This is a genomic window from Crystallibacter permensis, from assembly GCF_025960875.1.
GTDB classification, from domain to species: domain Bacteria; phylum Actinomycetota; class Actinomycetes; order Actinomycetales; family Micrococcaceae; genus Crystallibacter; species Crystallibacter permensis.
In genome coordinates, this window is the sequence record NZ_JAODLR010000021.1 from 1 (window position 1) to 53,622 (window position 53,622).

Annotated in this window: 58 protein-coding genes and 1 riboswitch (1 of these 59 only partly in view); of the genes, 21 read left to right on the forward strand and 37 right to left on the reverse strand. The window is 66.1% G+C overall.

The features are described from left to right. Positions 1 to 91: 91 nt before the first annotated feature. A complete protein-coding gene (locus tag B0G38_RS18695) occupies positions 92 to 1,156 on the reverse strand; it encodes a LacI family DNA-binding transcriptional regulator (protein WP_264670828.1) in 1,065 nt (354 codons plus the stop codon). Between the two features lie 247 nt (positions 1,157 to 1,403). On the opposite strand from B0G38_RS18695, the gene B0G38_RS18700 reads away from it, so the two are divergent. Next, complete coding sequence (locus B0G38_RS18700; protein ID WP_264670829.1) at positions 1,404 to 3,290, forward strand: glycogen debranching N-terminal domain-containing protein; 1,887 nt, start codon at positions 1,404 to 1,406, stop codon at positions 3,288 to 3,290. Between the two features lie 99 nt (positions 3,291 to 3,389). Here the strand turns inward: B0G38_RS18700 and B0G38_RS18705 are convergent, their stop codons facing one another. Together B0G38_RS18705 and B0G38_RS18710 are read right to left on the reverse strand one after the other, a co-directional pair. Continuing rightward, complete coding sequence (locus tag B0G38_RS18705) at positions 3,390 to 4,520, reverse strand: baeRF2 domain-containing protein (RefSeq protein WP_264670830.1); 1,131 nt, start codon at positions 4,518 to 4,520, stop codon at positions 3,390 to 3,392. Further along, positions 4,520 to 4,759, reverse strand: coding sequence for a hypothetical protein (locus B0G38_RS18710; RefSeq protein WP_139004440.1), 240 nt, complete (start codon positions 4,757 to 4,759; stop codon positions 4,520 to 4,522). The genes B0G38_RS18705 and B0G38_RS18710 overlap by 1 nt, the downstream gene beginning before the upstream one ends. Positions 4,760 to 5,064: 305 nt before the next feature. On the opposite strand from B0G38_RS18710, the gene B0G38_RS18715 reads away from it, so the two are divergent. Next, a complete protein-coding gene (locus B0G38_RS18715; RefSeq protein WP_264670831.1) occupies positions 5,065 to 6,582 on the forward strand; it encodes an acetyl-CoA hydrolase/transferase family protein in 1,518 nt (505 codons plus the stop codon). Between the two features lie 62 nt (positions 6,583 to 6,644). Here the strand turns inward: B0G38_RS18715 and B0G38_RS18720 are convergent, their stop codons facing one another. The 3 genes from B0G38_RS18720 to B0G38_RS18730 form a co-directional block, all read right to left on the reverse strand. Then, positions 6,645 to 7,667: an LLM class flavin-dependent oxidoreductase gene (locus tag B0G38_RS18720; RefSeq protein WP_264670832.1), complete on the reverse strand. Its 1,023-nt coding sequence runs from the start codon at positions 7,665 to 7,667 to the stop codon at positions 6,645 to 6,647. Positions 7,668 to 7,779: 112 nt separating this feature from the next. Further along, entirely contained in the window at positions 7,780 to 8,964 is a 1,185-nt protein-coding gene (locus tag B0G38_RS18725) for a TerC family protein (protein WP_264670833.1), read from the reverse strand. A gap of 383 nt (positions 8,965 to 9,347) precedes the next feature. Beyond that, on the reverse strand, positions 9,348 to 9,554 hold the full coding sequence (locus tag B0G38_RS18730) for a hypothetical protein (RefSeq protein WP_264670834.1): 207 nt from the start codon (positions 9,552 to 9,554) through the stop codon (positions 9,348 to 9,350). Positions 9,555 to 9,674: 120 nt separating this feature from the next. Here B0G38_RS18730 and B0G38_RS18735 point away from each other — a divergent pair, with 120 nt between their 5' ends. Together B0G38_RS18735 and B0G38_RS18740 are read left to right on the forward strand one after the other, a co-directional pair. Beyond that, entirely contained in the window at positions 9,675 to 9,872 is a 198-nt protein-coding gene (locus tag B0G38_RS18735) for a hypothetical protein (protein ID WP_264670835.1), read from the forward strand. A 44-nt stretch (positions 9,873 to 9,916) separates the two neighbouring features. Continuing rightward, positions 9,917 to 10,243 carry a hypothetical protein gene (locus B0G38_RS18740; protein WP_264670836.1) on the forward strand — a complete coding sequence of 109 codons (327 nt, stop codon included), beginning with the start codon at positions 9,917 to 9,919 and terminating at the stop codon, positions 10,241 to 10,243. A gap of 16 nt (positions 10,244 to 10,259) precedes the next feature. Here B0G38_RS18740 and B0G38_RS18745 read toward each other — a convergent pair whose 3' ends face one another. The 3 genes from B0G38_RS18745 to B0G38_RS18755 are packed head-to-tail and all read right to left on the reverse strand — an operon-like array spanning position 10,260 to position 14,115. Continuing rightward, positions 10,260 to 11,120: a glycosyltransferase family 2 protein gene (locus B0G38_RS18745; RefSeq protein ID WP_264670837.1), complete on the reverse strand. Its 861-nt coding sequence runs from the start codon at positions 11,118 to 11,120 to the stop codon at positions 10,260 to 10,262. Then, the gene (gene rfaE2 / locus B0G38_RS18750) at positions 11,117 to 12,670 is read right to left on the reverse strand and encodes a D-glycero-beta-D-manno-heptose 1-phosphate adenylyltransferase (RefSeq protein ID WP_264670838.1); all 1,554 of its coding nucleotides are present in this window, start codon (positions 12,668 to 12,670) and stop codon (positions 11,117 to 11,119) included. The genes B0G38_RS18745 and rfaE2 overlap by 4 nt, the downstream gene beginning before the upstream one ends. Further along, complete coding sequence (locus tag B0G38_RS18755; RefSeq protein WP_264670839.1) at positions 12,667 to 14,115, reverse strand: aldehyde dehydrogenase family protein; 1,449 nt, start codon at positions 14,113 to 14,115, stop codon at positions 12,667 to 12,669. The genes rfaE2 and B0G38_RS18755 overlap by 4 nt, the downstream gene beginning before the upstream one ends. Positions 14,116 to 14,318: 203 nt before the next feature. Here B0G38_RS18755 and B0G38_RS18760 point away from each other — a divergent pair, with 203 nt between their 5' ends. After that, positions 14,319 to 15,518 carry a glycosyltransferase family 9 protein gene (locus B0G38_RS18760; protein WP_264670840.1) on the forward strand — a complete coding sequence of 400 codons (1,200 nt, stop codon included), beginning with the start codon at positions 14,319 to 14,321 and terminating at the stop codon, positions 15,516 to 15,518. Here the strand turns inward: B0G38_RS18760 and B0G38_RS18765 are convergent. The 7 genes from B0G38_RS18765 to B0G38_RS18795 all read right to left on the reverse strand — a co-directional run bounded on the left by B0G38_RS18765 (position 15,484) and on the right by B0G38_RS18795 (position 22,385). Further along, positions 15,484 to 16,203 (reverse strand): SDR family oxidoreductase, encoded by a 720-nt coding sequence (locus tag B0G38_RS18765; RefSeq protein WP_264670841.1) that lies wholly within the window; start codon positions 16,201 to 16,203, stop codon positions 15,484 to 15,486. The genes B0G38_RS18760 and B0G38_RS18765 overlap by 35 nt on opposite strands. A gap of 34 nt (positions 16,204 to 16,237) precedes the next feature. Next, positions 16,238 to 17,617: a PfkB family carbohydrate kinase gene (locus tag B0G38_RS18770; protein WP_264670842.1), complete on the reverse strand. Its 1,380-nt coding sequence runs from the start codon at positions 17,615 to 17,617 to the stop codon at positions 16,238 to 16,240. After that, a complete protein-coding gene (locus B0G38_RS18775; protein ID WP_413542094.1) occupies positions 17,614 to 18,345 on the reverse strand; it encodes a D-sedoheptulose-7-phosphate isomerase in 732 nt (243 codons plus the stop codon). Before B0G38_RS18775 ends, B0G38_RS18770 begins: the two co-directional genes overlap by 4 nt. 125 nt (positions 18,346 to 18,470) lie before the next feature. Beyond that, positions 18,471 to 19,733 (reverse strand): glycosyltransferase, encoded by a 1,263-nt coding sequence (locus B0G38_RS18780; protein WP_264670843.1) that lies wholly within the window; start codon positions 19,731 to 19,733, stop codon positions 18,471 to 18,473. After that, positions 19,730 to 20,734, reverse strand: coding sequence for a glycosyltransferase (locus B0G38_RS18785; RefSeq protein WP_264670844.1), 1,005 nt, complete (start codon positions 20,732 to 20,734; stop codon positions 19,730 to 19,732). Before B0G38_RS18785 ends, B0G38_RS18780 begins: the two co-directional genes overlap by 4 nt. Further along, positions 20,731 to 21,798: a glycosyltransferase family 9 protein gene (locus B0G38_RS18790; protein ID WP_264670845.1), complete on the reverse strand. Its 1,068-nt coding sequence runs from the start codon at positions 21,796 to 21,798 to the stop codon at positions 20,731 to 20,733. The genes B0G38_RS18785 and B0G38_RS18790 overlap by 4 nt, the downstream gene beginning before the upstream one ends. Next, a complete protein-coding gene (locus B0G38_RS18795) occupies positions 21,795 to 22,385 on the reverse strand; it encodes a D-glycero-alpha-D-manno-heptose-1,7-bisphosphate 7-phosphatase (RefSeq protein ID WP_264670846.1) in 591 nt (196 codons plus the stop codon). Before B0G38_RS18795 ends, B0G38_RS18790 begins: the two co-directional genes overlap by 4 nt. Positions 22,386 to 22,545: 160 nt before the next feature. Between B0G38_RS18795 and B0G38_RS18800 the strand changes: the two genes are divergently transcribed. After that, a complete protein-coding gene (locus B0G38_RS18800; protein ID WP_264670847.1) occupies positions 22,546 to 23,490 on the forward strand; it encodes a glycosyltransferase family 9 protein in 945 nt (314 codons plus the stop codon). A 24-nt stretch (positions 23,491 to 23,514) separates the two neighbouring features. Here the strand turns inward: B0G38_RS18800 and B0G38_RS18805 are convergent, their stop codons facing one another. The 4 genes from B0G38_RS18805 to B0G38_RS18820 form a co-directional block, all read right to left on the reverse strand. Then, complete coding sequence (locus B0G38_RS18805) at positions 23,515 to 24,291, reverse strand: sigma-70 family RNA polymerase sigma factor (protein WP_264670848.1); 777 nt, start codon at positions 24,289 to 24,291, stop codon at positions 23,515 to 23,517. A 156-nt stretch (positions 24,292 to 24,447) separates the two neighbouring features. Next, on the reverse strand, positions 24,448 to 24,837 hold the full coding sequence (locus B0G38_RS18810) for a hypothetical protein (protein ID WP_264670849.1): 390 nt from the start codon (positions 24,835 to 24,837) through the stop codon (positions 24,448 to 24,450). A gap of 96 nt (positions 24,838 to 24,933) precedes the next feature. After that, positions 24,934 to 25,293 carry a DMT family transporter gene (locus B0G38_RS18815; protein WP_264670850.1) on the reverse strand — a complete coding sequence of 120 codons (360 nt, stop codon included), beginning with the start codon at positions 25,291 to 25,293 and terminating at the stop codon, positions 24,934 to 24,936. Positions 25,294 to 25,296: 3 nt separating this feature from the next. Next, complete coding sequence (locus tag B0G38_RS18820; protein ID WP_264670851.1) at positions 25,297 to 25,611, reverse strand: DMT family transporter; 315 nt, start codon at positions 25,609 to 25,611, stop codon at positions 25,297 to 25,299. 9 nt (positions 25,612 to 25,620) lie between these two features. After that, positions 25,621 to 25,688: riboswitch (guanidine-III (ykkC-III) riboswitch) on the reverse strand. Between the two features lie 108 nt (positions 25,689 to 25,796). On the opposite strand from B0G38_RS18820, the gene B0G38_RS18825 reads away from it, so the two are divergent. Next, positions 25,797 to 26,348, forward strand: coding sequence for a flavin reductase family protein (locus tag B0G38_RS18825; RefSeq protein WP_264670852.1), 552 nt, complete (start codon positions 25,797 to 25,799; stop codon positions 26,346 to 26,348). A gap of 20 nt (positions 26,349 to 26,368) precedes the next feature. Next, complete coding sequence (locus B0G38_RS18830) at positions 26,369 to 27,448, forward strand: YihY/virulence factor BrkB family protein (RefSeq protein ID WP_264670853.1); 1,080 nt, start codon at positions 26,369 to 26,371, stop codon at positions 27,446 to 27,448. On the opposite strand, the gene B0G38_RS18835 is transcribed toward B0G38_RS18830, so the two are convergent. The 3 genes from B0G38_RS18835 to B0G38_RS18845 form a co-directional block, all read right to left on the reverse strand. Further along, complete coding sequence (locus tag B0G38_RS18835; RefSeq protein ID WP_264670854.1) at positions 27,433 to 27,669, reverse strand: hypothetical protein; 237 nt, start codon at positions 27,667 to 27,669, stop codon at positions 27,433 to 27,435. The genes B0G38_RS18830 and B0G38_RS18835 overlap by 16 nt on opposite strands. 330 nt (positions 27,670 to 27,999) lie before the next feature. Further along, positions 28,000 to 29,655 (reverse strand): HNH endonuclease signature motif containing protein, encoded by a 1,656-nt coding sequence (locus B0G38_RS18840; RefSeq protein ID WP_264670855.1) that lies wholly within the window; start codon positions 29,653 to 29,655, stop codon positions 28,000 to 28,002. 103 nt (positions 29,656 to 29,758) lie between these two features. Then, a complete protein-coding gene (locus B0G38_RS18845) occupies positions 29,759 to 30,559 on the reverse strand; it encodes an SDR family oxidoreductase (RefSeq protein WP_264670856.1) in 801 nt (266 codons plus the stop codon). Between the two features lie 105 nt (positions 30,560 to 30,664). On the opposite strand from B0G38_RS18845, the gene B0G38_RS18850 reads away from it, so the two are divergent. Both B0G38_RS18850 and B0G38_RS18855 read left to right on the forward strand, forming a co-directional pair. Further along, positions 30,665 to 31,999, forward strand: coding sequence for a pyridoxal phosphate-dependent aminotransferase (locus B0G38_RS18850; RefSeq protein ID WP_319801268.1), 1,335 nt, complete (start codon positions 30,665 to 30,667; stop codon positions 31,997 to 31,999). A 169-nt stretch (positions 32,000 to 32,168) separates the two neighbouring features. Beyond that, entirely contained in the window at positions 32,169 to 32,498 is a 330-nt protein-coding gene (locus B0G38_RS18855) for a GNAT family N-acetyltransferase (protein ID WP_413542093.1), read from the forward strand. Positions 32,499 to 32,545: 47 nt separating this feature from the next. Here the strand turns inward: B0G38_RS18855 and B0G38_RS18860 are convergent, their stop codons facing one another. Further along, positions 32,546 to 33,562 (reverse strand): magnesium and cobalt transport protein CorA, encoded by a 1,017-nt coding sequence (locus B0G38_RS18860; RefSeq protein WP_264670858.1) that lies wholly within the window; start codon positions 33,560 to 33,562, stop codon positions 32,546 to 32,548. Positions 33,563 to 33,751: 189 nt separating this feature from the next. On the opposite strand from B0G38_RS18860, the gene B0G38_RS18865 reads away from it, so the two are divergent. After that, entirely contained in the window at positions 33,752 to 33,997 is a 246-nt protein-coding gene (locus tag B0G38_RS18865; RefSeq protein WP_264670859.1) for a hypothetical protein, read from the forward strand. Between the two features lie 9 nt (positions 33,998 to 34,006). Then, positions 34,007 to 34,384, forward strand: coding sequence for a glyoxalase superfamily protein (locus B0G38_RS18870; protein ID WP_264670860.1), 378 nt, complete (start codon positions 34,007 to 34,009; stop codon positions 34,382 to 34,384). A 59-nt stretch (positions 34,385 to 34,443) separates the two neighbouring features. On the opposite strand, the gene B0G38_RS18875 is transcribed toward B0G38_RS18870, so the two are convergent. Next, entirely contained in the window at positions 34,444 to 34,791 is a 348-nt protein-coding gene (locus tag B0G38_RS18875; RefSeq protein ID WP_264670861.1) for a DUF1801 domain-containing protein, read from the reverse strand. A gap of 389 nt (positions 34,792 to 35,180) precedes the next feature. Here B0G38_RS18875 and B0G38_RS18880 point away from each other — a divergent pair, with 389 nt between their 5' ends. Continuing rightward, entirely contained in the window at positions 35,181 to 35,411 is a 231-nt protein-coding gene (locus B0G38_RS18880) for a hypothetical protein (RefSeq protein ID WP_264670862.1), read from the forward strand. Between the two features lie 123 nt (positions 35,412 to 35,534). Here the strand turns inward: B0G38_RS18880 and B0G38_RS18885 are convergent, their stop codons facing one another. Together B0G38_RS18885 and B0G38_RS18890 are read right to left on the reverse strand one after the other, a co-directional pair. Next, positions 35,535 to 36,881 (reverse strand): MFS transporter, encoded by a 1,347-nt coding sequence (locus B0G38_RS18885; RefSeq protein WP_264670863.1) that lies wholly within the window; start codon positions 36,879 to 36,881, stop codon positions 35,535 to 35,537. A 44-nt stretch (positions 36,882 to 36,925) separates the two neighbouring features. Continuing rightward, positions 36,926 to 38,206, reverse strand: a complete 1,281-nt coding sequence (locus B0G38_RS18890) for a M20 metallopeptidase family protein (RefSeq protein ID WP_264670864.1) — start codon at positions 38,204 to 38,206, stop codon at positions 36,926 to 36,928. A 97-nt stretch (positions 38,207 to 38,303) separates the two neighbouring features. Between B0G38_RS18890 and B0G38_RS18895 the strand changes: the two genes are divergently transcribed. Beyond that, positions 38,304 to 39,311, forward strand: a complete 1,008-nt coding sequence (locus tag B0G38_RS18895) for an Lrp/AsnC family transcriptional regulator (RefSeq protein ID WP_264670865.1) — start codon at positions 38,304 to 38,306, stop codon at positions 39,309 to 39,311. A gap of 66 nt (positions 39,312 to 39,377) precedes the next feature. Here the strand turns inward: B0G38_RS18895 and B0G38_RS18900 are convergent, their stop codons facing one another. Beyond that, complete coding sequence (locus B0G38_RS18900; RefSeq protein WP_264670866.1) at positions 39,378 to 40,406, reverse strand: NAD(P)H-dependent flavin oxidoreductase; 1,029 nt, start codon at positions 40,404 to 40,406, stop codon at positions 39,378 to 39,380. Between the two features lie 13 nt (positions 40,407 to 40,419). After that, positions 40,420 to 41,337: an NAD(P)/FAD-dependent oxidoreductase gene (locus B0G38_RS18905; RefSeq protein WP_264670867.1), complete on the reverse strand. Its 918-nt coding sequence runs from the start codon at positions 41,335 to 41,337 to the stop codon at positions 40,420 to 40,422. 74 nt (positions 41,338 to 41,411) lie between these two features. Between B0G38_RS18905 and B0G38_RS18910 the strand changes: the two genes are divergently transcribed. Both B0G38_RS18910 and B0G38_RS18915 read left to right on the forward strand, forming a co-directional pair. Continuing rightward, entirely contained in the window at positions 41,412 to 41,711 is a 300-nt protein-coding gene (locus tag B0G38_RS18910) for an acylphosphatase (RefSeq protein WP_264670868.1), read from the forward strand. An 87-nt stretch (positions 41,712 to 41,798) separates the two neighbouring features. Then, positions 41,799 to 42,440 carry a superoxide dismutase family protein gene (locus B0G38_RS18915; RefSeq protein WP_264670869.1) on the forward strand — a complete coding sequence of 214 codons (642 nt, stop codon included), beginning with the start codon at positions 41,799 to 41,801 and terminating at the stop codon, positions 42,438 to 42,440. 9 nt (positions 42,441 to 42,449) lie between these two features. On the opposite strand, the gene B0G38_RS18920 is transcribed toward B0G38_RS18915, so the two are convergent. Next, positions 42,450 to 43,562 (reverse strand): HNH endonuclease family protein, encoded by a 1,113-nt coding sequence (locus B0G38_RS18920; protein WP_264670870.1) that lies wholly within the window; start codon positions 43,560 to 43,562, stop codon positions 42,450 to 42,452. A gap of 195 nt (positions 43,563 to 43,757) precedes the next feature. On the opposite strand from B0G38_RS18920, the gene B0G38_RS18925 reads away from it, so the two are divergent. Next, positions 43,758 to 44,717 carry a diacylglycerol/lipid kinase family protein gene (locus B0G38_RS18925; RefSeq protein WP_264670871.1) on the forward strand — a complete coding sequence of 320 codons (960 nt, stop codon included), beginning with the start codon at positions 43,758 to 43,760 and terminating at the stop codon, positions 44,715 to 44,717. A 15-nt stretch (positions 44,718 to 44,732) separates the two neighbouring features. On the opposite strand, the gene B0G38_RS18930 is transcribed toward B0G38_RS18925, so the two are convergent. Next, positions 44,733 to 45,353 (reverse strand): TetR/AcrR family transcriptional regulator, encoded by a 621-nt coding sequence (locus tag B0G38_RS18930; protein WP_264670872.1) that lies wholly within the window; start codon positions 45,351 to 45,353, stop codon positions 44,733 to 44,735. Positions 45,354 to 45,736: 383 nt separating this feature from the next. On the opposite strand from B0G38_RS18930, the gene B0G38_RS18935 reads away from it, so the two are divergent. Continuing rightward, entirely contained in the window at positions 45,737 to 45,985 is a 249-nt protein-coding gene (locus tag B0G38_RS18935; RefSeq protein ID WP_264670873.1) for an SCO4226 family nickel-binding protein, read from the forward strand. 85 nt (positions 45,986 to 46,070) lie between these two features. On the opposite strand, the gene B0G38_RS18940 is transcribed toward B0G38_RS18935, so the two are convergent. The 4 genes from B0G38_RS18940 to B0G38_RS18955 are packed head-to-tail and all read right to left on the reverse strand — an operon-like array spanning position 46,071 to position 49,695. Beyond that, positions 46,071 to 46,460, reverse strand: a complete 390-nt coding sequence (locus B0G38_RS18940) for a universal stress protein (RefSeq protein WP_264670874.1) — start codon at positions 46,458 to 46,460, stop codon at positions 46,071 to 46,073. Continuing rightward, positions 46,457 to 48,181, reverse strand: coding sequence for a tripartite tricarboxylate transporter permease (locus B0G38_RS18945; protein ID WP_264670875.1), 1,725 nt, complete (start codon positions 48,179 to 48,181; stop codon positions 46,457 to 46,459). Before B0G38_RS18945 ends, B0G38_RS18940 begins: the two co-directional genes overlap by 4 nt. Then, positions 48,182 to 48,685, reverse strand: coding sequence for a tripartite tricarboxylate transporter TctB family protein (locus B0G38_RS18950; protein WP_264670876.1), 504 nt, complete (start codon positions 48,683 to 48,685; stop codon positions 48,182 to 48,184). Further along, entirely contained in the window at positions 48,682 to 49,695 is a 1,014-nt protein-coding gene (locus tag B0G38_RS18955; RefSeq protein ID WP_264670877.1) for a Bug family tripartite tricarboxylate transporter substrate binding protein, read from the reverse strand. The genes B0G38_RS18950 and B0G38_RS18955 overlap by 4 nt, the downstream gene beginning before the upstream one ends. Positions 49,696 to 49,930: 235 nt before the next feature. On the opposite strand from B0G38_RS18955, the gene B0G38_RS18960 reads away from it, so the two are divergent. From B0G38_RS18960 to B0G38_RS18970, 3 genes are read left to right on the forward strand one after another with little or no spacing between them, the layout of a single operon-like run. Then, complete coding sequence (locus B0G38_RS18960; protein ID WP_264670901.1) at positions 49,931 to 51,508, forward strand: sensor histidine kinase; 1,578 nt, start codon at positions 49,931 to 49,933, stop codon at positions 51,506 to 51,508. Beyond that, complete coding sequence (locus tag B0G38_RS18965) at positions 51,505 to 52,173, forward strand: response regulator (protein ID WP_264670878.1); 669 nt, start codon at positions 51,505 to 51,507, stop codon at positions 52,171 to 52,173. The genes B0G38_RS18960 and B0G38_RS18965 overlap by 4 nt, the downstream gene beginning before the upstream one ends. A 17-nt stretch (positions 52,174 to 52,190) precedes the next feature. Further along, positions 52,191 to 52,484 carry a hypothetical protein gene (locus tag B0G38_RS18970; RefSeq protein ID WP_264670879.1) on the forward strand — a complete coding sequence of 98 codons (294 nt, stop codon included), beginning with the start codon at positions 52,191 to 52,193 and terminating at the stop codon, positions 52,482 to 52,484. On the opposite strand, the gene B0G38_RS18975 is transcribed toward B0G38_RS18970, so the two are convergent. After that, positions 52,371 to 53,294, reverse strand: coding sequence for a hypothetical protein (locus B0G38_RS18975; protein ID WP_264670880.1), 924 nt, complete (start codon positions 53,292 to 53,294; stop codon positions 52,371 to 52,373). The genes B0G38_RS18970 and B0G38_RS18975 overlap by 114 nt on opposite strands. 38 nt (positions 53,295 to 53,332) lie before the next feature. Continuing rightward, positions 53,333 to 53,622, reverse strand: the 3' portion of a protein-coding gene (locus B0G38_RS18980) for a dienelactone hydrolase family protein (RefSeq protein ID WP_264670881.1). The gene runs 409 nt beyond the window's last position; the window shows 290 of its 699 coding nt (coding positions 410-699); its start codon lies off the right edge, out of view — the gene reads right to left on this strand; the stop codon is at positions 53,333 to 53,335.

Genomic DNA, 53,622 nt, shown 5'->3' on the forward strand with positions numbered 1-53,622 from the left:
GCCTCCGCCAGCTCATCTGGTTCCATGACCGAAAAATTAACAGAACCGGGAACGGATTAAAACCCGACACGCCACACCTAACTAAGTACTACTAGCCGCCCTGCCGCCGCGGCACAGTCCTGCCGAGTGCATAGGGCTTCCGCACCACCAAGGAGGGCTTGAGCACCTGGTGCCGATGCGGCCCCTCGCCCGCTGGCCGGCCGGCCAGCACATGGGACAGCACCGCGATAATGCGCCGGGCCGCATCGGCAACAGGCGGGGCCACACTGCTCAGGCCCACGGCAGCAGCAACCGGAGTGTCATCAAAACCGACGACGGCGGGTTCCACCTCCGGCGGCAACACCGCCCGCAACTGGGCGAAGGCACCCAAAGCCAGCGAATCGCTGGCGCAGACCAGCGCAGTGACTCCCCTCGCCAGCAAGCCGTCCACCGCCGAGGCGCCGGCCGCTACGTCGTCGTCGGTTGCTGCGCTCAACTCGTTCAGGCTTCCGCAGCTGCCGGCTGCTTCCATGGCACGGCGCCAGCCGGCCCTCCGGTCGTCCCCCAGGCCTTCGTCCGGCCGCCAGCCCAGGAAGCCGATCCGCCGGTGCCCCTGCTCGAGCAGGAATCCGGTGGCACTCTCGGTGCCGGCAGCGCCGTCGATATCCACCCAGGGATGGGCCGACTCAAACGGATCCGCCGTTCGGCTCCAGGGCCGGCCGAAGGCGGCGAAAGGAACGGCATGCTCCTGCAACCAGGCCGTCCGCGGATCTCCGGCATGAGTGCCGGTCAGCACAAAGCCATCCAGATCCGCCACGTGCAGCAGTTCGTCAATGTGGCGGATTTCTTCCTCATCATCACGCGCGCTGTAGAGGGTCAGGCGGTAGCCCGCGTCCTGGGCGGCTTCCGTCAGCGCGTGGAGAAAGCGGTCCTGAACCGCGCCGTTGATGCCGTCGGTAACAGGTGTCAGCCGCAGGCCCAGATCCATCGATCGCCGCGTGCGCAACTGGCGGGCAGCCGCACTGGGACGGTAGCCGCTCTCCTGGACGGCCTTGAGGACGCGTTCACGGGTTGCCGGCTTCACCCGCTGCGGTGCGTTGAGCACGTTGGACACTGTCTGGCGGGAGACTCCGATGGACTCGGCAAGACTGACCAGAGTGGGCTTCTTCTGTGTCATCGGGTCCCTTTTCTGCGGACTTCCGCGCTGGCTGACGCCGGCGTCCGTGCTGGCCGCTACCCAACACCGAAGACGGGGTGTTGCATCGGAGGGGGTATCTGCCAAGATGTAAACACCACAGTATGAACGTTCAAATGGGGTGTCAATGACCATCGGGGACTGACCGGCAGCTCCCTTAGGGAGCCCTTCCGCCACCCAGCACCACCGGCACGAGGCCGGCAAGTTCACGCTAATCCAAGGAGCAGCCATGGCTTTCCAGCAGCCCTACCTGCACGATCTCACCGGCGTTTTCACCGCGCCCATCCAGGTCTGGAGCGACCCGCACGGCCAGATCCGCGGCGAGGGCGCCCAAGGTGCCTACTGCGGGGATGACAGGGTTCTGGCACGGGCCGTCCTCACCGTCAACGGCCACGAGCCGGAATGGGTCTCCACCCAGCTGAAGTCCACCGAGCATGTGGATTTCATCCATTTCATCCGCGTTCCCGCCAACCTTCCGGACCCCTTGGTCTCCGTCATCCGGAGCCGCTCGGTTGATACCGGCCGGCTCGCCGAGACCCTGACGTTCAAGTCCGTACTGGCCGAACCGGTGACGCTGGATGTGAAGATGGAACTGGTCGCAGATGCCCTGCCGATGGACCAGATCAAAGCAGGCCTGGCCCTGGCCGCGGGTTCCGTTGCGCCGGAAGACCGCCGCTGGCGCTGGCGGGGCCAGGACACCAGCGCTGAGCTGACCGCGGAAGGGGCCGAGCTGGCATTCATGGGCAGCCAGGTTGTGCTTAGCTGGCGTATCACGCTCCAGCCGGGAGACGCCCTCGAGCTTGGCTGGTCGCTGGCCCTGTCCGACAAGGGCGCGCCGATGATTGCCGCCGGTGGTCAGCCGCTGCGCACCCCGTCGGTGACAGGCGACCCACGCCTCATGCGGCTGATGACGCGATCCATCAGCGATCTGAACAGCCTGCGGATCGCGGACCGGCAGCGGCCGCAGCACGCCTTCCTGGCCGCGGGCGCGCCCTGGCACCTGACCATGTTCGGCCGGGACTCCCTGATGGCTGCGCGCATGCTGCTGCCGATCGACGCCGCGACCGCCGCCGGAACCCTTCGGGCTTTGGCTGGCCGGCAGGGTACGGACGTCGTGCAGGAAACGGGCGAGGAACCCGGCAAGATCCTGCGCGAAGTCCGTCGCAGCACCTTCATCATGGGCCCCGGCGGCACGGTCATCGCGGTGCCGCCGGTCCATTACGGCAACATCGATGCCACCCCGCTGTGGATTATCCTGCTCCATGACGCGTGGCACTCGGGGATGCCGGAGGCCGAGGTCCAGGCGCTCCTGCCGCACCTCGAGGACGCCCTGGCTTGGATGCAGCACCACGGCGATTCCGACGGCGATGGTTTCCTCGAGTACGCCGGCGCTCCCGGCATCGGGCTGGCGGACCAGGGCTGGAAGGATACCGCTGGCTCGATCCGCTGGCAGGACGGCACACCGGCGGCAGGCCCCTTCGCGCTGGCCGAGGTGCAAGGCTATGCGCATGAAGCCGCTACTGTTGGGGCCGAGATGCTCGACCACTTCGGCCGGCCGGGCTCGGGCGAATGGCGGGCCTTTGCCTCCGATCTCGCGGACCGTTTCCGGGAGAAGTTCTGGTGCACCGATGACGCGGGCCCCTATCCCGCGATCGCCCTCGACGCTGATAAGAAACCGGTGGACTCCATCGCTTCCAACATGGGGCATCTGCTCGGCACCGGCCTGCTGAACGCGGAGGAAAAGGCCGCCGTCGTGACGCGGTTGATGGATCCGTCGATGTTCTCCGGCTACGGCATCCGGACCCTGTCCACCACCAATGGCGGCTACTGGCCCACCCGGTACCACGCCGGCTCCGTGTGGACCCATGACAGCGCCTGGATTCTGCTGGGCATGCTCAAAGACGGTTTCGAAGACGAGGCAGCAAAACTCGCCGGCGGCATGCTGGACGCGGCCGAAGGTTTTGACTGGCGGCTGCCGGAACTGTTTTCCGGCGATCCGGCCGACCGGAGGTGGCCGCCGGTGCCATATCCGGCGGCGTGCCGTCCGCAGGCCTGGGCCGCGGCATCAGCGGTGCCGATCGCGCAGGCACTGCGCGGCTTCAATGTCCTTGGCTAGCTGGCTGACGCGTGTGCGACGTTCGCTGGTCTGCCGCGTAGTCCACGCTGAGGTGCCGGCGGACTCTGCCGCCGGCACCTCAGGTCATAGATAGGTTAGTCAGGACACACTGGGTCCGGTAGGCCAGCGCAGCAGCGCGGCTACCTTGGTTCCTTCCGACAGCACGCCCGAGGGCACAAGGGAAACCTTGGCGTCCGTCAGGGCTGCGGCCCGCACCATGGCGGCCGGCGCCGAAATGGTGCCGAGTACCTGACCGTCCAGCGCGTTGGCCTTTTCCGTGGCGATCCACGGTTCCTTGTCCAGCGCTAACGCTTCATGGTCTACAAGCGCGGCGTCCTCAAGGATCAGCCGTTCCACCTGGGCCTGTTGCAGTGCCGTCACCACGTTGCCGTAGCCGGTTGTGGACTCCGGGTTGTCCTGGCCCTGCTGCATTTCCAGCCGGCTCAGAATTTCCTGCTGCTGCTGCGCCCAGACCTCTGCCACCAGCCGGGAGACTTCCTCCTGGAAGACCTTCTGGTCCGCGCCGCCGGTGCGGGTATGCGATTCCACCGTTGCTTCGATGGACCGGCTCGCTTCGGAAAGCTGGTTGACCACAAGCTCCCGCGCCCGGATATCCCCGGCGACGACAAGCAGGCGGGGCCGGCAGGTACTGACAACGCGGTCAATGGCACCGGCGATTTCGTCGGCGTTCTTGCGCCAGATCTCTTCGGTCCGGTGCTGGCGCCTGCCTTGCTCCCAGCCGCCGGTGGGGACCTTCTTCAGGTTTTCCTTCGAGCCTTCAACGGCATGTTCCTCGGCCACCCCGTTGCGGCGGGCATACTGCAGCCGGATCTCGCCGCCATCGCGCCCCACTTCAGCCACTACATAGGGAAAGTCATCGCCGCGCTGCTTCATCAGCGGAACCAAATCCGGCACGCTGTCCACGGAGATCTTCTCCGGTCCTGCCAGCGGCCCGGGCAGGATCTCATTGACTTCAATGTTGCCGTCACGGACCAGTACAAAGCGGCTGACCGGTGAGGGCACTCCCGTTGCCGGGGATATCGCCTCCTCGACGGCCTTCAGGTCCTGCTTGGAAATGCCTTGGCCCGAGAGCACTTCGCGGACCCGGTCCGGCAGGATGTCACCGGCCCGCAAAGTGTCCACGGTGCCGGTACTGGCGTCAACGTAAACGGTGGTCCACGGTCCGCTCTTTTTGAACAGTTCCGCGTAGGTATTGAGCTGCTCGGCCATTAGCGGTCTCCACCATCCTTTTCTGCCCTGTCAGCTTTGCCCTGCTGGGCATTCCTGATGGCTGAATCGTTCCGTATCGCATCGAGCACTTCGGGACTGTCCGTCTCGTCCGGGAAGGGTTCTGTCTCGCGGAATTCTTCTGCGTGTCCTGGTTTGCTGCCCTGGATCAGACCTTGGTCTTCATGCTTCATCTGGTCGTCCAGCTCGGAACCGTGCTTATTACTGCCCCGCTCTACCATGGTGATCTCCTTCCCACGCGGCGTACCGCGCGCTGTATCGATCGGTAATCCTCACCGTAGCACCGGCTCCAACCCCGTGGAAGAGCCCGTCCCACAACCGCAGGACCGTAAACAGAATCGGCAGAAACCGCACGTGATATCTCCCGTTCCCCGCGAAAATGTGCGCCTGTGGAGGGACACGGCCAGGGCCGCCAGCGACTGCTCTGCGGCCTGCGGCCGACGGTAACACCTGCCCCCGCATGGGAGGGCGGGGTGCGCGGCGGGCTAAAGTGGTGGGCGGGAATCGACCGCCAGTGAAGGACATCATGCATCAACGCATCCGCAATGCCAGCCTCGCCGAACGCCTCATGACTGCCGAGGAGGCCGCCTGTCTGATCAAACCGGGCATGACGGTTGCGATGAGCGGGTTCACGGGTGCGGGATACCCCAAGGCGGTCCCGCAGGCCCTGGCCGCTCTGATGGAGCGGGAGAACGACGCCGGCAGCGACTTCCGCATCAAAGTCCTGACAGGCGCTTCCACGGCACCCGAGCTGGACGGCGTACTGGCGAAGGCGAAGGGCATGGAACTGCGCCTGCCCTTCCAATCGGATCCGGCCCTGCGGGATCAGATCAACGCCGGCGATCTGGACTACATTGACATCCATCTGGGCCACGTCGCCCAGCACACCTGGTTCGGTTTCTTCGGTGCCATCGATATCGCCGTCGTCGAAGTTGCAGGCATCCTCGAAGACGGCCGCTTGATCCCCTCGTCCTCTGTGGGCAACAACAAAACCTGGCTGGAGCAGGCGGACAAGGTCATCCTCGAGGTCAACCGCTGGCAGCCGGAAGAGCTCGAAGGCATGCACGACGTCTACTACGGCACCGCCCTTCCCCCGCACCGCAAACCGATAATGCTGACCGAACCTGATGACCGGATCGGGGTGCCGTATCTGTCGGTGGACCAGGAGAAGGTCGTTGCGGTGGTCGAGACGGACGCGCCGGACCGCAACTCGCCGTTCAAGGCACCGGATGAGACCTCCCAGCAGATCGCCGGGCACATCCTTGACTTCTTCGAACATGAGATCAAGCGCGGCCGGATGCCGGAGAAGCTGTTGCCGCTGCAGTCCGGCGTGGGGAACGTTGCCAACGCCGTGCTGGCGGGTCTGGCCACCGGCGGTTACGAGGGACTGACAGCGTATACGGAGGTCATCCAGGACGGCATGCTGGACCTGCTGAAGACCGGGGTCCTGCGGATGGCCTCCGCCACCTCGTTCTCGCTCAGCGCGGCCGGCATCGAGGAGTTCAAGTCGAACATCGGCTTCTACCGCGACCGCATCCTGCTGCGCCCGCAGGAGATCTCCAACCACCCGGAGACGATCCGCCGGCTCGGCTGCATCGCGCTCAATGGCATGATCGAGTCCGACATCTACGGCAACGTCAACTCCACCCACATTGCCGGCACGAAGATGATGAACGGTATCGGCGGTTCCGGCGACTTTGCCCGTAACAGCTACCTCTCGGTTTTCATGTCGCCGAGCGTTGCCAAGGGCGGACAGATCTCCGGCATTGTTCCCATGGTCAGCCATGTGGACCACACCGAGCACGACACGATGGTGGTAGTCACCGAGCAGGGTCTGGCGGATATGCGCGGCCTCTCGCCCAAGCAGCGCGCCCGGCTGGTCATCGAGAAGTGCGCCCACCCGGACTACCGGCCCCTGCTGGAGGATTACTTCGAGCGGGCCTGCCGAGACAGCTTCGGCAAGCACACACCGCACCTCCTCGGCGAGGCATTGTCCTGGCACGAGCGTTTTGTCGAGACCGGAAGCATGCGCCCGGCGCTCTGACCACCTACAGGCAGGACAACGACGGCGGCAAGTTGCGTCGTCGTTGTTGTCTGGCAGGCGAATTAGTCGCTGCTGCCCCAGGCCTCGGCCAGCAGCCGGTAGGAGTTTTCGCGTACCTGCCGGTCGTAGGCGTAGGTGACGACCATCAACTCATTGACGCCGGTGGCTTCGACCAGCCCGCGGAGCTCGGCACTGACCGTATCCGCGGTTCCGACCGCCCCGGCGGAAAGCCGTGCCTGCACCATTGCGGCCTCACGCGGATCCCAGTCCGCCATGGCGTCCGTTCTTGGCGGCTGGACCGGACGGCGTCCACCGGTGATGATGTCCCGGACCACCTGCTGGTGCGAGGAGAACTGGAACGCGGCTTCCTCGGTGGACTCCGCCACCAGCACGTTCACGCCAGCGATTATGTACGGCTGGTCAAGCTGGGCGGTTCCGGCGTCGGGATCGAAGTACTGCTTGTACACGGCGATGGCCTCATGCAGCGATTCCGGCGCGAAGTGCGAAGCCGCGGCAAAGGGCAGGCCAAGCTGACCGGCGACAGCCGCCCCGGAGGTCGAGGAGCCCAGCACGCACATCGGCACCTGCGTATCCCGTGCGGTGAGGGCGCGCACGGCCAGGCCCTCCTGGGAGCCGAAGAACGCCTGCAGGTCGATGATTTCGCCGGCGAAGGCCTGTCCGGAGGAGTCGCCGCGGCGGAGCATGGCGGCGGTGCGTTGATCGGTCCCCGGTGCCCGGCCGAGTCCCAGGTCGATCCGGTTCGGGTACATGCTCGCCAGTGTGCCGAATTGTTCCGCGACCACCAGAGGCGCGTGGTTCGGCAGCATGATGCCGCCGGAACCTACCCGGATGCGGGACGTGCGGGAGGCAGCGAGGCTGATCAACAGGGAGGTTGCGTTGCTGACTACGCCGTAGTTGTTGTGGTGTTCAGCAAACCAGTAGCGCCGGTAGCCGGCGGCGTCGGCAACCTCGGCCAGGCGGGCACTGGCCTCTATCGCCTCCGCCACGCTCTGGCCCTGGGAAACAGGGGCCAGATCCAGCACGGAGAGGGGAACATCGGGGCGGAGGGCAAAGGCGTCGGTCACCCGGCCGATCTTACCGGCGGAACCAATCGGCCGGGTGATGCCCGCCGCTGCTGTTACAGCGGATTACCGGGCTTGCTTTCTGCGGGTACCGGACGGATCAGGCATACCTGGCTTACCGGGCCAGGTACTCCTTGTGCTGCTTGTGCGCCTCGGCCACCTGGGCACGGATCCGGTCCACGTCCTTGGCCTTGTTGCGGTACTTCGGCTCCATGTGTTCAATCTGCCGCTCTTCCTCGCGCAGCGCGTTGTAGATGCGCTCGCGCTCCGCCGGGTCCGCGGTGTAGCTGAGGTCCAGGTAGTTGACCGCGTGGCGGCGGGCGTTGTTGATGGCGGTCTGCGCCTTGCCTGCCTTGCTGAGCAGCGACGCCACGATGGTCACGACCAGCACGCCGATGATAACCGTCAGGGACAGGCCAGTGGAGATCTCGACGACCGGAACCGGCTGGCCGTCGTTGACGAACGGCAGATTGTTTTCGTGCAGGGCGTGCAGGATGAGCTTGACCCCGATGAAGGCGAGGATCGCGGCCAGGCCGTAGGACAGGTAAATCAGCCGGTCCAGCAGGCCGTCGATCAGGAAGTACAGCTGGCGCAGGCCCATCAGCGAGAACGCGGTGGCAGTAAAGACAATGTAGACGTTCTGGGTCAGGCCGAAGATGGCAGGAATCGAGTCCAGTGCGAACAGGATATCCGTTCCGCCGATCGCTACCATGACGAGCAGCATGGGGGTCAGGACCTTCTTGCCGTTCTCCACGGTGAACAGCTTGTCGCCGTCGTACTCCTCGGAAGTATGGAAGAACTTGCGGGCCAGCCGGATCATGAAGTTGTCGGCTTCGCCGCCGCCGTGGTCAGGCTTGATCAGGTTGCCGGCGGTGATCAGCAGGATGAGGCCGAAGGCGTAGAAGACCCAGGCAAAGGAGTTGATCAGCGCGGCGCCGAGGAAGATAAAGCCGGTGCGGGCAATCAGCGAAAACACAATGCCGAACAGCAGCACCTTCTGCTGGTCCTCGCGCGGCACCCGGAAGCTGGCGATGATGATCAGGAAGACAAACAGGTTGTCCACCGAGAGCGCCTTCTCCGTGATGTACCCGGCGAAATACTCCGAGCCCATTGCGGTGCCGCCATAGATCAGAACGAGAATGCCGAAGAGAATGGCGATGCCCACGTAGATGGCGGACCAAATGGCCGCTTCCTTCAACTGGGGAACGTGCGCTTTGCGGATGTGGAAGAAGTAGTCAAAGGCCAGCAGGGCCAGGATGACCACTATCGTGATGCCCCAGATCAGGGGGGAAACAGTCAAGATATGCCTGCTTTCGTAAGGTGGGTAGCAGTGAGCTGAGCAAGTCTCTCCGCCCGCCGTCCGGCTGGCCGCTGCACCCGGCGAGGCATCGGTGCCTGACGTGTTGACGAGTGCAACGCTTGGAATACTCCCTTACGCATTTTTCATTCTAACGTCGGTTTCAGCAAGAGACGAATCTTGGGTCGGCGCCGGCGCGTGGATTCTTGCTCGGTGCCTCTGCCCCGCTCGGTCATTGTGCAGATCAGGGCCAGTTGGCCCGGGGCAATAGGCGCGCGGCCTGCACTATCGATTCGCAGGGAAACTAGTTGGGGAGATGGAAACCAGCTGGCTAGACGGAAAGTACTTGCGGCGGGTACAGGTGACTGCGCGTCTCTCCGGCGGAGTCAGATGCCGTCGCCATTGCGGCCGCGCTTCTTCTTGTCCGCGCTGAGTCTGCCGGCGCCGATGGCGGCACCGACGGCAACTCCGACGATGATCCACCACCATTGGCCAGCTATCGTCGACAGCACTACACCGAGCAAAATCCCGAAGATCAGCCCCATAATCAGCGGGTCGGTTCCGGGTTTGCGGCCTCTGGATCCCTCAGCCATTGTCCCAAGGTAGCAGTGCCGCAGGTTGCTGTCAGCAGGTCCGGGCATTGTGCACGGGAGCGCGGGCGACTATGCGGCATCCCCTATGCACGTTGTGCCGCCTGTGCAACGCTAGGGAGCATGGATAGAGCCGACTTGGAACAAGCCGTGCGGCTTGCCACCGACACCGAACGGGCGGCGGCTGCGGAGTACCGGCAAGAAATTCTGGCAAGCGAAGCGGACGGCAGTGCCACGCTCACGCCGAAGGGCCGCGAGTGGGTTATCGCGTATGACGAACTGGCCGCGGCGCGGGATGCCTTGGAAGCCGACCAGCGCTGACCGGCCGTCAGCCAACCGACCGTTACCGACGAGGAAAGGCATCAATGTCTTACTTTCTGGAATATGTAATCCCCGCGGGCCAGGGCGATGGGGACTACGAGTTCCCGGTCAGCGAAGAGCACCGCGGGTATACCGTCCCTCTGACCGAGGTTGACGCGGAGGTCGTCCAGACCGACCGGTTGCCCGTCCGCACCGAGGTTTTCGGCGCAAGCCTGGACGAAGCCAAGACCGCCGCGGAAGAAATCCTCAGCAACAGCAAGGCCAGCCAGGCATCCCTCTATGACGATCCGACCGAGTCCATGCAGACCGGTGCCGGCACTCTGATCGCCAGCTACGCGCAGGGCAGCGGCTGGCAGGAGCAAACCCGGTAGCAAGTCGGGGCTAAAGCTACTCGTCGAGGATGACCTCGGATGCTTCGGTGGACCGATCCGTCACGGTCGTCGGCGCTTCCAGATGCACCGCGCCGGAGGGCAGGATCCCCGCTCCGCCGTAGCGCTCCATGACCCGCAGCTGCGCGACCACGTCTTCTCCGGCATGGGCGGCCGGCAGATCCTTCCAGAACTCGAAGCCGCCGCACTCAACCAGCTTGTCGCGGTCGTAAAGCACACAGCCGCCAACCCAAGCCACCTTGTACAACCGCCACTCGCCATCGGGAATCTCCAAGGACCGCGCAATGTGTGTCAGATTCGCCGCGTTGTGCAGCGTCCAGCGGGCGAACCGTTCATCCGTGCGGCGCACGCGCTCCGGCTTGACGGTCCCCTCCCACAGCTCAAAGGGCTCCTGCTCCTGAGGCCGTTCGTCGTCCAGGTAGGAGAGCCCCTGGACGGCCGCCCCGATAAAACCGCAGCCGGCTTCGCGGATGGCTTCGTACATCCGCGCAAGCATGCCGGGCTCCAGCCAGATGTCATTGTCCAGGAAGAGGATCAGCGGCGCGTCGGCAAGGCCCAGCAGGAAATCGCGCTGCTCCGCCATGCCTTGCCGGGGCAGATGCCGCTCCAGCCTGACCTTGCAGCCTTGGGCCCGGAGCACCCGGACCATTGCTGCAACCGCCGGATGTTCCCAGGTGGGATCGCCGTCGGTCTGGTCGCTGATGGTCACCGAGAACGCGGGCCCGTCCTGGGCGGCGAGTCCGGCCAGCGTCACGGCCAGTTCCGCCTCACGACCGTAGGTGGGGATCAGTACGTCCACGTCGGCCTGCGGCTCCTCGGGCACCGGGAGCGCCCACTGCCCCGAGTGCCTGCGGGTCATGCCCGTTCCGCCTCTTCGGCCACAGGTCCGGCCGCAGCGGTGCCTTTACCCGCGTCCGCATCTGTGCCGGTGCCGGTGGCGGTGCCGCGGATGCGGCGCACTACCGCCGTCGTCGAATGTTCGGAGACGTAGTCCAGGATGCTCACCTGTCCTCCATATGCTTCGACCGCGGGCGTCTCCTCCAGCATCTGCGGCGAATAGTCCCCGCCCTTCGCATAGATGTCCGGTTTGACGGCCTCGATGAGCGGGATGGGGGTGTCCGTATCGAACACGGTCACGTAGTCCACGCAGCTCAGCGCCGCGATGATGCCCGCGCGGTCCCCCACCGGATTGATCGGCCGGTCCGGGCCCTTGAGCCGGCGGGCGGATTCATCGCTGTTCAGCGCGACCACGAGCACATCGCCCAGCTGTTTGGCCTGGTTCAGGTAGCGCGTGTGCCCGCGGTGCAGCACATCGAAACAGCCGTTGGTCAGCACGATCCGCCGGCCCGCGGCCCGCTCGTCGCTGAGCCGCCGGGCCAGTTCCGCCTCGTCCAGTGCTGTGTCGCTGAAGCTGCCCAGATGACCGGCCAGATCCGCCGTGGTGCACACCGAGGTGCCGGGGCGGTGGACAACGACGTCGGCAGCAGCCTGCGCAAGATCCAAGCAGGTGGTCAGCTGCAGCCCGGCAGCGCGCGCGAGCGTCAGGCAAGCCACAAAGGTGTCCCCCGCGCCGGAAGCCTGCTTCTCGGTAACGGGGCGGGCCCACGTGCGGTGCGTGCCGCCGTCGTTGTTGAGCAAGATGGTGCCGTCCCGGTCCAGGGTAACGACGGCGGAGCGGGCACCTGCCGCTTCGAGCAGCTGCGCGCCGCTCGCGGCGACCAGGCCCGCCCGGTCCGAGTCCGGTTCGAAGGCGATGCCCAGGAGCCCTGCGGCTTCACCGGCGTTGGGCGTGACCAGATCCGGCTGCAACTGCGCCCAGGGCCGCGGATCGTGCGCGTCCACCACCGTCAGCCGGTCGCCGCGGTGGGCCGCCAGGGTTTCGCGGACGGCGCCGCTGAGGGCTCCGGAACCGTAGTCGCAGACCACCACGGCGGCACTGGCCAGCAGTGCCTGCGGCACCGCGGCGGCCAGCTGCTCCACCGCATCGGCAGGCACCCGCTGGGTCTGTTCGTCCATCCGCAGCATGATCTGGTCTCCGCCGATCACGCGGTACTTGGTGGTGGTGACGACCTCCGGATGTTCGATGAGGCCGGAGACGTCCACGCCGGCACCGGCCAGCAGTTCCCGTAGCCGGCCTCCGGCCTCGTCGCCGCCGGTGAGCCCGACAATCCGTACCTGCGCGCCGAGGGCAGCAAGGTTCACGGCGGTGTTGGCGGCGCCGCCGGGGGCGTACTCGCGCCGGGCCATATCAACCACGGGCGCAGGAGCCTCGCGGCAGAAACGCTCGATCCGGCCGGTGAACCAGCCGTCAAGCATGACGTCGCCGAGCACGGTGATCTGCGGGGCGGCCTCGGCCAGGCGCTGCGGCAGCCAGTCCGCGAGTCCGGAAATGCCTTCCAGCGAGCTCATCGCGTCACCCCGCCCGGCAGACCGACATGGACCACCTTGACCTGGGTGAATTCGTCCAGCAGCTCCGGACCGTAGCCGAAACCGTGCCCGCTGTCCTTGCGCGGCTGGGCCGAACCACCCGGCGCACCGCCGAAGACGGCGTTGATCTTGACCGTACCGACAGGCAGCGCTGCCACCGCGTGTTGGGCGTGCGCCATGTCGGTCGTCAGCACGGTGGCGGCCAGGCCGTACCGCCCGGCGGCCGCGCGCTGCAGCCCCTCCTCGAAGCTGTCCACCACGGACACCGGTGCCACCGGCCCAAAAGTCTCCTCGGTCATGACCGTCATGTCCTCGGTGCAGCCGAGCAGCACGGTGGCCGGATAGCGTGCGCCCGGCCCTTTGGGCAGTGCGCCGCCTTCCGTGGCCTTCGCGCCGGCCGCGAACGCCTGGGCAACCTGGGCGTGGACTTCATCGCGCAGCCTCGTATCCACCAGCGGCGCGAACTGGCCAGTGTTGCGCTTGCGGGCCTCCTCGGCGAGGGCCTTGCAGAAGGCGTCGGCCACGTCGCGGTGCACGTAGATCCGTTCCACTGAAGTGCAGATCTGGCCGCTGTTGGCGAACGCCCCAATGGCTGCCTGCTCCGCGGCCCACACCGGGTCCACGCCGGCGTCCACCAGCAGCGGATCATTGCCGCCGTTTTCGCGGATTACGTGCGCCCCGGTCAGCGCCGCCGCCTGCGCGATCCTCGTCCCGGTGGCGCTGGAGCCCACATGGGCGAAAACATCGACGCCGGGATGGCTGGTCAGCGCCGAGCCCACCTGCGGTCCGCCGTTGAGCGTGATCAGGACGTCCGGCGGCAGCACCGTGGCCAGCACCTCCCCGAGTATCGCGCCCAGGTGCGGGCAACGTTCGCTCGGCTTATGCACCACGGCGTTGCCGGTCACCAGTGCGGCGCCCAGCAGGCCCGCGGCGACGGCAACCGGATCGTTCCATGGGGTCAGCAGGACCGCGACGCCGCGCGGTTCAGCCACGGTGTAGTCGGCCGCCATCCTGGAACCCCGCAGGCTCAGCCCGCGGTGAACCGGTGCCAGTTCCGCGTACTGCCGCAGCGTTGCGGCGCCGGCATTCACGCCCTCCAGAGCCTCGGCTTCCGGCCGTCCGGTTTCGCGCGCGTTCATCAGCGCCAGCCGTTCGGCGTTGTCGCTCAGCGCAGCGGCCGCCGCATACAGCAGTTCGCCGCGGGCTGCCGGGTCCATGGCCGCCCAGCCCGGGTGCGCGGCGCGGGCCGCGGCAATCGCCTGATCCACTTCCTCGCGGCTGGCCTCCGGCACGCTGCCCACAAGACTTCCGTCGCGCGGATCGTGAATGGTGATGGCGGCGTCGGCTGACGCGCCTGTCTTGCCGGAAGTGCCGGCGGTAGCTGCTGAGTTTTCCTGCTGCAGGACTGTCTCGGAACCGGTTGTCATATCGCTCCTTTTCCAGATCGGCCCGGCCGCACACAAAAGTGCTGGCCGAACAAAGCGTTCTGCTGACTCCGTACCCCGTTGCTTGCCCATTCAGACACGGAGGATCCAACCTCTTTGAAGCACTGGCCAGCGGCGCGGAAGCGCTTTAGGGTGAAGCTCAGAACTGATACTGCCGATGCCCGCCGGCGAAGATGGAGGTACACATGGAACAGGAAATCGACGTCGACAAGGTGGCCACCGGTGGAGCGGACTTCGGCGGCGAGCGGCTCGATGCAACGGCAAGCCAAGGCCTTGTCGGCCCGCTGCTGGGTCGGTTCGACGGCGTCAAGAAGATCGCGGTACTCCGTGGCGGTGGACTCGGCGACCTGATGTTTGCCGTGCCGGCCATGCAGTCGCTGGCCGCCGCATACCCGGAGGCGACTATCACCTTGCTCGGGGCACCGTTGCATGCCGCGCTGCTGGATGGCCGGCCGGGTCCGGTGGAGCGCGTCGAGGTGCTGCCCTTTGCGCACGGCGTGCGGCCGGGACCCGAGGATTCCGCGGCGGTGGAGGAGTTCCTGGCGCGGATGCGCGAAGAGCGCTTCGATCTGGCCGTCCAGCTCCACGGCGGCGGGCGCTTTTCCAATCCGTTCCTGCTCGAGCTGCAGGCCCGGCACACCGTGGGCGCCCGGACCGAGGATGCTGCGGCCCTGGAACGCACCATCCCCTACCTCTATTACCAGCACGAGGTGCTCCGCGCGCTGGAAGTGGTCGGCCTCGCCGGTGCCGCCCCGGTAGCGCTGCAGCCCCAGTTGACGGTGCTGCCGGAGGAAGAGACGGCAGCTGCGGGCCTGCTGGACGCCGGGCGGCCCTCGCTGGTGACCATCCACCCCGGCGCCTCGGACCAACGGAGGCAATGGCCGCCGTCGTACTTTGCGCAGGTCGCCGCATGGGCGGCGCAGGACGGCTGCCAGGTCCTCCTCATCGGGGGCCCGGAGGATGCGGACGTGGCGGACACCGTGGTTTCCCAGGCGCAGGAACTGATGAACGACGCCGGCAGCATCCGTTCCGTGGCCGGGCAGCTGGGGCTCGGGGAATTGGCCGCCTTGCTGCGCGCGAGCGACGTCATGCTCGGAAACGACAGCGGGCCACGGCATCTGGCCCAGGCCGTGGGCACGCCTACGGTCGGGATCTACTGGGCCGGGAACATGATTATGGCGGGTGCGCTGGGACGAACGGTGCACCGGGTCCACATGTCCTGGATGACGCACTGCCCGGTCTGCGGATCCGATCTGACGCAGGTCGGCTGGACCGCCGAGCGCTGCGAACACGAGTTTCCGCTGACCGAGCAGATACGCCCCGAAGACGTCTACTCAGACGTCCGCCAGCTTAGGGCCACGAGTCTTCTTCTTCGTGGCAAATAACCATTTCGCGCACCTCGCAGCCCTTTGGCTGTGAGAGTGCGAAGAGGATGGCTTCGGCCACCCGCTCGGGGTCGTTGAGCCGGGAGTCGTCCTGCGGCTTGTACTGCTCCGTCCGGTCGTCGAAGAACCGGGTCTTCATGCCGGCGGGAATCATGGTGGTGACTCCGACCTGCCCGCGCGTCTCCGCTGCCAGCGCGCGGCTGAAACCGACGACGCCGAACTTCGAGGCGCAGTAGGCGGTGGCGTCCGAGACTGCCTTGATGCCCAGCGACGAGGCGACCGTGATGACCCGTCCGTGCGAGGCCATCAGGTACGGCAGCGCGGCGCGGACCACGGAGACCGTGCCCATCAGGTTCACGCCGATCACCTTGTCCCACTCATCCGCCGGGACGTCTTCCAGCCGGCCGCAGCGGTCGATGCCTGCCGCGGTGACCACGGCATCCAGCCCGTCCAGCGTTTCCGCTGCCTGCTGTACTGCCGCGGTGACGGCCTCGCGGTCGGAGACATCGACTTCCAGGCACTTCACGCCGGAGACGCGGCTGACGTCGCGGTCCAGCACCACCGGGGTGCCGCCGGCTTCACGGACTGCTTCGACGACGGCGGCGCCGAGGCCGGAGCCCCCGCCGGTGACCAAAACTCGACCGGGATTGTAGGGACTGGTAGGCGTGGATCCTGCTGGTTTCATCTGTTCCTCCTAGTGGACGTGATGGTCTTGTTGGCTAGCCGACCTTGGCCAGGGCCGCGGCCAGCTGGGTGGTGGAGCGCGCCGGATGGTAGGGAACCGTCACGGCGCGTCCGCCCCAGGTCTGCAGCAGCGCTGCTTCGGGCAGCTGGTCCGCTGTGTAGTCCCCGCCCTTGACCCAGAGGTCCGGCCGCAGCTGTTCCAGTGCGGTCTCCGGGGTCTGCTCGTCGAAGACCAGCACCGCGTCCACGCATTCCAGCGAGAGCAGCAGTTCGGCACGGTCCTGCTGGCCCATGATGGGACGGTCTTCGCCCTTGAGCCGCGTGACCGAGGCGTCCGAGTTGAGGCAGACGATCAGGCAGTCACCCAGCCCGCGGGCGGCCGCCAGGGTCCGGGCGTGGCCGGCGTGCAGCAGGTCGAAGCAGCCGCCGGTCGCCACCACGGTGCCGCCGGCTTCCCGCGTCTGCCGGGCCACCCGCAGCGCATCCACGCCGCCGCCGTGCAGCTGCTCCGGCGCGGCCTCTTCGCGCAGACTGGCCACCCCGCCGGCGGCAAGGAAGGCGGCCGCCTGTTGCACGGCGCCCTCGGCCGCGGCCGGCAGCGGCTGCCCGCCCATCAGCCCAACGGCGAGCGCGCCGGCAAAGCGGTCACCGGCACCGCAGGGATCCCCCGCCTGCACCTTGGGCGCGGGGATTACCTGCGGCAGGCCGTCGTCGGCCAGGACCAGTGCGCCGGCGCCGCCGAGCGTAACGATTACCGCCCCGCACTGCCAGGCACGGCGCAGTTCCTCCGCTGCCAGGGCAGCCTCGCGGGCACCGCCGTCCTGCTTGGTGGACAGCCCGGCTGCCCGGATCGCCTCCGGCAGGTTGGGCGTGACCGCGGTGACGCCGGGCACCGGAGTGCTTCCGGAAGGGTGCGGGTCCCAGACCACGGGTATCCTGCCGGCGAGTTCCTGCAGAAGTTCACGCAGCCGGGTATTCGCGGCCAAGCCCCGCCCGTAATCTGCCACGACCACGGCGTCGGCCTGCGCGAGGGCGGCGAGCATTCCGTCGGTCACGTCAGGAATCTTCACCTCGCCGCAGCCCTCGTCGAACCGCACAACGCACTGGCCGGCGGCCCGGATCCGGGTCTTCATCGGTGTGGGTGCGCCGGATGGGCCGGCAATGACCTCTATCCCGTCAAGGGCGCCGCGCAGCTGTCCGGAAACGCCGTCGTCGGACAGCACGGTGACCAGCCGGACGGCGTGCCCGTCGCGCTCCAGCATCCGTGCCACCAGCCCGGCACCGCCGGCCCGGTAGTCCGTCTCCGCCACATCCACCACAGGCACCGGTGCATCCGGGGAAAGCCTGCTGGCATCGCCGTGTATATCGGCGTCGAGCAGCACATCCCCCACCACCACAATGTTCTTAGGACTCATGGACGCCCCCTCCTGTCCGTACCGCGCGGACCGGCCGTGCGGCCCGAGCCGGCCGACGCGGCTCCGGCCGCCGTTTCTGCTGCCCGGCGCCGCGCCACCTCGGCGTCGAACGCCCGGCAAATGGCGTGCAGGGCCATCAGATGCCCCTCCTGCACATTGGCCGGCAGCGCATCGATGGCGATGTAGTCGTCGCAGATCCTGGTCAGCGGGTTCGGGGCGCTGCCGGTCAGCGCCCACGTGGTCACGCCCAGGCTCCGGGCGGCCTCCACCGCATTGAGCAGGTTGGCGCTCTTGCCGCTGGTGGTCAGCAGCACCAGCACGTCCCCCTCGCGCCCGTGGCCGCGCACCTGCCGGGCGAACAGCTGGTCAAAACCGTAGTCGTTGCCGATGGCGGTGACCGCGGAGGTTTCCGCATGCAGCGAGATGGCCGAGAACGCCTCCCGCTCGCCGTCGAACCGGCCCACCAGCTCGGCGGTCAGGTGCTGTGCCTCCGCGGCGGACCCGCCGTTGCCCGCGGCCAGCAGCCGTTGCCCGCCGAGCAGCCGGTCGGCCAGGTCGATACCCCAGGCCGCCAACTGCGGGGCCTGGCAGCGCAGCGAATCGACGGCCGGAGCCACCTGCCGCAGATGCTCCAGCACTGCGTCCAGGCCCCCGGCCGTTTCCTCCCCGGCACCGTCATGGTGCCCGGGGCCGGGCTCAGTAGAAGGCACGACGGCGGGACTCGGCACCGGGACGAGGGCCGGCCCCTGCGGCCGGGCGTAAGTTTCCGGATCCGACTGCGTCCTACCGGCGGCCTGGCTGCGTGCGGTTGCCTGCCGGCCGCCCGTCTGGGTGGTGGTGATCGATACTGGTCTCACAATGCTTCCCCTTCCAGCTGGCGCACTGCCCCGCTCAGGGCACCGGAGTTCCGGGCCAGGTTGTAGGCCTTTTCGGTATCGGCGGCAACACGGTCCCAAGAGTAACGGGTGCGGACCCGCTTCCGGCCGGCCCTGCCCAGCTCCTGCGCCAGCTGCGGATCCAGCAGCAGCTCCGCCAGTGCGCAGGCCACCGCATCGGGGTCCTTCGGCGGCACCTGCAGGCCCGTCTTGCGGTCCACCACCGTGTCGATCAAACCGCCGACGGACGCCGCAACCACGGGAACACCGCACGCCATGGCTTCCAGCGGCACAATGCCGAACGGCTCGTACCACGGCACGCAGACGACGGCGTCGGCGCTGCGCAGCACGGTAGGAATCTTGTCCTGCGGAATCTGGCCGCGCAGCACCACCTGGTCCGCGACACCGAGCTCGCCGGCCAGCTCCATCAAACGCCGCGCTTCGGGATCCCCCGCCAGCCCATCCGGCCCCGAAGCTCCGCCGACAACCAGCAGTTCGACGTCGTCAATCCCTTGGTCTTTCAGCAGCCGCAGCGCGCGGACCACCAGGTCAACGCCCTTGCGCGGCACCAGCCGGCCTACGCTGATGATCCGGTGGCGGCGACCGCGCGGCTCGACGTCGCCGGTGGCGCCGAACAGTTCCAGGTCCACGCCGCAGGGGGCGATGGAAATGTTGCTCCGTGGCACGCCCATGGCCGTCAGCTCGAAAACCTCGTCGGAGCAGGTTGCAATGATGCGGTCCACGTTGCGTCCCACGGACGGTTCGAGCCAGGCGCGCTGGGCGGGGCTGGTGTCCTGCGCGCCCTGGTGCCTGCGCTTGACCGTGCCGAGGGCGTGGAACGTCTGCAGTACGGGCACCGGGTAACCGGAACCGTAGTTCCGCCGGGCCGCATCGAGGGCAGCGACGCCGGACATCCAGAAATGGCCGTGGACGATATCCGGCGGGTTGCAGTCCCAGTCCGCCGAGATTCCGTCCGCCAGCTGGCCCATGAACGGCAGCAGCTCGTCCTTGGACACCGGCTCGGGCGGTCCGGCATCGATGTGGACCACTTCCACGCCGGGCCGCATCCGCACGCGCGTGGGCAGGGCCGCGTTGTCCCGCCGGGTATAAACGGTGACGGAGTGCCCGCGCTTGGCCAGGGAGGCCGAAAGGGCGGCGACGTGCACGTTCTGGCCGCCGGCGTCCACTCCTCCCAGTACGGCCAGCGGGCTGGCGTGTTCGGAAACCATGGAAATCCTCACAGCTCTCTCCTCTCGTTCGCTGCAATAACCCTGCCGGCGTGTGTCCTTGTTTCGGCCAGCACCGCGTCCCAGTTGTCCAGGAAGGCCGCCAGTCCGTGGCGCTGCAGCACGGTTTCGCGTGCTACTGCACCGCGGGCGCGGGCCTCCTCGGGTTCCTGCACCAGCCGCGCCGCTTCCCGGCGCAGCTCGTCCACATTCGTGGAGATGGCGCCGGCCTCCGGCGGAACAGCCCGGGCCGCTTCCGTGGTGGCCAGCGCGATGACAGGCATGCCCAGATGCATGGCTTCCAGCAGGGCCAGGCCCAGCGAAGTCCAGCGCAGCGGATGCACGTACGCGCGGCAGCGGGCCAGTTCGGCATGCAGCAACTTGCCCGGCAGGTCGCCGCGGACAGTCAACTGGTCGGGCCCCAGCCCGGTGGCGGAGGCGAGCTCATCCGTGCCCATGCCAAAGACCTCCAGATGGCCGGCCAGCGCGAATTCGGGCAGCAGGTCCGTGCCGGTCACGCGCCAGCGGCGGACAGGTTCGTTGACCACCACGGCCAGATGGTCCAGCTCGCCGGTATAGAGGTGTCCGGGGTCCACGACGCCGTGTTCGATCACGGTGGTGGGCGCGGTCCCGCAGTCCCAGAACAACCGGTTGAAGTGGGTCACGTGCACCACCGGAATGGATTGCTGGTCCGCCAGCGGGTGCAGGGAATTGGGAACGTCGCCCTTGGGCGTGTTGTGTTCCAGGAAAACCGCCGGAATGTCGCGGCCCGGGCGCCTTCCCAGCAGCCGCTCGCATTCGGCCAGTTCCTCCGGCCGCTGCAGCACCACAACGTCGATATCCTCCTCGCGCAGGTCCTCCGGCGCGATGTCGCGGACATTTTCGGGCCAATCGCGGCCGGCCCGGCCCAGGCCCCAGGGTCCGCCGTCGGGCGTTGCGGGCAGCAGGTATTCGTGGCGGCCGCGCACAAACGCGTCAGTCCAGCCGCCGTGGACATGCCAGAGCAGTATCTTCATGCGTTCCTCGTCTCTCTGCGGGTGGGCAAGGAAGTAACTCCGGTGGTCAGCCGCTGCACGGCCGCCACCACTTCTTCGGGTTCGACACCGGACAAGCAGGGGTGGCCCGGCACCGGGCAGACGCGGGCGCGGCTGAGCCGGCACGGCGCGTTCTGGTCCCCCAGCAGCTCCAGCGGCACTTTGTACGGCGCCCAGCGCACGGCCGGGACCACCGGGGCGAAAAGGCTGACCACGGGAGTTCCGACGGCGGCGGCCAGGTGCGCGGGACCGGTATTGCCGGTTACGACGGCGGAGGCACCGGCCAGCACGCCGGCCAGGCTGTGCAGGTCCGTCCGGCCGCCCAGGTCCAAGGCGTCCGGGCCCGCCACTGTCGCTGTCAGTTCCGTCTCCGCGGGACCGCCCGTGACCACCACGCGGTAGCCGGCGGCGATGAGCAGTTCCACCGCCGCCGCATGGTGCAGTGGCGGCCAGGCCCTTGCCGGGACGGCGGCACCGGGGTGGACGGCGATGTACGGTTCGGTTCCTACCAGCCAGGCGACATCCGGAATGTCGCGCACGCGCAGCCGTCCGTCGTCGTTAGTCGGCAGACGGTAGCCCGCGGCCGCGGCGATCTGCAAGGCGCGCTCGGCCTCCGGCTGGTCTTCGGGAAAATCTTCGCCGGGCTTGAGCCGCACATCCAGCAGCGAACCGGCATAGTCCGTGGACGCCGCGGTAATCCGTTCCACCCCGGCCAGCCGCAGCAGCATGGCCAGCGGCAGCGGGGACTGGTGGAACGACGTCAGGATCACGGCTTCCTCAACCTGCCGGCCGCGCACCCAATCGCACAGCGCGGCGACGTGGTCCTCGGTGACCGGCGGCGCCGGATCCACGATCCAGGGACTGGCCCAGGTGAACACGTCCGTCACGCCCGGCAGCAGCCGGGCCGCCGCGGTCCCCTGCGGCCCGCACAGCATCAGGACCTCGTTGGACCGCGCGCTCACACCGGCGGCCACGGCCCGGACGGCAGGGCCGGCAAGCAGCACGTCCCCCGCGCTGTCCAGCCTGGCTACCAGCACCCGGCTCATAGGCTGCCCCGCGCGACGTCGCCGTCCCGGACCAGGTCACCTTCGTGCAGGAAACCGGCTCCCAGGAGCAGCTCAAGGGCCGCCGCCAGATCCGGCGCGACCAGCTCCGCCGCGTCGATTTCCTCGGCGCGTGTCACCGGGGTCGGCACCAGCACACCGGTCGCTCCGGCTGCGGCCGCCGCCTCGACGTCGGGACCGATGTCCCCGATGAAAGCGACTTCAGACGGCTGCAGGCCAAGCCGGCGGCAGGCACTGAGGATCATCCCCGGCGCCGGCTTCCGGCACTCGCAGCCGTCCGCCGGTCCGTGCGGGCAGACTTCCCAGAGGTCGAACGGTCCCAGCAGTTCCTCGACCCGGGCATTGACCGCGTCGACCTGCGGTCGCTGCAGCAGTCCGCGGGCAATGCCGGACTGGTTGGTCAGGACGCCGCAGCGCAGTCCGGCGCGGCGGACCGCGTCAAGGGCCTCGGCGGCGCCGGGCATCGGCCGGACGTGTTGCGGGTCCGCGTTGTATGGAACGTCCACCACCAACGTGCCGTCCCGGTCGAAGAGGACGGCCTGCGGCGGATCGATAACGTGGCGACTCATACCAGCACTGTTCCCGTAGAAGCAGCGGCCTAAACACTTCCGCCGCGACTTCTTTTACTTCTTCTCCCCAGCTCTCCTGTTCCCGCCGGTCCGGCCGCGGCATGTGGCACCATAAAATCAACACCGATGGAAGGGACTTTCCACCACAATGGAGCAATTGATGCGGGACGGGCTGGAGCCCGACGGCAGGCCGGAACTGCTGGTACTGCGCGCCTTGAAGCTCGGCGATCTGCTGGTGGCGGTTCCCGCCCTGCACGCCCTGCGGCGGGCCTATCCGGACCACCGGATCATCTATGCCGCCCAGGGCTGGCTCCGTCCCATGATCGAACTGGTCGGCTCCGTGGACGATCTGCTCGATACGCACGGCCTGGATGTCCCGTTGGCGCTCTCTCCGGGTCGGGTCGATGTTGCCGTGAACCTGCATGGCAGCGGGCCGGAGAGCCGCGGCCGGATCGCGGCGCTGCAGGCCAAACGGATCATTGGCCACCTGTCCGAGGAGTGGGCCGGTCCGCGCTGGCAGGACGGCGTCCATGAGCGCGAGCGCTGGGCCCGGCTGGTCCATTGGCATGGCATTGACGCCGATCCGCTCGACTACCGGCTGCAGCCGCCTGCGGTTGCCAGCCCCCGGCCCGGTGCCGTGGTCATACACGTAGGCGCCGCCTACGGCAGCCGGCTCTGGCCGGTGGAACGCTTTGCCGAAGTCTCGCGGGAACTGGTCGCTTCGGGGCACGAGGTTCTCTTCACCGGCAGCAGCGGCGAACGGCCTCGTGCCGAAAAGGTAGCCGCCCTCGCCGGCCTCCCCCCTGAAACCGTGGTGGCAGGCGAGCTGGGACTAGCTGACTTCGCGGCGGCCGTCGCGGACGCGGCACTGGTCATTTCGGCGGACACCGGAGCCGCCCATCTCGCCTCCGCGTACGGCCGTCCCTCCGTGGTCATCTTCGGGCCGGCCCCGGTAGCCGAATGGGGGCCGCCGCCTGGACCGCACATCGTGCTGACAAACGAAGCACTTCGCGTCGGGGACACCTTTTCGGACCAGCCGGACCCGGCGCTCCTGGCCGTCAGCGTGCAGGACGTGCTGTCCGCTGTGTCCCGGCTGGGTGTCTGAGGTGCCCACCCGGGCAAGTGGGAACTAGGCAGTGCGCACTCTGGCGCCGTTGTCGGCATCGTGGTCTTCCAGCAACTGGCGCTGCAGCTTCACCAGGATCCGGGCCAGCGCACGGGAGACCTGCATCTGGGTCATCCCGACCCGCTCGCCCACCCGCTGCTGGGATTCCTCCTCGAAGTACCGGTAGTACAGCAGCTGCTGCTCGCGCCGGCTGAGCTCGCGGATGGCGCCGCGCAGCATGAGCAGCTCCTCCGCCTTGTCCAGCCTGTTGTCCGTGCCGCCCAGCGAGTCGGCCAGATTCCGGCCATCGGCATCCGCTTCCAGCGAATCCGGCCGCAGGCTGCTCTGGCAGTTCAGGGCCTCCGCTACCGACTCCCGGCTCTCGCCCAGTTCTTCCGCCAGCTCCGCCAGGAAAGGGTCCCGCCCCAGCCGCTGGGCCAGGGCCGGCCCGGCTTTCGCCGCCGCTGTGCGCAGGTCCTGGATATGGCGCGGCGGCCGGATCACCCAGCAGCTGTCCCGCAGGTACCGTTTGAGTTCGCCGGTCACCGTGGGCATCGCATAAGCGGGAAAATCCGTTCCGCGTTCAGGGTCGAAACCACGTACCGCCTTGAGCAGTCCCAACCGGGCAACCTGCTTCAGGTCATCAAGCTCGCGCCCGGTGCCCACATAACTCCGTGCAGCCGTTTCCGCGATGTCCAGGTGTCCCAGCACCAGTTCCTCTTCAAGCGCCCGGCGGAGCGATCCCTTTGCGCGCCGCGCCTGGCGAAAGAGTATCTTGTTGTTGCTGGTGGCAAGCTGCATAACCGTTGACTCTCCTGATCAGGGGAACCACGCGGCGTATCCGCGTTCCACTTCAGGGAAACATAAGCATGCTTACATATCAACGGTTCTTCGGAAAAAGTTGCCGGAAAAACTTCTCCTACCCGGGGAGAAGAAGGTATAAGCCGAAGAAGCAGTTCAAGCGCTGTGCAGGTGCAGGAGCCGCGCGGCATCGGAATAAGTATCCGCCGGCACTCTGTCCATGCGGCAGACCGGGGAAAGCTTCGGCAGTAGCAAGACAACGACGCCGACACCCTCCAGCACACAGCGCACTTCGGAATAGATGGCCGTCGCATTGGCGCTTGAGGGTCCGGGCAGGTAGCCAAGCATCTCGAGCGCCTGGGTCTCCAGGTGCCGCGCCTCGCGCAGATCCAGGGTGAGGGAGACGTCTGCCGCCAGGGAGTGCGCCCGCCGCAGAACGCACAGCAGCGCCTGGCAGCTAGCGGCGGTCAGGCAGCCCTGGACATCGATCCGCGCGGTTTTAAGATCGGCATCGAGGCCGACGACGAGCTGCAGTTTGTGATCCATTGATCAGTCCCCGAAAAAAATAAGACAATACGGGCTACATCCTTAACCCGGCCCCAAGTAAACCAGACTGTGCGGTGCATCACAAAACCGACGCGCTCAGCCACCGGAGTGTTCTGCTACCGCTTCGCTCTTCGGCTGCCTGGAATCGACAACCTTTAACCCGATCACGCAGCCGATGATCCCGAGGAGGAAAAGAACCTTCAGCAGCCCCGCGGCCTCACCGGTAAATGCCACCGCATAGGCAACGGTCAGCACCGCACCCGTACCTGTCCAGACGGCGTAAGCCGTACCGATCGGGATCCCCCGCATGGCATAGCCCAGACCCACCATGCTCAGGGACAGGGCGATAAAGAACAGCACCGTCGGTCCCGTCCGCGAAAGCCCCTCCGACGCGCCGAGGGCGGTTGCCCAGACAGCCTCAAGAACCGCGCTGATAAGCAAGATAGTCCAATACATGGCTCAACCCACCGCCTTCAGGCCTACCACGCAGCCGATAATGCCCAGCAACAGCAGCACCTTCGCCCACGAAACCGCCTCGCCGCCGAAGGCCATCGAGTAGGCGGCCGTGAGCACGGCCCCCACTCCGACCCAGACCGCGTAAGCGGTACCGACCGGGATCGCCGTCATCGCGTAGGCCAGACCGGCCATGCTCACGGTCATCGCCACGAAAAACGTGACCGTCGGCCACAGTCGCCGGAAGTTCTTGGAGAGCCCCAGCGCCGTCGCCCACACCGCTTCGAGCACACCGGACAGGATCAGTATTACCCATTCCATCGGAAATCCTTTGGCCAGTCTTGTCGCTCACCGGGTACTGATCCGTCGTCCGGAGACCTGCAGTTTCGAGGTCTTGTTAAGAAGATATCAACGTACGACGGCGGTGGGTGGGTTTGGTCGCCAACCTCACCACCAGAAGCGGCCAACCTTGCCCGAAGGAGCGGCACGCGTGGCACGATGGACAAATGGAGAACCCGGAGCCGCCGGACAGCCACCGGCTCAACGCCGGTGCGCCGACGGAAGCCGACATCGATCAATACCGCCTGCTCAGCGCCAATGCTGCCGCCGGCGTCGGTGTTGTCTCCACCAGTTGGCGCGGGCGGGACTACGCTGCCACGGTCACCGGCCATCTGTCGGTCTCCTACGATCCGCCCACCATGCTGGTCAGTCTTTACGGTGAGTCCCGCATCGCCGAGGCAGTTACCGGTAGCGGGATGTGGGCACTGAGCCTGCTCACCGGCAGCCAGCGCGGTATCGCGAATTGGCTGGCCAGTCCCGGGACACCGCTGGAGGGGCTGCTGACCCAGGTCCCGTACCGGCGCGGGGCCGCCTCGGGCGCCGTCATCGTCGATCACGCCCTGGCCCATTTCGAACTACGGACCACGCAGATCCACCCAGCCGCGACGCACCTGCTGGTCGTCGGCGAAGTGCTCGCGATGGGCTCCGCCGCATCGGGTGCGGATGAACTCGACCCGCTTGTCCATTTCGGTTCCGCCTACTACCGGCTGGACCGCTGATAACAGAGGATCAGGTGATCATGACCGCAGCGAGCAGCACAGGAAGTCCCCGGGACAACCGCAAGTTCCCGCCGCCGGACAGCGACCGCAAGCCCGGTTCCCCCACCGACCTGACCAAGCCCGCCTGGGGCTACATCGTCAAGCGCACCATCCGTGAGTTCAGCTCGGACCGCTGCACCGATCTGGCGGCAGCCATGACCTACTTTGCAGTCTTGTCCGTCTTCCCCGGGCTGCTCGCCGTCGTCTCGCTGCTCGGCGTCGTCGGCCAGGGGGAAGCCACAACCCGGGCCATCATCGAGATGCTGGAACGGCTGGGTGCGCCAGAAAACGCCGTCGGCCTTATCGAAGGGCCGATTAATCAGCTCACCACATCCACCGCGGCCGGGCTGACGTTGGCCGTTGGTGTCATCGGTGCTGTCTGGACGGCGTCCGGCTATGTGCGGTCCTTCGGCCGGGCCATGAACAACATTTATGAGGTGCCCGAGGGCCGGCCGATCTGGAAGCTCTACCCGATCATGCTGGGCATAACACTCTCGCTGATCATCGCCGTGGTCCTGATGATGCTGCTCTTCCTGCTCTCCGGCCAGGTGGCCGAAACCATCGGCAGCATGATCGGCCTCGGCGATACAGCACTCCTCACCTGGAACATCGCCAAGTGGCCGCTGATGGTGCTGCTGCTGGTAGTCATGATCGCTTTGTTGTACTACGCGACGCCGAATGTGCAGCAACCCAAATTCCGGTGGATCAGTATCGGGGCTTTCGTCGCCATCCTCGTTATGGCCGCGGCTACCGCAGGTTTCGGTTTCTACGTCTCAAACTTCGGCAGCTACAACGCGACCTATGGCACCATCGGCGGCGTGATCGTGCTGCTGTTGTGGATTTGGATCATGAATGTGGTCCTGCTCTTCGGCGCGGAGCTGGATGCGGAAATAGAACGCGGCCGCCAGTTGCAGGCGGGTATCGAAGCGGAGGAAAAATTGCGCCTGCCCCCGCGGGACACTCGCCAAACCCTGAGGCTCCGTGACAAGGAACTCGAGCTGGTCAACGACGGCCGCGAACTACGGCATATCCATTCACACACTAATTACCGGGAGGGCTGAACTTCTTCGGCTACCTCGTCCTTGGCGTCGCGGGCATCGAGCTCGACCCGCAGTTCTTCGCTTCGGAATTCGGTTTCCGGATCCGGTGATCCCAGCTGCAGGTATTCCCGTTCCACTTGGCGCAGAATGCGGCTGTTGAGAATTTCCAACTCCGAATCCGGCACTTTGCTAAGGTCCTGCGGAAAGCCTTCCTCTGGGGGAAGGAGGCGCTTCGGGGCCATGGTTCACTCCAATAATTTTCAAGAGAGCCACAGGCTGTTGCTTAACCTGAATTCTGAAAGTAGCAGAAGCAGAAGAACTCCACAATGATTCTGAGTGCGGGTTGACCTACCCGCCAGAAACATTTAGTCTGCACGCCCGCACCGATGCTTTGAAGCGCAGCTCCCCGCTGCGAGCGGGAATTTCAATGAATCCTTGCATCAGCAACTCCGTTCGGTCCCGGCTCGGAACTCGCAAGCCATAACGACGGAATAACAATATGACTGCGGACGGCGGCCATTCTCAGCCAGATTTCGCCGCACAGAAAGCCGTGTAGGAAAGCGTCATCGGGATCAGAACGGCGGCGGGTGCGCTTCTTCGTGGGACAGCAGAGGAAGTTGCTTCAGCGCGATCAAATTGGCCGGTTGAAACGGATCCTGAGGATCAGGCTGTGGCGGCTCCTGCTCCGCAAGTTGGCGAAGATCGTGCGCCCGGCTCCCCTGCCCGCTTCCCGGACGGAACCCTTGGTGGTCCGACCGCGCGCTTGATCGCCTGCTTGCCAGTGGAATCAGCGGGCCGATTGGCTCCGGGGTATCGAGATATCGGTGCCCGGTAGGGGCCACCCATTCCAGCACACCGCCGTCCAGCTGCCGGCATTTCCAACCGGCCAAGTGCTTCAGGTCATGGTGCAGTTTGCAGAGACAAGCGAGATTGAGCAGCCATGACAAGCCCCCGTCTTCCCACGCCACCGTGTGATCCGTTTCGCAGCTTGCGGCCGGCCGGTCGCAGTTGGGGAATCGGCAGCGCTTGTCCCGGAACTGGACCCAACGCTTGACTGCCTTGGGTGGGATGCGTTTCTTCGCCGCAGCGCGGACGAATTTGCCATCATCCGAGACAAGGACCGGCAGCCAGCTTTTGGCGAATCCGGCCAGTTCCCGGGCCAGCGACGGTGGGAGCGGGCCATACCCGGCCAAGTCGGCCGGTGCCTCGGACAGACCGAGCAAGGTTTCCAGAGAAACCGTGACGCTCAGGCCGGTGATGTTGATGGTCCCGCATGATCCGGATTTGGTCGTTCCGGCTTTCCCCGTCGGTACCGGCTCGTCGCTGGCCGGCTGTTGTTCGGGGGCTTCTAGCGGCATAGCCTCCGGGTTGAGCAGCATCTCGCAGAATACGTCCGCCCGCAACTGGGGCAGCGTCCGGGATTCCTCCGGGCCCTGCAGCGCACGGGCGCCGGCCTCGACGCGGTCCTGGATCATCGCTGCGGAATGTGCCGGAATCCGTGCGTAGCAGTCAGCCATACCGTCCGGCTGCGGCACGAAGAACACTTCGCGTTCGGCTGCAGCCCGGTGAAAGCGGATTTCCAGTGGCTCAGGGTGAAGCGCATCCCGATGCTTTTCGGCGAACTTCGCCAGCCTGCCCCGTGTCAGAGAAGGCGCTTTCGGCAGCACTGCTGCTTCAAAATCGGCCAGCACGGCGTCGGGCAGACTGGTTGCAGCCCGCGCAATCGCTGTGGCCCGCTGCTGATCCAGCCGGCCGGCCTGCATGGCATCTGCCGTGCCGGGCAGGAAATCATGAATGAATTTGGCTTCCTTGAGGGCTTTACGGGCCGACTGGTTCGGCATGGCCAGGGCGGCTGCAATTTCCCCCGCGGCGAATTTGGAAATGCCTTCCTCCCCAGGGCCATCAAGCTGCGGCCTCAGTTCCGCAAAGCGGTTAAGGCCGGCCGATTGCAGGGAGTCCGTCCAAGCGCGATGCCTCGCGGCAGCCTTCAGGAACTCGATGGCATCGTCGTCGTCGAGTGAGTCCGGATCGATCGAAGCCAGCAGTTCCCCCAGCTTGGCCGGCGGCAGAATCTCCCAGCTGCCGACGAGCCGTTCCACCGCGGATTGGCTGTTGATCATGGCCTCCACGGCCGCTTCCGCGAGAGCCTTGTAGAGGCCGCGCTCCAGCACGGAACCCCGGGGTTTGTCCGAAGGCAACTCGGTCCGCATCGCGTTGTCCGTGCTCATGGTCTTACGCTATCCGCTGCCTCTGACACTATCCGGGCAAGGAAGCCCCAGGAACGCATCGGCGAAGTTCAGCGAGAGCAGCTGAACGCGGACGACGCCGGCGTCATCCTTTCCGCCATTCTCCACTGGTGATATGGGAGCCGGCCTGCGGTCCCATTTGCAGCATGCCGCCGTCCACCGCCCAGGAAGCCCCGGTTACGTAGCTGGCTTCCTGGGATGCGAGGAACCCAATCACTGCCGCTACTTCCCGGGCGTCCCCGGGCCTGCCCAACGGGATGCCCGGGCGGTCCTTCGCCCGGGGATCTTCGTCCGTCTGCCCCGTCATGGGCGTAGCGATCTCCCCGGGTGCAACGGCGTTCGCGGTGACGCGGTGCTCGCCCAGCTCCAGCGCCATGGTTTTTATCAGCCCGCCCAAACCGTGTTTTGCGGCGTCGTAGGCAGCGGACCCCACGCGCGGCTGGTGTTCATGCACGCTGGTCACGGCAATGATCCGCCCGCCATTACCCGCCGAAACCATCCGCCGGGCTGCCCGCTGCATGCAGACGAATGCGCCGTCGAGGTCGGTGGCCACTACCTGGCGCCAGGTCTCGTAGCTGGTATCCAGGAACGGTTCGCTGGCTCCGGTGCCCGCATTGTTGACGAAGACGTCAAGCCCGCCCAGCTCCTCCGCGAGACTATCGACGACGTCGCCGCAATCAGGCAACTCGGTGGCATCCAGCCGGGCAACGGCGGCCCGCCGTCCCCAGGCGCGGACCTCCGCAGCGGTGTCCTCCGCGCCTGCTTCGTCCCGGTGCCAGGTCACGCCGATGTCCAGGCCGGCTTCCGCGAGGGCGACGGCGGTTGCGCGCCCGATGCCTGAATCCGAGCCGGTCACGATTGCTGTTCTGGGTTTGAACTCGCTCATACGCCCATTGTTTCCATGCCCTCGCCGAAGGCACTACCCCTTCCCGGAAAATGGCTAGGTGGCGCAGATCATAGGACGTTTGCGCGCGATATGAAAACATGGACTATGCGTCCAATGCAACACTCCAGCAAGCTCCAGAACGTCCGGTATGAATTGCGCGGGCCCATCCTGCATGCGGCCAAGAAGATGGAAGCCGAAGGGCAGCGTATTCTGCGCATGAACCTTGGTGACCCTGCGCCGTTCGGGCTGGAAGCGCCGGAGTCGATTGTCGTGGACATGATCCACCATTTGCGCGAGGCCCAGGGCTACAGCGATTCCAAGGGCATCTTTTCGGCCCGCACGGCCATTTCGCAGTACTACCAAACCAAAGGCCTGATGCAGATCGGCGTCGAGGATATCTTCATCGGCAACGGCGTCAGCGAACTGATCTCCATGACGTTGCAGGCTTTCCTGGAAAACGGGGACGAGATCCTCATCCCCGCCCCGGACTACCCGCTCTGGACGGCATCCGTCACTCTTAGCGGCGGCGAGGCCGTCCATTACCTCTGCGATGAAGACAACAACTGGTGGCCGGATATGGCGGATCTGGAAGCGAAGATCACGGAGCGCACCCGCGGCATCGTCATTATCAATCCGAACAACCCCACCGGTGCCGTCTACCCGCGGCACATCATGGAGCAGTTCGTCGAGCTGGCGCGGAAGTACGACCTGGTGCTTTTCTCGGACGAGATCTACGAAAAGATCACCTACGAAGACGCGGTCCATATCCATACGGCTTCGGTAGCCGACGACGTTGCCGTCCTGACCTTCAGCGGCCTGTCCAAGGCGTACCGGATGCCTGGCTACCGCGCCGGCTGGGTGGCCATCACCGGCCCGCGCGCCGCCACTGCCGCGTACCGCGAGTCGCTGGAACTGCTGGCTTCGCTGCGGTTGTGCGCCAACGTTCCCGCCCAGCACGCCATCCAGACCTCACTGGGCGGCTACCAAAGCATTAACGATCTGGTGCGGACCGGCGGGCGGCTGCGTGAGCAGCGGGACCGGGCCTGCGAGCTGCTCAACGCGATACCCGGAGTGAGCTGCGTTCCCGCCGCCGGTGCGATGTATCTGTTCCCGAAGCTGGATCCGGAGATCTACCCCTTCGGCAGTGATGAACAGTTCGTCCTGGACCTGCTGGAGGAACAGAAAATCCTGGTCTCGCACGGCACCGCCTTCCACTGGCCAACCCCGGACCATTTCCGGTTCGTCATCCTGCCCTCGGTGAATGAAATCGAAGAAGCAGTGCGCCGCATTTCCTCGTTCCTGGCCCTTTACCGCAAGAAGGCGGCAGCCGCTGCACAGACCGCCACGGCACAGTTGTCGCTGACGGCCATGGCCCAAGCGCAGTCGCAGGTCCAGGCGCAGGCACAGGCAAGGGCGGCCGCCAGCAAACGCCCGGCATAGCAGCTGGACGCGGCGTACTCCCGTAAGGGGCAACGGCAACTGGGCGCCCCACGCTTCCCCACACTTCCCCCAAGATGCAACTGGTAGGCTTCGGCTCACTACCAAATGTGCCTTGGGGGAAATGTGCGCAGAAGTTTTGTACTGGCCCCAACCTCTACTCACGGAGGCAATGATGCCCGTTGTCCGTCATAATCCCGCCGCGTCGCAGTTCGACATCTATGACAACGGCGTGGTGGCCGGCTACCTCAGGTATCGCATGGAGGGCAGCGAGATCTGGTTCCTGACGACAACGATCATGCCGCGCTACCAGGGCAAGGACTTCGAGACCGAGCTCATCCGCAGCGTGCTCGACGACGCGCACCATCGCAGGTTGGGCGTCCTCCCGTTCTGTCCCGAAGTGCGAAAGTTCATCGCCGGCAATCCGCAGTACCTCCAACTGGTTCCGCCGGCCCAGTTAGGCAGCTTCAAACTGGGTCCTGCCAGCGCACCAACAACGTAGCTGTCCAGCGACGGCTTGCCAGTGCAGACCTGCAGGTTCAAGGCAGCTCAGAGCCACTTCAAACGCTTGAACACAAAATAAAGCCCGACGCCGATGGCCACCATGAGCGCAATCGCGAAGGGATAGCCGAAGGCCCATGCGAGCTCCGGCATGTAGTCAAAGTTCATGCCGTAGACGGCACCCACCAGGGTCGGGGCGAAGAGGATGGCGGCCCAGGACGAGATCCGCTTGACCTCCTCGTTCTGCGCCAGGCTGGTCTCCGTCAGCCGGGTCATCTCCTCGTTCTGCCGCTGCGCCACGAGAGTGGAATGAACGCTCAGGGCATTCTGGAGCAGGGCGCGGAAGGCGTTGACGCGGTCCACCACGCGGATGACATGGTCATGGACGTCGCGCAGCCGCTGCTGCAGTTCGAGTTCCACGTCGTACTTTTCGGATCCGCGCTCCAGCGACTCGAGCATCTGGTCCAGCGGCTGGGTGGCCCGTTGGAATTCGATTACTTCGCGGTGTAGTTCGTAGATCCGCCGTGTAACGTCCGGGTTCCCGCCGAAGAGGTCGTCTTCGATCTCATCGATGTCGTTTTCCAGGCCAGCCACCACCGGCGCATATTCATCCACAACCTGATCCAGGATCGCGTACAAAACTGCCTGCGTACCTTTGGCGAGAAGTTCCGGGCTGGCTTCCATCCGCCGTCGTACTTTGGCCAGTCCCGGCGATTCGGCATGGCGGACGGTGACCACAAAGTCCGGGCCCACGAAGATGTGCAGCTCGCCGAACTCCACTTTCTCCACGTCGTCGAGGTAGCGGGCCGGGCGGAGCACCATAAAGAGGGTGGTGCCGTAGCGTTCCAGCTTGGCGCGCTGATGCCCGGACAGCGCGTCCTCCACGGACAGCTCGTGCAGGTCGAACTCGCGGGCAACGGTGCGGATATCCTCGGCGTTCGGCCGGTACAAACCGATCCAGGCCATGCCCTGGTGCTCCCGCAGCAGCTCGAACGTCTCGTCCAGGCTTCCCGGGCTCGCCGTGCGGTGGCCCTCCACATATACCGCATTGTCCACCAATGACATCCGCTGTCCCTTCTTCAGGTGCCTTGTCGCCCGCCGGGGCGGTTGGAACCATGCCAATCTACCGCGTCGGCGCCCGCGCAAGGACATCAGGTAAATTCCGAATGAATTCCTGCCCGTGCCCATAGCGCGGCGCCGCTCCCGTCAGCGAAGGTGGGGAGGGCAACACATCCAACCCGCACGGAGGCACCAATGGATTCGGCCCGCATTGAAGACTGGGACCTGCTCCCGGGGACCCTCGTGGAAGTCCGCCTGCGTGGCGGTACAGTGCGTGCCGGAAGGGTGGACGCTGTCTCGCTCGAGGCCGAAGTCCTGTGGCTGGCCAATGACGGGGCGCATCCCCGGCAGCTCTTCGAGAAGGCCGAAGGGTACGAAGTTTGGCTCTGCGGCGGGGATGAAGACAGCCCCGGTCTTCCCGAGCGCGAGCTGCAGGTCTAGCGTTATCCCATGGACTGGAAACTTGAGCTAGTTGCCGTACCCGTCAGCGATGTTGATCGGGCGAAGAAGTTCTACGTTGAGCAGGTCGGATTCAACGCGGACCACGACCACCGGGTCAGTGAAGACCTGCGTTTCGTCCAGCTCACGCCGAAGGGTTCGGCCTGCTCCATCGTGATGGGAACGGGCATCACGGACATGGCTCCGGGCTCACAGAAGGGGTTGCAGATCGTGGTCGACGACGCCGCAGCCGCCCGGGATGAACTGCGCGGACGCGGGGTCGAGACGAGCGACGTGGACGTGCAGCCGTGGGGCCACTTCGTCTACTTCAGCGATCCGGACGGCAATACGTGGGCGCTGCAGCAGATGCCGCCGCGGGATAGGGCATAAGAGTACGACGGCGGGACGCGCCAGGGCTGCCGGCTGCGGTTGGCACGGTCCGGCCAGCGTCAGCTCTGCTCCAGCTCCCGCGCCTGCCGCAGCCAGTCCGCGAACAGCTGTTCGTCCACATATTGTTCGGAGGCGAGCTTCACGGACGCCATCTGCCGGGATCCTGCCTCGAGTTTGCCTGACGGGTCGGTGATCTGCTGGCCCTTCCAGAGCCCGAAGGTCACATACTTCGAATAGGCCTTAAGCAGCGCGACTGGTTCGCCGTCCATGAACCACACCGGGTGGCCGTGCCACATCCGGGACTCCGCCTCCGGCAGGCCCGCATCGATGACCCTCCGGGCCTTGGCCGCAGCTTCCTTCAGTCCCTCGTCCAAACCGCCGATGTACTCGTCGATGGTGTCAGCCACTTTGGGGTCCCCGCTTTTCTGTGTCCGGAGCGATCCGGCCCGTGCCGGCTGTTCGGATAAAGACTCTTACCCCTGCCAGCAGGTGTCAAGGACAGGGGCAACCTACCGGACGAAGAAAAGGAAAAGAAAAAGTGGAGCAGCGGGAATAAACCCGCCTCTCCTGCTGGTTGTCAAATATTGAGACTGCAAACCGGTCCCGTGAGTACAGCCTCGTGCCGGCAGAGTTTCTGCGGTGAATGTCATTCCCGCACTTTGCCGCGGCTTTCCTCGAGACCGGCCGGTTTGCCTGCTTGTTGCGCTACCCCCACTTAGCCGGGGCCCGGTGTCCTTTGTGACGCCGCTGGTCGCTGGTGCTGCTGCCCTATTTACCGATCGATACAGGAGGTCTTATGACACTACCGACCATCACTGCCACCCCCACCAGGATCCGGAATCTCGGTGCGCTGCGCCGCGGTGACGCCATTGAAGCAAGGATCCAGAACGACGTTCAGTACCGCGGGCGGGTTGTCCGCACCGCACCCGGCGTCGGCTTGGTGTGGATCCGCGAGGACGACGGCGGCGACCGCCGCACGGTCAGTCAGTCCGATTATTCAATTTGGCGGGTTCCCGAGGTCGCATAGGCGCGGCTTCCACCCGTAGAAAAAGGTCCCCGTGGCCGGCTGTGAGAACAGCCAAGCCACCGGGACCTTTGTTGTTTCAGCGACGGGAAGACGGGCTGCCTGGCGATGGCAAGCCCAAACCTGCTATCGCGCCGAAACCACTATCGGCTCCTCCCGCAGGTCCTTGCCCTTGGTCTCCGGGATGGTGAAGATGAACGCCACGCTGACCAGCAGCAGGGTCACGGTGTAGAACGCGAAGGCGTTGGGGCCGGCGTTGGCGGTCAGCCAGCTGTTCAGGTACGGGGCCGTACCGCCGAAGATGGCCACGCAGATGGAGTAAGGAACACCGACGCCGATGGTGCGGATACTGGTGGGGAACAGTTCGGCGTAGACGGCCGGGACAATGGCCGCGCTGCCCGCAATGAAGACCAGCATGACGGACATGGACACCACAAGCTGCCACGGCGAGTCCTGCAGCAGCCAGGTCATCGGGAAATGCATGGTGGCCGCTCCGATGGAGCTGATCCACAGCACCGGCTTACGGCCGATCTTGTCGGAGACCTTGCCCCAGATGGGAAGCGCGATCAGGAAGACAATGTTGGCGATGACTCCGGACCACAAGGCTGCGCCGCGGTCCATGCCCAGGCTCGTCGACGCGTACGTCGGGGCGACAATGCCCCAAGTGTAGTAAACAACGGTCAGGCCGACGGTGAGACCGATGACCTGCAGCGCCTGTTTGCGGTAACGGACGATCTGCGGCCACATCGGCTCGCGCTTCTCCTGCGTGGTCTCCTGCTCGAAGAGGTCGGTTTCCTTCATCCGGGTCCGCATGACCAGGCCGTAGAGACCGAGTGCTGCGCCAAGCAGGAACGGGATGCGCCAGCCCCAGGCGAGCATCTGCTCGCTGTTGAGGACAAGGGTCAGCACCGCACCGAGCAGGATGCCGAAGAGGGTGCCCACCGTGCCGGAGGTGTAGATCAAGGTCGCCCAGAAGCCGCGCTTTTCCTTCGGCGCCATCTCCGAGAGATAGGTCTGCGAGGACGGCAGTTCGCCGCCATGCGCCAGGCCCTGGATCAGCCTGGCGACCAGCAGGGTCACGGAGGCAAGGGCGCCCATCGCGGCATACGTTGGAGCGATGCCGATGAGCAGGCTGCCCACCGATGCCAAGGCCACTGCCAGCGTCATGGAGTACTTGCGGCCGATGCGGTCTCCCAACCAGCCGAAGACGAATCCGCCAAGGGGCCGGGCGAGGAAGCCCACGGCGAAAATCGCCAGGGTCGCCAGCACGGCGGAGGCCGGATCCTCATTATTGAAGAGCTGGCCGGCGAAGAACGGGGCGAAGGTCGCGTAGACGGCCCAGTCGTACCATTCGATGGCATTGCCGACGCCGGTGCCGAGGAGGGTCCGGCGCGCACTGACCACCGGCTGCGGCGGCAGGTGCTTGGCCGGGTGCCCGGGATGGGCCGGGTTGGTTTTCGCGTTCGTTGTCATGGGTGGCTCCTGGGGAAGGACGGTCGGGAGGGGTTCTTGGTTTGTCAGCGGGTCCGGCCGGCGGCGAGCTCGGCGATCCGGGTCAGCGCCAGCTCGGCGTAGAGGGCGGTCCCGTCTGCCAGTACGTTGTCGTCGAAGGTGGCGAACGGCGAGTGGTTAAAGGGGGCGGCGCGGTGGTCTTCGCCGGGAGCGGCAGCCGAGAGGCAGATGAAACTGCCCGGCACCTCGGCCAGCACCCGGGAGAAGTCCTCGGAACCGCCCAGCGGCTGGGCCATCCGCGAGTACCGCTCGTCGCCGAAGAGCGAGGTGATGATCCGTTCGGCGTTGTGAGTCTCGTCCACATCCGTGACGGTCAGCGGGTATTCGGGCTGGTAGTCCACGGTAACGGCGAGTCCGTGCGCTGCGGCAATGCCCTCCAGCAGCTGCGGAACCGCCGTCATCATTTTCTCCCGCGAGGCCTCCGAGAAGGTTCGGACCGTGGCCTCGAAGCGGGCGCTTTCCGGGATGACATTCCGCTTGGTGCCGGCCTGCAGCAGCCCGACGGTGAGCACTACCGGGTCGAACATGTTGAACTGGCGGGTGATCATGACCTGCAGGGCCGTCACCATTTCGGAGACCGCGGTGACCGGATCCTTCGCACTGTGTGGGGCAGAACCGTGGCCTCCTGCGCCGTGCACCGTCACGAACAGCCCGTCCGAGGCGGACATCAGGATGTCCGGCTTGGTGAAGAACCGGGCATTGGGCTCCAGTCCAGCCATCACATGCATCCCGAAAGCTGCGTCGGGACGTTTACCGGCGGCATCCAGCACACCTTCGCGGATCATGACCCCGGCGCCGTCGCAGCCCTCCTCCCCCGGCTGGAACATCAGCACGACGTCGCCGGCCAGCTGGTGCCGGCGCTCGGCGAGCAGGGTGGCGGCACCGGCGAGCATCGCGGTGTGCAGGTCGTGGCCGCAGGCGTGCATGGCGCCGTCGATGCGGGAGCTGTAGTCCACACCGGTGGTTTCCTGGACGGGCAGGCCATCCATGTCGCCGCGCAGCAGCACCACGGGACGCTCACCAGACGCGGAACTTCCGGCACCGGCTGCTGCAGCGTCGTCGTTCCTTGCGGCGGGCTGGTCCAGGCCTGCGGTGCCGCGAAGAACCGCGGTCACGGACGTGGTGTCCTGGCCGAGGGTGATTTCAAACGGCAGGCCATGGAGGGCTTCCAGGACCTTCTCCTGCGTGCGGGGCAGGTCCAGGCCAATCTCCGGCTCCTGATGTAGCCGGTGACGCAGCCGGACGATTTCATCCTGCAGCTCACGGGCATCCGCTATGACGGTCATGGGTACCATTATTCAGTGACCGGACTCACAAGCGGCTAAAATCCAAGAAAACAACATCAAAGCTTTCCAATTCCGAAGAATCGATCACCACAGCCCCATGGATCTCAGCGACGACGACAGAGCGCTCATCAATTTGCTGCAACTGGCACCACGGATCAGCTGGACCGACGCCGCAGCGGTCCTGGACCGGCACCCGGGGACGTTGGCGGCGCATTGGCAGCGGTTGCGGGCCGGCGGTCTGGCCTGGATCACCGCGCATCTGCTAGGCGATCCGGATGAAATGACGCTCAGCTTCGTGGACGCCGACTGCGAGTTGAGCCGGCGGCAGGAAGTCGAGGACGCGCTGTGCGCCATCCCGGAAGTTGTCTCGCTGGAAGAATCCGCCCGGAACCGGGATCTTGTCCTGACCGTGGTGACGCCAAGTTGGGCGGCGTTCACGCGTACCGTCCTGCCCCAACTGGCACAGATACCCGGCCTGGTCCGCTACCAAAGCGGAGTCTGCACCGCCCTGCATACCGGCGCGGACTCCTGGGAACTGGACGCGCTCAGCCCACAGCAGCGCGCCCGCTTCCGGAAACTCCAACCGCCTCCGGGGCGCACCTTCGCGGGTCCGCCGCCGTCGTCGTACTGGCCTATTGTCCAGGAGCTGAGCCGCAACGGCCGCGCCACCGCAACGGAGGTCGCGCAGGCCATTGGGCTGCATCCGGTCACCGCGCGCCGCCAGCTCAACCGGGTGCTTGAGTCCGGCACGCTGGCCTTCCGCTGCGAGGTGGCGCAGGATTACTCCGGCTTCCCGGTCAGCTGCCAGTGGTTTGTGGACGTGCCGCCGGACCAACGGCTCCGTGCCGCGGCCGTGCTGCGGCAGATCGGGCAGCTGCGCCTGTGCGCATCCACCACCGGAACCAGCAACTTCACGTTCATCATGTGGCTGCGCTCGGCCTCCGATGTCACGGACATCGAAGCGGATTTCCTCGCCGCCGTGCCAGGTGCACGCATTGTGGAGAGTTCACTGACCGTCAAGTTCGTCAAGCGCGTGGGATGGATGCTCAACACGGACACCACGGCGACGGGCGAAGTGGTGGTGCCCCGCCCACCAGCCGGTTGAGCTGGGCGGCTGAGTTGTGCGGCTGACCGGCTGGCTAGGACGTTGGCTGGCCGGCTTTCATCCGGCTCAGGCCACCCGGCCGAGCCGACGTGCCACGTCCACGGCCGGTTCCGCCGTCGCGTCCGGAAAGCCGACGCCGGCCCACAACGACATCAGTTGCGGATCCTGTGCCTCGGTTGCCGCGGCACGGACGGCACGCGTGAGCTGGTTGACCTGCGGGTAGACCGCCGGGGCATACTTGCTGAAGCCGCGGATGAAGTCATTCTCCAGCCCGCGGGCCAGCCGCCCGGAGAAGGCCCGGGTGAGCGCGGTCGAGCTGAAACGGGCGTCGATCAGCGCGTCCTTGTAGAACTTGGCAGCGCCGGATTCCGGCGTGCGCAGGAACGCAGTGCCGGCCTGCGCCGCTACAGCCCCCAGTTCCAGCGCCCGCCCGGTTTGGGCCGGGGAGCTGATTCCGCCGGCAGCCACCAGAGGAAGGCCGACGGCGGCACGCATCTCGGGCAGCAACGTCTCCAGCGTCTGGTCATTGGGTTCGGCCCGAACGGTGAACGTCGAGCGATGTCCGCCCGCTTCCGCGGACTGCACTACCAGTACGTCGCAGCCGCGCGCCTCGGCGGCACGGGCGTCCTGCGCGTCCGTGACCATGGCCCACACGGAAATGCCGGCCCGGTGCAGTTTGTCGACCGTCTCTTCATCCGGCAGTCCGAAGGTGAACGAGACAACTGCCGGCCGCGCTTCAACCAGCAGTTCCAGCTTGCTGGCATAGTCGTCGGTGTCCTGCCAGTCCGGCTCCGGTACCGCGGCCTCCAGGAACTCGGCGAGCCGGCGCCGGTAGGCTTCAACAGCGTCGATGTCTTCGGCGGCCGGTTCCCCGGCGGTGCTCGCGGGCACGAAGAGGTTCACCCCGAATGGTTTGTCCGTCAGCGCGCGCAGGTGCGCGATCTCCTCGGCAACCTTGCCCCGCGCTTTCAGGGCGCCGGCCAGAAAACCCAGCCCGCCGGCGTCGTTCACTGCCGCGGCCAATGCAGGGGTGGACGGACCTCCCGCCATCGGGGCGGCGACGACGGGCAGTTTAAGTTCGGCTGGAGTCCACATAACCGAAGACTACCTAACCGCCGGCTGCCGCCACATCTTCGCGTACCAGTTCGGCGTTGACGGAGACGGCCACCCGGTAGGCATCCCCGGCGGCAGCGATGAGCTGGGCGGAAGGATCATTGGCGTTGCCTACGGCCCAGACCCCATCGATATCCGTCTTCCCGATTCCGTCGGTGGTGATGCAGCCGTCCTCGGCCCGGCCGCAGCCCAGCGACGACACAACCGGCGAATCGACCGCGGCATCAGGTTCGACGAACAGGGCCTGGCAACCAACGCGCTGCCCGTCTGCCAGTTCGAGCGCGGCGAGGGCATCGCCTTCAATGACCAGCCTCGTCACCTCCCCCGGCACAATCGCCACGTCCCGGGCTGCGAGCCGCCGGCGCTGGACGTCATCCGGTTCCCCGGAAGTGTGCGTGAACAGCGTGACGTGCCGGGACCATTGGCGGACCAGCAGGGCCTGCTCGAAGGAAGTATCGCCGGTGGCGAGGACGCCGAGCTTGCGGTCGCGGACCTCCCACCCGTGGCAGTAGGGGCACTGCAGCAGGTCCTTGCCCCAACGGCCGTCGGCGCCGGCCAGCTCCGGGAGTACGTCGCGCAGCCCCGTGGCCAGGATGAGATGCCGCCCGCGCACCCGGCTGCCGTCGTCGAGCACCGCGGCGCGAGCTTCGGTAATGTCCACCACGGTCCCTTCGATCAGGTCAACGCCGTAGCCGCGGACCTCCTCGCGCGCCAGACGGAGCAGCTCCGCCGGGGTGGTCCCGTCCCGGGTGAGGAAACCGTGGGCGTGCGAGGCCAGCTGATTGCGCGGAGCGCCGGCATCCACCACGGCTACCCTGCGTCGCGCGCGACCGAGCACCAGCGCTGCACTGAGGCCGGCGACACCGCCGCCGATGATGACGACGTCGTACTCCTGTTTCTGCGCAGAGGTCATGGACCAGTCTTACCGTTCCGGCCTTCTTCGGGCCAGCCCTCGACCATCCGGCTCCGGCTGGCTACGTTGGAAGCATGGCTATTGATGACGAGGTACAACAGAACCGAACCCGGCTTCTGGCCATTGTGAGCGGGCAGGTCCAAGGGGTCGGCTTCCGCTACTGGACGCGGGAACAGGCCGAGCAGCTTGACCTGCACGGTGCCGCCATGAACCAGCCCGACGGCTCCGTCAAGATCGTCGCCGAGGGCCTGAAGGCAGCGGTCGAGGATTTCCTGGCGCGGCTGGATTCGGGCAACAGCCCCGGGCAGGTTCAAAATATCGACGCCACGTATTCACGGGCCACCGGAGAGTTCACGCGCTTCGGGGTCGGTTAGCCGGATGCTCTGGCACTTCGGTTGGGCCCGTGGCACGCTGAATGTGCGGAAGCACTTGGAGCACAACTAGCTACGGAGACTTGCATCGTGAAATCTACATCCAACCTTCTGACCATCGGGCTTGCTACCGTGGCCCTCGGTTTGAGTGCGTGCGGCGCTCCCGAGGGCGCCGGCGAAGGGCCGGGAGTCGGGCCGGCGACGGAAACCTTTTCGCCGGAGGCATCCGAAAGCGCCGGAAGTGCTTCTGCGATGCCCACGGGAGAGCTTGGCTCGGGCACCTTTGCCGAGTATTCCGAAGGGGCGGTCGCGGTGACCTACAACCCGTCCAGGGTGCCCGAAGGTTCCTCGGCACAGGTCGACCTGGAGGAGGCCGAGGGCAGCACCACCGTGTCCCTGTCCGTCGAAGGACTGGAGCCGGACATGATGTACGGCGCCCATGTCCATGTAGGCGCCTGCGGCGAGGATCCGGACGACGCCGGCCCTCACTACCAGAACGAGCAGGACCCCGAGACCCCGTCCACGAACCCGCAGTACGCCAATCCGGAGAACGAAATCTGGCTGGACTTCAGCACGGATCCCGAAGGCAATGCCAAAGCTCAAAGCAGTGTTGACTGGCAGCTGAGGGAGGGCGAGGGCCGCTCCGTGGTCATCCACGCCATGCACACCAAAACGGAAGAAGGCGAAGCCGGCACCGCAGGCGACCGTCTGGCCTGCATCACCATCCGCTGACGCTAACGCCTACGGCAGGCTCACGCAGGCCAACAGGTCGCCGTCGGCGTCCAACCCGCCGATGTCCCCCATTGTCGGGTGGTAGTACTCAAACCAGGTTTGGGCTTCAGCGTGCGTGCCGAAGTCCGAACAGTTCACGCTGCGTGCAGGTGCAGGCAGCGGGCCGGTGCCGCCCGGTGCTGCGTTGCCCCCTTCCGGCGCGGGCGTCCGTGCCGGGGCACTGGCGGTGGGTGCCCTAGCCGCCGGAGCCCCCGCCTGGGCGAGGGGTTCCTCCACGAGGGCTGAACCGGCAGCAGCTTCATCCGGGCAGTCGGCCAGGATCCGTTCCATCGCGTCATGCTCTGCCATCGTCACCCAGAGCGAGTAGGCGGCCTTGACCGAGATCTGCCGGGAGACGTAAGCGCACCGGAAGGACTTGTTCTGCGGCAGCCAGGTGGCGGCGTCGCCGTCGGACTTCTGGCTGTTCATCCGGTGAGTCGTCGCCAACAGGTTCAGCGGATCGTTCGCCAGCAAGGTGCGCTGTTCAAGGGTCAGCTGCTGCGCGCCCTTCTGCCAGGCATCGCTGAGCGCCACCACGTGGTCCACCGGGACCAGCGCGCTGGTCTCCTGGCCGCGGGTGAATTCCACCGTCCGCCCCGAGTACGGATCCTGGAGCACGCCGCTGATCACGCGGCAGGATTCGTTATTGCGGAAAGTGGGCGAGCCCAGATCGCGCGCGAGGATGTCGTTCCGGGTGTCGCAGCCGTTGCGGTCCACGTCCGCCCAGGCCTGCCCGAATTCGTCGCGGTCATACCCGGTCTTCGGTGCGCGGCCCTTGATCGGCAGGGTTTCCAGCAGCGCGAGCGCGGCAATATCGGGCTCCTGCCGGTCCGGCGGCTCGGCCGGTTCCGGTTCGGGGCTTGGCTCCGGAGCAGTCGCCTTCGCCGGCGCCGGACCCTCTGTCGCGGAAGGCTCAGCCGACGACGACGGCGTTGGCACCGCCGCTGCCGATGTTTGGCTTGGCACCGGGCTGCTGTGGCCCCTGCTTTCCTCCGCGTCCGCCGACGTTCCAGCGATCAGCCAGAGAACCAGCAGCACAACGATAAGAAAACCGGCCGCGATGAACCGCCGACGTGGCCTCACGGCCGCTTGCTTCTCCCCCACGGAACTCTTCCCCCAACTCATACGGACTTCCCCTACACAGTACCGCGCGGTTCCGACAATCTTCGGGGACTAGGCCCACTCCTTCGGGGTCAATCAGCCGCCGCCGGCCCCCGCGGGGCAGGCGCGCGGTTAGACTCGGATCAAGCACTGTCAGCACGAAACCTGAGGACGCACATGACCGAGCCATCGCACACGTCCCGGCGCGCCGCCGTCGTGCTTAATCCCATCAAGCCGACCACCGTGGACATCCGGGATCTGGTGTCAAAAATCAGTGCAGACGAGGGGTGGGACGAGCCGCTCTGGCTGGAAACCACCAAGGAAGACCCGGGCCACGGCATGGCTCAGCAGGCTCTGGACGAGGGCGTGGATCTGGTGATCGCTGCCGGTGGCGACGGAACGGTTCGCTGCGTCGCCGAAGAACTTGCCGGCACTGACACGCCGCTGGGGCTGCTGCCCTTGGGAACCGGAAACCTGCTGGCGCGCAACCTCGATCTTGACGTCGATGACCCCGAGGGCTCCGTACGGGTCGCCATCACCGGCACCGAACGCCGTCTTGACGTCGTCCATGTGACGGTCGACCGCGCCATCGAGGCGCACGTTTTCCTGGTCATGGCGGGCCTGGGCTTCGATGCGGCGATGATGGGCGACACCCGCGACGACCTCAAGGACAAGGTCGGCTGGCTGGCCTACGTAGACGCTGGAATCCGCAATCTGCCCGGCAAGCCGCAGCGGACCAAGATCACCATCGACGGCGGAAAGCCCATCGGCCGCCGGCTACGCAGCGTCATGGGCGGCAATTGCGGCAAAATCATGGGCGGGCTGGAAATCTTCCCCGGGGCCAAGATCGACGACGGGCTGCTGGAAATCATGACCGTGGCACCGCACGGGACGTTCGGCTGGCTTGGGGTGGCCGCCAAGTTACTCCGGCGAGGCAAAGGCAAGGACCCTTCGATCGAGTATTTCCAGTGCAAGTCCGCCGTGATTGAAACGCAGGAACCGCAGGACATCGAGATCGACGGCGACTATCTGGGCAAGGGCACGCATATCGCCATGCGCGTTGAACCCAACTCCCTGCGGGTGCGGATGCCGTACGGCAAGAAGGATCCGGCCATCCTGACCAGCCCCGAGCCCTAAGCTGCCCGGCTGGGCTCAGGCAGCGGGACGATGCTCTTCGAGCAGCCGGACGGCCATCTTCCGGGCACGGCTGGCCGCCTGCCGGTCCCCTTCGGCGGCCAGAATGATGGAGCCCTTCATCAGCAGGTGCCAGGAGTTGGCAAACGCTTCGGTGTCGGCCAGACCCGCCTCATCGCCCCACCGCCGCAACTGGTTGCGGATCCTGCCCAGATACTCAACGCAGGCTTGGCCTAGCGGATGGCCTGCACCCATCTCCAAGAGCACGTTGACGAAGGAACAGGCTTCAAAATCCTCGCGCTGGAACCACTCATCGAAGACGTCAAAAACGGCCAGCAGCCGCCGTTCCGCAGTGTCGCCTCTACGCATGGCTTCGGCGACCACGTAGCCCGTGGTCCACACATGGTCCCTGCGTTCCAGGAACGCCAGCGCCAGGTCGTCCTTGGAGGGGAAATGGCGGTAGAAGGTGGCCTTGGCCACGCCGGATTCGCGGATCAGCTCGTCAACGCCGACGTCCCGGATGCCCCGCCGCGAAAACAGCTTGTAGGCAGCGGTGAGGATCCGCTCCCTTGGATCAAGGCGAACGACGGCGGGTGCCCCGGTTTCGGCACGACCATCAGCATCGATCCGTAGTGTCATGGAACACATTGTAGCGGGTAGACAGACCTGTCTTTCTTTCCGGCACCCAATATGAAAGACTGATCCTGCAGCGCGCGGCTTGCCGCCCGAACCCCCAACCGGGCGCCCCGCGCGTAAGCCCTCGGCAGAGACCCCCAACTTCTGCCGAGGGCTCTCTGCTTTAACCGGATGCTTGTCTTCCCACGGGCGGGAAGAGGACCATGTAAGTAGGGCTTGCGAAGAGAGTCCTTGCCGATTTCGATCCGTTTCAGTAGACGCTGATGTATGGGCACAGATCACCCGGTCCATCAGCGGCCACCTGCAATGACCGGGCACCGCCCGCCCATTGCAATTTCGCTCGACGTAACCACAAAAGGCAACGTCATCAGAAAAGGAAAGTTGTCATGCCCGAGTTCATGGATGTGCATCACAACATGGTTGGCATCACCGCAGAGGCACTCAAGGAGGCCCATAACGCGGACCTTGCCATTCAGGATGATGAAAAGGTGGAATTCAAAAAGGCGTGGGCCGATCCGGAGAGCGGGGTTGTCTACTGCCTCTCCGAAGCACCGTCGGCCGAAGCCGTCCAGCGTATCCACGAGCGCGCCGGCCATCGCGCCGACGAAGTGCACCCTGTACCGCTCGTCGTCTGAGGTCCTTGCCAGCGCATTAAACAGAGGAACCGCTCCCACTGGGGGAACGGTTCCTCTACGTTTGGCTCTTTCAATGACCCGCGGACTATGCCTTGACCGCGAGGACCGGGCACTCTGCCTGCAGCAGGATCCGTTGCGCGGTGCTGCCCATGATCAGCTTGCCCACCGGAGTCCGCTTGCGCAGCCCGATCACGATCAAGTCCGCCCGATGCGTTTCCGCCGCATCGAGCACCTCATCCGCAGCATCGTTCCCGCCCATGGGCTGAAGCAGGATGTGTTCCACCCCGGAGGCCGCCAGCCGGCTGTCCAGCGCTTGGGCAGCATCGGACTGGACAAACCGCTGGTCCACGAAGACGTCCCCGCGGGTCGAGTTCACTACGACCAGCGGCGCTTTGGCGTTGGCCGCTTCGCTGATGGCCCGTTCCAGTGCGGCTTCGCCTTCCGGCGTGGGGATGTAGCCCACCACTATGCTCATGATCGCTCCCGTTCATTTTGGATCTTGTCGGAGCGGTGGCGCCCTGCGGGTTCCGCGGGATCGCCGCCGCTGCTGCCGGCATGCTCCGGCAGGGCACTGCCCGTGTCCTTGTCATGCTCCTTGTCATGGTCACTGTCATTGTCGCCGTTGGCATAACCATTGGCCACGCCGCCGTCGTCGTCGGTTGCAGCGGTTTCATCCGGAGTCTGCGGGACGTTGCCGAGGAGGACCGACTCCGGCCGGCGTTTGCGGATGATCTTCAGTGCCAGCGGTGCGAGCAGTACCAGTGCCACGATGATGTAAACAACGACGGCGACCGGCTCGCTCCACAGGCCGGAGATGTCTCCGGCGCTCAGCTGCAGCGTGGTGCGCAGCGACTCCTCGGCGCGCGGGCCGAGGATGAGGCCGATAACCAGGGGCAGCACCGGCATCCCGTAGCGTCGCATGGCGAAGCCGAGCAGGCCGAGCAGCAGCAGGATCACCAGGTCGAATGCCTGCAGGTTGACTGCGTAGGCGCCCAGGGTAGCGAAGAACAGGATGCCGGCATAGAGGTAGGGGCGCGGCAGCTGCAGCAGCTTGGCCCAGACCGGCGCCAGCGGCAGGTTGATCAGCAGCAGCAGGGTGTTGCCGATGAACAGGCTGGCGATCAGCGCCCACACCAGCTGCGGCTCGCTGTCAAAGAGCAGCGGTCCGGGCTGGATGCCGAACTGGATGAAGGCAGCCAGCATGACGGCTGCTGTGGCGTTCGTCGGCAGGCCCAGGGCCAGCAACGGAGTCAGGGTACCGGCGGCCGAGGCATTGTTGGCTGCCTCGGGGCCGGCAACTCCCTCGATCGCGCCGTGGCCGAATTCCTCCGGGTGCTTGGAGAGCTTCTTCTCCGTGACGTAGGAGAGGAACGTGGGAATCTCGGCGCCGCCGGCCGGCAGGGCGCCGAACGGGAAACCGTAGGCGGTACCGCGCAGCCAGGGCTTCCAGGACCGCTTCCAGTCCTGCTTGCCCATCCAGGGCCGGCCCACCGGAATGGTTTGCATTGGCTTGCGCCGCAGATGCGCGGCGATCCAGAGGGCTTCGCCCACCGCGAAGATCGCGACGGCGACAACCACGATGTCCAGCCCGTCCACCAGCAGCGGCTGGCCGAAGATGAGGCGCTGCTGCCCGGTGACCGGGTCCGCGCCGACCAGGCCGATGGCCAGGCCGATACCGAGGGCGGAAAAACCGCGCAGCTTGGAACCACCGAGCACTGCGGTCACAGCAATGAGGGCCAGGACAATGATGGCCAGATAACTGGGGTCGCCGAGGCTGACGGCGAAGTCCACCACAACCGGGGCGCAGGCCACGAGCAGGGCGGTGCCGATGGTGCCGGCAACGAAGGAGCCGATGGCGGCTGTCGCCAGCGCCTGTGCGGCCCGGCCGGACTTGGCCATCTTGTGGCCTTCGATCGCGGTGATGACCGTGGACGATTCGCCCGGGGTGTTCAGCAGGATCGAGGTGGTGGATCCGCCGTACATGCCGCCGTAGTAGATGCCGGCGAACATGATGAACGCACTGGTCGGCTCCAGCGAGTAGGTGACCGGCAACAGCAGGGCCACCGCCATGGCAGGTCCGATGCCGGGCAGCACGCCGACCGCGGTACCCAGCAGCACGCCGATGAAGGCGTACAGCAGGTTGATCGGCGTTGCCGCCGTCGAGAATCCCTGCATCAGCAGGTCGAATGTCTCCATTTAGAGCACTCCTTCCAAGAGCCCGGCCGGCAGTTTGATGCCCAGGCCGAGGTAGAACCCGTAGAAGGTACCCACGGCCATGACCACGGAGATGACGGCGTCACGGATATAGCGGCGGCTGCCCAGCGCCCAGACACTGCCCCAGAAGAGGAGGGTTCCGGAGATGACCCAGCCGACGGTGTCGATCAGGGCTATGTTGAGCACGAAGGCGCCCAGCAGCGGCACGACTGTACGCCAGTCGGTGGGATGCGTCAGGTCCACGTCTTCGCCGCCCTCGGCTTCGCCGTGGCCGCCACGCAGCACGTTGATGGCCAGCAGCACGGCACAGACCAGCAGCAGTGCCCCGACGATGTACGGCAGGGTCTTCGGGCCGACCGGGTCGGTCTGGGAATACGGGACGTTCAGGGACATCGCGTCGAGGATGACGATCACGCCGAACGCCCCGAGCAGGGCCGCGAGGCCCAGCTCGGAGCGGCCTTTGAGCCGGGAAACCAGCTTGTTCATGCAAGACCCAGTTCGGTCAGGACGTTGGCCACACGCTCATCCTGTTCCTTCAGGAAGGTACTGAACTCCTCGCCGGTGGCGAAGGCGTCGGTCCAGCCATTGGTTTCGAGGGCCTGCTGCCACTCGGGGGTGCCGTGCATCTTCTCCAGCGCGCCGATCCACTTCTGCTTGTCCTCTTCGCTGACGCCCGGAGGGGCAACGATGCCGCGCCAGTTGCTGAACACCAGATCGATGTTGGATTCCTGCAGGGTGGGGGCGTCGACGCCCTCGAGGCGCTCCTCGCCGCTGGTGGCCAGGACGCGGATCTCGCCGCTCTTGATCTGGTCGATGTACTCGCCGGCGCCGGAAGCGGCGAAGCCGAGCTTGTTGCCCAGGATGGCCGGCAGCAGGTCGCCGCCGCCGTCGTAGGACACGAAGTTCACGTCCTTCGGGTCGATGCCGACGGTCTGGGCCAGCTGCATCGGCAGCAAGTGGTCGGGGCCACCCGGCGAGGAGCCGCCGCCGACGCTGACCTTGGACGGGTCTTCCTTCCAGGCCTTCACCAGGTCGTCGATGGTCTTGTAGGGAGAATCCTTGGAGACCATGATGGCACCCGGCTCCTGGATCAGGCGGGCCAGCGGCGTGGTCTCGGTCAGCTTGGACTCGGAGTCGTTGGTGTAGCTCGCGCCCACAACGCCCAGGCCCATCAGCATGGCCAGGTCGCCGTTGCCTTCTTCGTTAACGGTGCGGGCCAGGCCTACGGTGCCGCCGGCACCGGCCAGATTGAAGACCTCCAGGTTGGAGGCGATGTCGGTTTCCTCCATCACCTTCGCGGCAACGCGGGCGGTGGTGTCGTAGCCGCCGCCGGGCGAGTTCGGGACCATGATCCGCAGGTCGGTGACCGGGCCTTCGGCAGCCGCCGAGGTGCCGCCGGCTTCGCCGCCGCTGGAACCGGTGACACCGCAGCCGGACGCTGCCAGGGCAATGCCTGCCGCCACGGCGGCCAGACGGAATGCGTTGAATCGACGCATGGGAATCCTCTTCTCATCAGGAGTACGAATAAGACCACGGTATGGGCAGCCGTGATGCCCGTCACGCTTGTGTTCTCAAAGAAAGTTGTGTTCATTGTGGTCACGCTCACATGCCGGGAATGGGCTGGATAATGGGTATAGTTCACCCGATCAACCGGGGACATGGATCGGGTCCGAGGTGGAAAGGATTCCAGTGCTCAAGCACGCCGGCAGGCTAACAAGACGACGCCGACGCATCACCCTGGCCGGTCAGTATCTGGTCCTGCAGTTGCTGATAGTGCTGGCCGTGCTGCTCGGCGTCATCGCCATCTCACTGGCTCAATCCGCGCAGGCTTTTGAACGCGTCGAAGGACGCCGGGCCCTCTCCGCCGCCGAAACCCTCGCGGCGATGCCTGCCGTGCGCTCGCTCCTCCCCGTCGCCGAACCGCGGTTGGGTTCCGCGCTGCCGGCGGTGGCCGAATCCGTCCGGACTGTCTCCGGTTCCACTTTCGCCATCCTGGCCAGGCCGGACCGCACCATCATCACCTCCCCCGATCCATCCCAGTTGGGCGAACTCCTGCCGCTGGGCGAGAGCAGCGTGCTCTCCGGGCGGTCCTGGACCGGGGCCGTCAACATGGACGGCACCACCTCGCTGGTGGCACATGTTCCGGTGCTCGACGACGGCGGGCAAACGGTGGGAATTGCCGCCGTCGGGCGTGAATACCCCTCCACCTGGGAGCGCCTGGGCCAGGCCGTCCCCAACCTGCTCACCTATCTGGGTGTCTCGCTTGCCCTCGGCACGGCCGGTTCCCTGCTGCTGGCGCGGCGCGTCAAACGCCAGACGCTGGGTCTGGAGCCGGAAGAGATCGCCGGGCTGGTGGAGCACCGCGAGGCCATGCTGCACGGGGTGAAAGAGGGGGTCATCGCGCTGGACCCGCAGCAGCGGATCACGCTGACCAATGACAGCGCGCGCCGGCTCCTTGGCCTGCCGCTGGACTGCGTTGGCCGCAATCTCGACGAGCTGGACCTGATGCCGCAGCTTCGCGAGGTGCTGACCCGCGACCAGGCGGACGCGGACCGGCTGGTGCTGGTCGGCGAGCGGGTGGTGGTCTTCAACCGCATGCCGATGCGCTCCCGCGGCAGGGTGATCGGTTCCGTCACCACCCTGCGCGACCGCACCGAACTCTCCTCTCTGGAAAAGGAGCTGGGCGCCACCCGCACCACCACGGACACTCTGCGCGCCCAGACCCACGAGTTCGCCAACCAGCTGCACACCATCTCCGGCCTGATCCAGCTCGGCGAGTATGACGAAGTGATCAACTTTGTCGATGGCGTCAGCCTCAGCCGCACCCGGCTCTACGATGACGTCACCAGCCGCGTCCAGGATCCGGCGGTGGCAGCCCTCCTGATCGCCAAGGCCAGCCTCGCTGCCGAACGCAATGTTGCGCTCGAACTGGCCGAAGGGTCCGGTCTGGGCCGGGCGGATGATGAGCTGTCCCGGGACCTGACTACCGTCGTCGGCAATTTGGTGGACAACGCCCTCGACGCCGTTGCCGGCACTCCCGCCGCTAACGTCCGGATCCTCCTCGAGGACAAAGCCGACGAGGTTCTGGTCATGGTGAAGGACTCCGGCCCGGGCGTGGCCGTGCAGTCCCTGGAGGACATCTTCACGCAGGGTTTCACCACCAAAACGTCACAGAACGACGGCGGACGCGGCTTCGGTCTCGCGCTGACCCGGTTAGTATGTCTGAGGCGGAACGGCGAAGTGAGCGTCCACAACGACGGCGGCGCCGTGTTCACCGCCCGCCTCGGAAAGCGGAGCCCACAGTCATGATCAAGGTACTTATTGTCGACGACGACTTCATGGTCGCGAAGGTCCACGCCGGCTTTGTCCGGCAGACGACCGGGTTCGCCGTCGTCGGCGTTGCCCACACCGGCGCCCAAGCGCTCGTGGAGGCCAAACGACTCCAGCCCGATCTGGTCCTGCTGGACATCCACTTGCCGGACATCAGCGGGTTGGACCTGCTGCAGCAGCTTCGCGAAGAGGTACCTGAGCTGGACGTGCTGGTGATCAGCGCGGCCCGCGAGGTGGACACCGTGCGCCGGGCGCTGCGTGGCGGCATTGTGCACTACCTGATGAAGCCGTTCTCCAACGAGGACCTGCGTGAGCGGCTCGAACACTACCAGCAGGCCTACCGCCCGCTCGCCTCGTCCAAGAGCACCGCCGAGCAGGCGGACGTGAACCGGGTCTTCGGCGTGAGCCGGTCCGAGCGGCCGCTGCCCAAGGGGTGCAGCGTCGAGACCCTGCGTCTGGTCGAGCAGCTCCTGCGGGACACCGGAACCGATCTTTCGGCCAGCGAAGCCGCGGACCGGCTGGGCACGTCCCGGGTCAGCGCCCGGCGTTACCTCGAGTACCTCAGCGATGACGGGCGCGTGGAGGTCCAGCTCCGCTACGGCGGGGTCGGCCGCCCCGAACGCCGGTACGCCTGGCGTTCCTGAGGAGTAAACTTTCGGCCATGACAAGTACGAACACGGTGTTCGGCTGGGCTTTCGGCGACGGCGCCCGTGCCGACGACAAGGATTACCTGGCAAGTCTCCGTCAGGATTCCCTCGAGAACGCGCGGCAGGAAGCAGCCCGGAAGGGAGTGGATGTGGTTCCGGACTCGGCCGACTTCACGCTGGTCTCGGACGAGGATTCACTGATCGATCTGGGTGAAGCCGGGCAGAACCGGATTGTCATGCGCTGCACGGTCGATGTGACGGGCGCGGGTGCCGGACAGCTGCGGGCCGAGGGGCCGATGAACGGCTAAGACGCCGTCATCCGGAGGATCCGGACGCGGATGTCCAAGGTAACGGCAGAAGAAGACGGCCGTCCCCCAGCCCACTGCGAGGACGGACAGCCCGGCACTGTCCACGGAGCCGGCGCTGGCAGGATAGAGAAGCCAGGTGGCTCCCAGCACCACCGAACTGATCCAGCAGCTGGTGCCGAGCAGGGTGCGGCCCGGGGCCCAGAAGGTCATGACCAGAACGGCCAGCGAGAGGTACAGGCCGAGCGCGGCCTGCACAGGCCAGTGGGTCAGCCCCCAGGTGATGTCGTCTTCGATGCCCGGCGTTTGTGAGAGCTCCACCGCCGTTGCCGCATACGCCCACCAGAACGGAACCCCAACCAGGCCGAGCAAGAGCAGCGGACCACTGGGATCCAGCGCCGACGTCGCCCGACGGCGACGAGGTTGGCGGCCGGTGGTGCCGGGGCTGCTGCCGGAGGTACTTCTTCTGTCGTGCCGCCCTGCGACGGAACTGAGCACGGTCATGGGGATGAGGATGGCCGCCACTACCAGCGGCGACGTGTCATACGTGAAGATCCAGGCCAGCAGCAGTGCTGCCGCGGTGGTCCAGAGCTGGACTAAGGCTGGGGCCGGTTCCTGCGGCCGGGCGGCTATGGCCAGGAAGGCGCCGCTGATCACGAACGTGAAGAGCACGCCCCAGCTGGCCTCCAGTCCCATGACGGCGGCGAAGCCTTCGTTGGCGCTGAAGACCGTGAGCAGATCGACGATCCCGAAGAACGCCACCGCCCAGAACAGCACTGCCAACCCCGCCCAGATACGGGCACCGGCGACCATAGACAAAAGTCTATCGCCGCCGGTGCGTCCGTGGAGAGCTACTTGACGTTGGCCTTCAGGCAGGAGACCGAGCGCTCCCAGGCCAGCTTCGCTTCCTCGGGGCGGTAGTTGCCCTGCGGGTTTTCGTCATTATGGAAGGCATGCGGGGCGTCGTAGTAGAAGAACTCCACCTTGGCCCCGGACTCGCGGCGGATCTGCTCTTCCTGCGCCCGCGCCTTCTCAACCGGGTAGGACGAGTCCTGCTCGCCGTAGTGCCCCTGCACGAAGGCCCGCACTCCGGTGTAGGAGTCCGGCACAGCCTGTCCCACCCCGTAGAACGGCACGGCCG

What these genes read in the sequence shown, in the direction of transcription:
- B0G38_RS18695 (WP_264670828.1), bottom strand. Translation starts at nt 1,156, where the DNA reads ATGACACAGAAGAAGCCCACTCTGGTCAGTCTTGCCGAGTCCATCGGA.
- B0G38_RS18700 (WP_264670829.1), top strand. Translation starts at nt 1,404, where the DNA reads ATGGCTTTCCAGCAGCCCTACCTGCACGATCTCACCGGCGTTTTCACC.
- B0G38_RS18705 (WP_264670830.1), bottom strand. Translation starts at nt 4,520, where the DNA reads ATGGCCGAGCAGCTCAATACCTACGCGGAACTGTTCAAAAAGAGCGGA.
- B0G38_RS18710 (WP_139004440.1), bottom strand. Translation starts at nt 4,759, where the DNA reads ATGGTAGAGCGGGGCAGTAATAAGCACGGTTCCGAGCTGGACGACCAG.
- B0G38_RS18715 (WP_264670831.1), top strand. Translation starts at nt 5,065, where the DNA reads ATGCATCAACGCATCCGCAATGCCAGCCTCGCCGAACGCCTCATGACT.
- B0G38_RS18730 (WP_264670834.1), bottom strand. Translation starts at nt 9,554, where the DNA reads ATGGCTGAGGGATCCAGAGGCCGCAAACCCGGAACCGACCCGCTGATT.
- B0G38_RS18735 (WP_264670835.1), top strand. Translation starts at nt 9,675, where the DNA reads ATGGATAGAGCCGACTTGGAACAAGCCGTGCGGCTTGCCACCGACACC.
- B0G38_RS18740 (WP_264670836.1), top strand. Translation starts at nt 9,917, where the DNA reads ATGTCTTACTTTCTGGAATATGTAATCCCCGCGGGCCAGGGCGATGGG.
- B0G38_RS18745 (WP_264670837.1), bottom strand. Translation starts at nt 11,120, where the DNA reads ATGACCCGCAGGCACTCGGGGCAGTGGGCGCTCCCGGTGCCCGAGGAG.
- rfaE2 (WP_264670838.1), bottom strand. Translation starts at nt 12,670, where the DNA reads ATGAGCTCGCTGGAAGGCATTTCCGGACTCGCGGACTGGCTGCCGCAG.
- B0G38_RS18755 (WP_264670839.1), bottom strand. Translation starts at nt 14,115, where the DNA reads ATGACAACCGGTTCCGAGACAGTCCTGCAGCAGGAAAACTCAGCAGCT.
- B0G38_RS18760 (WP_264670840.1), top strand. Translation starts at nt 14,319, where the DNA reads ATGGAACAGGAAATCGACGTCGACAAGGTGGCCACCGGTGGAGCGGAC.
- B0G38_RS18765 (WP_264670841.1), bottom strand. Translation starts at nt 16,203, where the DNA reads ATGAAACCAGCAGGATCCACGCCTACCAGTCCCTACAATCCCGGTCGA.
- B0G38_RS18770 (WP_264670842.1), bottom strand. Translation starts at nt 17,617, where the DNA reads ATGAGTCCTAAGAACATTGTGGTGGTGGGGGATGTGCTGCTCGACGCC.
- B0G38_RS18785 (WP_264670844.1), bottom strand. Translation starts at nt 20,734, where the DNA reads ATGAAGATACTGCTCTGGCATGTCCACGGCGGCTGGACTGACGCGTTT.
- B0G38_RS18790 (WP_264670845.1), bottom strand. Translation starts at nt 21,798, where the DNA reads ATGAGCCGGGTGCTGGTAGCCAGGCTGGACAGCGCGGGGGACGTGCTG.
- B0G38_RS18795 (WP_264670846.1), bottom strand. Translation starts at nt 22,385, where the DNA reads ATGAGTCGCCACGTTATCGATCCGCCGCAGGCCGTCCTCTTCGACCGG.
- B0G38_RS18800 (WP_264670847.1), top strand. Translation starts at nt 22,546, where the DNA reads ATGCGGGACGGGCTGGAGCCCGACGGCAGGCCGGAACTGCTGGTACTG.
- B0G38_RS18805 (WP_264670848.1), bottom strand. Translation starts at nt 24,291, where the DNA reads ATGCAGCTTGCCACCAGCAACAACAAGATACTCTTTCGCCAGGCGCGG.
- B0G38_RS18810 (WP_264670849.1), bottom strand. Translation starts at nt 24,837, where the DNA reads ATGGATCACAAACTGCAGCTCGTCGTCGGCCTCGATGCCGATCTTAAA.
- B0G38_RS18815 (WP_264670850.1), bottom strand. Translation starts at nt 25,293, where the DNA reads ATGTATTGGACTATCTTGCTTATCAGCGCGGTTCTTGAGGCTGTCTGG.
- B0G38_RS18820 (WP_264670851.1), bottom strand. Translation starts at nt 25,611, where the DNA reads ATGGAATGGGTAATACTGATCCTGTCCGGTGTGCTCGAAGCGGTGTGG.
- B0G38_RS18825 (WP_264670852.1), top strand. Translation starts at nt 25,797, where the DNA reads ATGGAGAACCCGGAGCCGCCGGACAGCCACCGGCTCAACGCCGGTGCG.
- B0G38_RS18830 (WP_264670853.1), top strand. Translation starts at nt 26,369, where the DNA reads ATGACCGCAGCGAGCAGCACAGGAAGTCCCCGGGACAACCGCAAGTTC.
- B0G38_RS18835 (WP_264670854.1), bottom strand. Translation starts at nt 27,669, where the DNA reads ATGGCCCCGAAGCGCCTCCTTCCCCCAGAGGAAGGCTTTCCGCAGGAC.
- B0G38_RS18840 (WP_264670855.1), bottom strand. Translation starts at nt 29,655, where the DNA reads ATGAGCACGGACAACGCGATGCGGACCGAGTTGCCTTCGGACAAACCC.
- B0G38_RS18845 (WP_264670856.1), bottom strand. Translation starts at nt 30,559, where the DNA reads ATGAGCGAGTTCAAACCCAGAACAGCAATCGTGACCGGCTCGGATTCA.
- B0G38_RS18850 (WP_319801268.1), top strand. Translation starts at nt 30,665, where the DNA reads ATGCGTCCAATGCAACACTCCAGCAAGCTCCAGAACGTCCGGTATGAA.
- B0G38_RS18855 (WP_413542093.1), top strand. Translation starts at nt 32,169, where the DNA reads ATGATGCCCGTTGTCCGTCATAATCCCGCCGCGTCGCAGTTCGACATC.
- B0G38_RS18860 (WP_264670858.1), bottom strand. Translation starts at nt 33,562, where the DNA reads ATGTCATTGGTGGACAATGCGGTATATGTGGAGGGCCACCGCACGGCG.
- B0G38_RS18865 (WP_264670859.1), top strand. Translation starts at nt 33,752, where the DNA reads ATGGATTCGGCCCGCATTGAAGACTGGGACCTGCTCCCGGGGACCCTC.
- B0G38_RS18870 (WP_264670860.1), top strand. Translation starts at nt 34,007, where the DNA reads ATGGACTGGAAACTTGAGCTAGTTGCCGTACCCGTCAGCGATGTTGAT.
- B0G38_RS18880 (WP_264670862.1), top strand. Translation starts at nt 35,181, where the DNA reads ATGACACTACCGACCATCACTGCCACCCCCACCAGGATCCGGAATCTC.
- B0G38_RS18885 (WP_264670863.1), bottom strand. Translation starts at nt 36,881, where the DNA reads ATGACAACGAACGCGAAAACCAACCCGGCCCATCCCGGGCACCCGGCC.
- B0G38_RS18890 (WP_264670864.1), bottom strand. Translation starts at nt 38,206, where the DNA reads ATGACCGTCATAGCGGATGCCCGTGAGCTGCAGGATGAAATCGTCCGG.
- B0G38_RS18895 (WP_264670865.1), top strand. Translation starts at nt 38,304, where the DNA reads ATGGATCTCAGCGACGACGACAGAGCGCTCATCAATTTGCTGCAACTG.
- B0G38_RS18900 (WP_264670866.1), bottom strand. Translation starts at nt 40,406, where the DNA reads ATGTGGACTCCAGCCGAACTTAAACTGCCCGTCGTCGCCGCCCCGATG.
- B0G38_RS18905 (WP_264670867.1), bottom strand. Translation starts at nt 41,337, where the DNA reads ATGACCTCTGCGCAGAAACAGGAGTACGACGTCGTCATCATCGGCGGC.
- B0G38_RS18910 (WP_264670868.1), top strand. Translation starts at nt 41,412, where the DNA reads ATGGCTATTGATGACGAGGTACAACAGAACCGAACCCGGCTTCTGGCC.
- B0G38_RS18925 (WP_264670871.1), top strand. Translation starts at nt 43,758, where the DNA reads ATGACCGAGCCATCGCACACGTCCCGGCGCGCCGCCGTCGTGCTTAAT.
- B0G38_RS18930 (WP_264670872.1), bottom strand. Translation starts at nt 45,353, where the DNA reads ATGACACTACGGATCGATGCTGATGGTCGTGCCGAAACCGGGGCACCC.
- B0G38_RS18935 (WP_264670873.1), top strand. Translation starts at nt 45,737, where the DNA reads ATGCCCGAGTTCATGGATGTGCATCACAACATGGTTGGCATCACCGCA.
- B0G38_RS18940 (WP_264670874.1), bottom strand. Translation starts at nt 46,460, where the DNA reads ATGAGCATAGTGGTGGGCTACATCCCCACGCCGGAAGGCGAAGCCGCA.
- B0G38_RS18945 (WP_264670875.1), bottom strand. Translation starts at nt 48,181, where the DNA reads ATGGAGACATTCGACCTGCTGATGCAGGGATTCTCGACGGCGGCAACG.
- B0G38_RS18950 (WP_264670876.1), bottom strand. Translation starts at nt 48,685, where the DNA reads ATGAACAAGCTGGTTTCCCGGCTCAAAGGCCGCTCCGAGCTGGGCCTC.
- B0G38_RS18955 (WP_264670877.1), bottom strand. Translation starts at nt 49,695, where the DNA reads ATGCGTCGATTCAACGCATTCCGTCTGGCCGCCGTGGCGGCAGGCATT.
- B0G38_RS18965 (WP_264670878.1), top strand. Translation starts at nt 51,505, where the DNA reads ATGATCAAGGTACTTATTGTCGACGACGACTTCATGGTCGCGAAGGTC.
- B0G38_RS18970 (WP_264670879.1), top strand. Translation starts at nt 52,191, where the DNA reads ATGACAAGTACGAACACGGTGTTCGGCTGGGCTTTCGGCGACGGCGCC.
- B0G38_RS18975 (WP_264670880.1), bottom strand. Translation starts at nt 53,294, where the DNA reads ATGGTCGCCGGTGCCCGTATCTGGGCGGGGTTGGCAGTGCTGTTCTGG.